A 41,318-nucleotide genomic window follows, 5' to 3' on the forward strand; every position below is an offset into this window, starting at 1 on the left:
GCACCAGGGCCGAGCGGCCCGCGCGGCTGCCGTCGGAGAGCGTGCTGTGCAGCGTGACCGTCTGGCCGAGCAGGGCTTTGAGTTCGATGAAGGCGTCGGTCGAGAGCAGATCGACCACCAGCTCGAAACCCGCCGAGAGCGCCTCAGTCCCCCACCACGCTTCGACCGGCAAATCGAACGGCGCGTCGCGCCAGGTGAGCGCGAACAGGCGGGTGTCGGAGGTGAACATGGGGGTGCCTTGCAGCCGGAAGAGGCAGCCATTTTACATACGACAATGACATTTGCAATAACACGGTTGCAGGGCTTGTACTTTCCTTCACTACGCCCCGGGCTCGCCCTAGAACATCGCGCTGATCTCGTCGAAACCGACGGCCTCGTCGGCAAACGTGAAGCTGCCGTGGGCGCGCATTTCGCGCGCCGCACGCAGGAAGGCGCCGAGCGCGGCGCGCGACAGGGCGCTGCCCACGCTGACACGCTTGACCCCCAGCGCCGACAGCTCGGCCAGGGTCAGCCGGACGCCTTGCAGCCCCATCACCACGTTCACCGGCCGATCGACGGCGCGCACGACGGCGGCGATCTCGTCCCGACTCGTCAGCCCCGGCGCGTAGAGCACGTCGGCGCCTGCCGCCTGGTAGGCCTGCAGGCGGGCGATGGTGTCGTCCAGATCGGGCCGGCCGACGAGGTAGTTCTCGGCGCGGGCAGTGAGCATGAACGGGAAGGGCAGCGCCCGCACCACCTCGGCCGCCGCGCGGATGCGCTCGACCGCCTGCGGCAGGGCATAGAGCGGCGCCTCGGGACGGCCGGTGGCGTCCTCGATCGAGGCGCCGACCAGCCCTGCCGCCACCGCCTGGCGCAGCGTCTCGGCGACAGTGGCCGGGTCGTCGCCGAAGCCGTTTTCCAGGTCGGCGCTGACCGGCAGCTCGGTGGCCGCGACGAGGGTGCGCACATGCGCCATCATCGCCTCGCGCCCGATGGTGCTGTCGCGCTGGCCGACCGAGAAGGCGTAGCCGGCGCTGGTGGTCGCCAGCGCCGCAAAGCCCAGATGCGCCAGCAGCCGCGCCGTGCCGACATCCCACGGGTTGGGGATGATGAAGGCGCCCTCGCCCTGGTGCAGCGCGCGAAAGGCGCGCCCTTTGTCTTCCTGTGTCGTCATCCTGGTGCTCCGGTTGTGTGCGGATGGGTTATTCCCAGTGCAGCTCGCGCAGCCGCCAGTCGCTGCCCTCGCGCACCCACAGACCGCGCACCCGGTAGTGGCGGCCGGCCTCGGGGATCAGCCCGTCGGCACCGGTGAGCAGCACCGAGGCGTCCGACCAGGCCTGGTCGTCGGCATGGGCCAGCGGCTCGACCGTCACGCCGGTGACGACGACGCCGATGTGCTTGTAGCGCAGGAAATAGCCGGCCAGCAGGCGCTGCACGCCGGCCTTGTCGAGGCGGCCGGGGTCATCGGCGGGGCCGCCGCGGAAGGCCTCGGCCAGTTCGGCGCGCACCGCGGCGTTCTGATGCGCCGCAATGCCCTGCTCGATGCGGCCGACAGCCTCGCGGATGGCCTGCTCGGGGGGCGTGCGGCTGCATGCCGCGAGAGCAAGCGACAACAGGATGGCGGCCAGGGGGGCGATGAAGCGGGGCATGGCGACTCCGGTCTGTGCGGCAATCGATCATACGGCGCGGCAGCACGCCTGTCTTGTAATCGAGATATAGGGTGCTACACCAGTAAACAGAGCCAAAAAAATATGACGATGGCGCGCGCAAGACCGATCCACCGCGCCATCCCCCGGATCGGAGCCCCTTTACCCCGAACGTTTTCGGGGGTTGCGCCAAAGCGCCTTGTCGAGCGCTTGCACCTCGGGCCGGTCAATCCCCCGCATTGCGGAGAGCCCTTCATGGTCCGCCTGTTCCTGCTTGCCATCGCCCTGACCGTCACACTCCCCTCACCCCGCCCGGCCCATGCGGCGGACACGACCGCCAAGGTCCACGAACAGGACATCCCCTACGTTGAGGCCTGTGCGCGCGAGGGGCTCAACGCCTCCGAATGCGCCGGGCGGCTGATCTGGTTCAAGGCCACGGCCGGCAACGACCGTTTCCACACCTATGTGTTCCAGCAGCGCGTCGGGGTACTGATCGACTGGTTCCGGGTGCTGCGCTCCGATGAGCGGGGCGACCGCTTCCGCGCCTGGGGCGGGATCAACGATCCGAGCTGCTGTACGCCGGGCGAGGCCAACTGCCCGGCCAAGTCGCTGGACGAGACCTACGGCCTCGACTGGTGTCCCGGCGACGAGGAGCTGCTCAAGTATGTCGGCAAGGACGGCTACCGCGACCCGGCCTGCGATTTTCGCGATGCGCCGCTGGCCGAGGGCGATGTGCACGGGCCCCAGGACCAGCGCCAGAGCGCCTGCGACCTGAAGTTCGGCACCTCGACCGGCATGCTCGGCGTGCGCAAGTTTCCCAACCCGCGCTTCAATCTTGAGCAGTGGGTCAAACTCAACGGCCGTGCCGGCAGCTGGGAAGGCTACAACGGCAAGATTCCGGCCGCCGCCGGCTCGGAGGAGCCGGCCAAGAGCCGCCTGCTCGACGGCTCGGTCGAGCCGCCCTACCTGATCGGCACTGCCTGCGGCTCCTGCCACATCTCCTTCGATCCGCTCAACCCGCCGGCCGACCCGGCCAACCCGAAGTGGGAAAACATCAAGGGCCTGCTGGGCAACCAGTACTCGCGCATGTCCGAGATCATGGTCTCGGGCATGGCCACCAACACGCTCGAATGGCAGATGTTCGCCCACGCCCGGCCGGGCACCACCGACACCTCGGCGATCCCCAACGACCAGGTGAACAATCCCGGCACCATGAACGCACTGATCAACATCCCGCAGCGCCCGGTGTTCGCCGGTGAGAAGGTGCTCAAGTGGCGCAAGGTGGCCAGTTGCGAGGGCAAGACGGCGCCGACCTGCTGGTGCGAGCCGGGGCGTGACAACAAGTGCTGGGAGAAGTCGCTCAAGGAGGAGACCGTGCATCACATCCTCAAGGGCGGCGAGGACTCGATCGGCGCGCTGGAGGCCATCCAGCGGGTGTACTTCAACATCGGCTCCTGCTCCGAGCAGTGCTGGGTCAACCACCTCACCGACCTGCGCGTGGCCGACCCGCAACAGCGCGGCTTCGGCCAGACGCCCTTCAACATTGGCCAATGCCGACGCGACTGCCCCAACTTCCGCGCCATCGAAGACCGCCTGGTGAACGTGCTCGACTTCTTCATGTCGGCCGAGGCGCGTGCCACCGACCTGCGCGAGGCGCGCGAGAACCAGCGCCGCGCGGCCGACCCGGCGGCCACCTACGCCCTGCAGGACCTGATCGCCGACCTTGAAAAAGAGTTCGGCGAGGGCGCCGTGGCCCGCGGCCAGAAGGTGTTTGCCAACACCTGCGCGCGCTGCCACTCCAGCCAGCCCGAGGCAGCGGCCGGCCAGTTCGACGCGCTCGACTTTCACAAGGTCGACGCCAAGAGCGGCCTGCGCGCCGACTGGCTGGGCAACGATGCGCCCACCTTGGTGTCCGAGGTCGGCACCTTCCGCTGCCGCGCCCTGCACTCCAACCACATGACCGGCAAGATCTGGCAGGAATATGGCTCGGAGACCCTGCGCGCCCAGCCACCCGACCCCAACCTCAAGGAGCCGGCCGACGGCGGGCGCAGCTACTACCGCAACATCTCGCTGCTCAACCTGTGGGCGCACGCCCCCTTCATGCACAACAACGCGGTCGGCCCCGAGCTGTGCGGCCAGCCCGAGAACAAGGCCAACGCCTTCTACGCCATGCGCCCGCGCTATGTGGATGGCAAGGACCTGTCGCTGCTGCCGCCGGAGCAACAACCGGCCTGCTGGGCCTACGACCCCAGCGTCGAGGGCCGCTTCGCGCTCTACAAGGCGAGCATGGACGCGCTGCTCCACCCCGACCAGCGCATGCCCAAGGTGACCCTGCTCAACGAGGACGTGACCCTGCGCGTCGGCCCGCGGCTGTGGGACGGCACCGACAAGGAAAAGCTGGTCGGCTTCTCGCTCACCATCCCGGCCAACATCGACGGGCGCGGCGTCAATGCCGGCACGGTGGGCAACTTCCAGCACAAGACCTTCGTGGTCGACCTGGTGCAGGCCAAGTTCAAGCCCGACGAGGTCGAGGCGCGGCTGGTCAAGCAATGGGGGCCCGAGGAGGGCAAGCGCATCCTGGCCGACCTGAAAGGCATCACCGAGGAGGTCACCAGCCAACCCAACGGCCTGATCGAGGCGCTCAAGAAGCGGCCCTACCTGGTCAAGCAGATCTACAGCTCCTGCTTCGCCGAGATCGAGAACGCCGGTCACCGCTTCGGCGAGGACCTGTCCGACGACGACAAGAAGGCGCTCACCGCCTTCCTGGCCACCCTGTAAGCGAGGAGGACTGCCATGACACTGCATCGCACCGCCCGCCTCCTCGCCACGGCCGCCGCCGTCACCCTGCTCGCCGCCTGCGGCGCCAAGGAAGACAAGAACCCGCCGGACATCCCCTTCGCCCCCTGGGGCGAAGCGCACAACGCCAAGCCCGACTTCGCCGAGCTGGAGGCCCAGCACCCGCTGTCGGTCGAGGATCTGTACAAGATCACCCCCAAGAACCTCGCCCTGCTCGACCAGGAACAGGTCGACCAGATCTACGCGCGGCTGTCCGCCGGGCCGATCCCCGAGGGCCCCTTCGAGGGCGACCTGTTCTTTCCCAAGGGCGGCAGCGGCAAGCTGCGCCTGTCGGAGATCGCCGGCGGCGGGCTCAAGGGCCTGCTGGTGAATGTGGCCGGCAAGAAGCTCGACCTGATGGGCGAGATCCTGTGGAAGGGCAAGGTCTTCTACCGGGACGAGCGCCTGCTGCGCAACCGCATCGAAGACCTGGGCCCGCTCAAGACCGTGGGGCTGGTCGAAGAAGGCAATGACAATCCGCTGACGAAAATCACCGTCGATGGCAAGGACCAGTGGCTGCTCTTCCCCGCGCGGCTCTACTGCGGCCAGAGCCTGCTCGACGGGCGACGCGAATCGATCATCATCGACTACGCCTTCACCGACCAGCTGCCCGGCTACCGCCGCATGCCCGACATGATGGCCGGGCGCGACGGCTTCGCCATCCGCGACGAGATCCGCATGGTGCGCCCCGGCCTCTACCTCGGCCGCGCCTACATCGACCGCAGCTTCGTGGTGAACTTCGTGCTCTACAACAAGGCCATCGACGAGGCCGGCAAGGCCGACTACCTGAAAACCGGCAAGACGGCGGAAGACTGCTGGACCGGCACCCAGCAGCGCAAACTCGTCGCCGCGGCGCAATGAGGCCGCGCCCATGCGCAGCCTCTGGCGCCGCCTCGGCCAGTGCGTGTTCGCCGCCTGCCTGGCGCTGCCGGGCAGCGCGGCGGCCGAGCCGCCCGCCTCGCTGTTCGCGCACGTGATGACACCGCCGGGCCACACGCAAGCGCAGATCCCTTTCCCCCTCGGCGCACTGCTGGCGCAGATCCGCCCGCTGCTCGAAAGCGACGGGCCGGACCCCATGCCCCTGGTGCTGATCCCGCTTGGCCGCTCGCTGCAGCGCCACACCGCCGGCGCGGCGCACTATTTCGAAGCGCCGCGCGTGGTGGTCGCCGTCACCGGCGAGCCGGCCGGCACCGACCGCCCGCTGCTGCGCGACCGGCTCTACATCGGCTACCACGAAGCGGCCGGCGTGCTCGAAGTGATCAGCTACAACGAAGGCGCCGGGCGCTTCGACTTCGAGATCGTCGACGACTACCGCGCAGGCGCCACCCCGCGCCTGCGCGCCGGCAACCGCGGCCTGTGCCTGGCCTGCCACCAGAACGCGGCGCCCATCTTCTCGCGCCAGAGCTGGGACGAAACCAGCGCCAATCCGGCCATTCGCCGCCTGCTGGCGGCCGCGGGCGGCGACTTCTACGGCCTGCCCTGGCGCCACGGGGTAGACGTGGCCAACGCCATCGACGACGCCACCGACCGTGCCAACCGGCTGTCGCTGGCCCAGACCGTGTGGCAGCACGGCTGTGCCAGCGCCGAGCCGAGCGCCGCCGTGAACTGCCGCGCCCGCCTGCTATCGCGCGCCCTGCTGGCCCGCCTGAGCGGCACCGCCGCCCCCGGCCTGCTCGCCGACGATCCGGCGCTGGCCCCGCTCGCCGCCCACTGGGCGCAGCACTGGCCCGAGGGCCTGCCCCTGCCCGACCCCGACATCCCCAACCGCCAGCCCTTCGCCGCCACCCTGCCATGGCAGGCCCTGCCCACCGACCCGGCCGCGCTGCGCCGCCTCGCCGATGTGGCCGAGCGCTTCGACCCGCTCGCCCTGCGCGCGCCGCTCGAACACTGGCGGGGCGACGACCCGGCCACCCTGAGCCACGTGGTGCACGCCGTCGGCCAGTTCTTCGCCGATGCAGACATCGCCGCACTCGACCAGCGGCTGCGCACCGCGCCGACGCCGAGCACCGAGACGCTCACGCTCGCATGCACACGCCGCACACGCCCCGGGCGCGAAGACCTCGACTGCCACCACGCCAGCGGCATCGCGCTCAGCGCCCGGCGCACCGACACCCGCCTGTGGCTCGACCAGCTCAGCCTGGGCAGCGGCCGTGCCCATGCCGGCCTGCGCTTCGAACGCGCCGCCAGCGGCCGCTTCGTGCCGAGCGGGCCGGCGCCACGCACCGCCGAGGGCGCCGCGCTGGTGGCGGTGGCCATCACCCCGGACAGCGTCTCGCTCCAGCTGGCCGACGACCTCGCCCCGCTGCGCGCGCATATCGAGCGCCTCGCCGCCGACACCCTGGCCGGGCGCAGCGATGCGCTGGCCGATGCGCCGCTGCGCCGCGCCACGGTGCTCGCCGCGCTGCTGCCGATGCCGCCCGAGCGCACGCAACCGGTGGTACCCAGGATCGCCGAGCGCAGCGGCGTCGACGACCCGGAGCTCGCGCCCTTCTATCGCCACTGCGGGTTGTGCCACAACAGCACCGAGGCCTTTCCGCCCGGCTTCCTGCATGGCGACCGCGACACCGTGCGCGCGCGCATCGACACCTGCGCCCCGCGCATGGCCCGCCGCCTGGCGATGTGGGCGGCGCCGGCCGGCGCGCGCGAGAAAACGCCGATGCCGCCGCCGGCCTCGTCCCAGGCCGGCGACATCCGCCACAGCGGCGACCTGGCCTCGATGCAGCAGTGGCTGGCCACCCGCCTGCAAGCGAGCGGCCACGCACCGAGCCGCCTCGCCGCCCAGCCCTATGCCGACCTGCCCGACTGTGCGGTCTTTTAGAGAGACGACGCCATGTCCCCCACGCCCCGAGAACCTTCCCACTGGCTGCTGCGCACCCTGCTGTGGCTGCCCTGGCTGCTGGCCCTCATCGCCGCCATCTACGCACTCGGCCGCTTCACCGCCGACATCCCGGTGGCCTATGCCGAGGCACCCATGCACTTCAAGTACGGCTCCACCGGCGGCGAGCGCGAATCGGGCTTCCCGTACTGGATCTGGCAGGCGCTGCCCAAGGTCTGCCCCGAGCACCTGCCCGGCGAGGGCTACCGCTCGATCGGCTTCACCTACGAGCCGGGCAAGGACCTGCCGGTCGGCGTCTCCAAGCGCTTCAACCTCGGCATCGACCGGGTCTTCCTCAACTGCGCCGCCTGCCATGTCAGCACCGTGCGCGACGCGCCCGGCGCCGCGCCGCGGGTGATCCTCGGCATGCCGGCGCACCGGCTCGACATCAAGGCCTTCGAAACCTTCTTCTTCAACTGCGCGGCCGGGCCGAAATTCCGCAGCGAGTTCATCGTGCCGCAGATCGAGGCCATGGCCGGCCGGCTCAGCCCGCTCGACCGCTACGTGGTGTATCCGGTGGCCATCGCCCTGATGCGCGAACGCCTGCTGATGCTGCGCGACCGCTTCGCCTTCGCCTTCGACCAGCCCGACTGGGGCCCCGGCCGGGTCGATACCTTCAACTCGGCCAAGGTGCTGTTCAACTTCCCGATGCACCAACTGCCCAAGAAAGAGCTGCTCGGCGCCTCGGACTTCCCCTCCATCTGGCTGCAGGGCCCGCGCATGAAGCGCGACGACGGCCAGCGCATGGAGCTGCACTGGGACGGCAACAACACCCGCACCGAAGAGCGCAACAAGAGCGCCGCCTTCGGCACCGGCACCACCCCCCCGACCATCGATCTGCGCGCCATCGGCCGCATCGAGCAATGGCTGCTCGACCTCACCCCACCGCCCTGGCCCTATGCCATCGACAAGGAAAAGGCCGAGCGCGGCCGCGCGCTGTATGCCGAGACCTGCGCCGCCTGCCATGGCGCCAGCGGGCGCGACTTCTCGGGCAAATATGTCGGCCATGTCACGCCGATACAGCATATCGCCACCGACCGCGCGCGGCTCGACTCCTACACCTACACCCTGGCGGTGAACCAGGGCACGCTCTACGCCGGCTACCCGCACCGCTTCCAGCATTTCCGCAAGACCTTCGGCTACGCCAACATGCCGCTCGACGGCCTGTGGCTGCGCGGCCCCTACCTGCACAACGGCTCGGTGCCCACCGTGCGCGACCTGCTCGAACCCGCCGACGCGCGCCCCGCCAGCTTCTACCGCGGCAACGACGTCATCGACCGCAAGCGCCTCGGCTTTGTCTCGAACGTGGCCAGCGAACCCGACCGGCAATACTTCCTGTTCGACACCACCGCGCCCGGCAACGGCAACACCGGCCACGAAGGCGCCGCCTACGGCACCACGCTGGCGCCCGAGGACAAGGACGCCATCGTCGAATATCTCAAGACCTTCTGAGGCCCACGCATGAACGCCCGCCCACAAACACGTCGCCCGGATGCAGCGCAGCGGAATCCGGGGACACCGCCCCACTCCGGCACCACCACCCCCGGCGTCGGGCCTTCGGCCCTCGGCCGGGCTACGCCGACCGAGGCCCACGCATGAACGCCCGCCCGAAAACACGTAGCCCGGATGCAGCGCAGCGAAATCCGGGGACACCGTCCCACCCCGGCACCACCGCCCCCGGCGTCGGGCCTTCGGCCCTCGGCCGGGCTACGCCGACCGAGGCCCACGCATGAACGCCCGCCCGCACAAACGTAGCCCGGATGCAGCGCAGCGGAATCCGGGGACATCGCCCCACTCCGGCACCACCGCCCCCCGCGTCGGGCCTTCGGCCCTCGGCCGGGCTACGCCGACCGAGGCCCACGCATGAACGCCCGCCCAAAAACACGTAGCCCGGATGCAGCGCAGCGAAATCCGGGGACACCCACCCGAACCGGCATACCGTATGCCAGTGCGGTGCACCACTTGGACCAGCAACCGTTGAGATTCGGCACGCCGTTCCCGGATTCCGGCCTGCGGCCTGCATCCGGGCTACGCACAGGAGACGCCCCATGAACACGACGACCGGATCCCATCGCTGCCGCACCTGGCTGGCCGTACTCGGCTTGCTGCTCATCCTCGGCATCGCCGCCGGCGTCTATGGCTGGGTCAAGTTCTTCCGCGAGGTGCCGCAACCGGCCTGGGTCACCGAGGACCCGCACATGCGCTTCAAATACGGCTCGATCGGCGCCGAGGCCGACGCCGGCATCCCTTACTGGATCTTCTACGTGCTGCCCCGCGTGTTTCCCGACAAGCTGCCCGGCCCGGGCGGCTATGCCGCCTTCGGCGTGGCCTGGGAGCAAGGCATGGAGCTGCCGGTCGGCTTCACCAAGAAGACCATCGGCTTCGACCGCGTGGCCAACACCTGCGCGGTGTGCCACACCGCCAGCTACCGCGTGTCCGAGGACAGCAACCCGGTGTTCGTGCCCACCGGCCCCAACCACACGCTCGACCTGGCCGCCTTCTTCCGCTTCCTGATCGACTGCGCCAAAGACCCGCGCTTCACCCCCGACGTGCTGATGCGCGAGATCAACCTGGTCACCGACCTGGCCTGGGACGACGCCCTCATCTACCGCTACCTCATCATCCCGATCACCAAGAAGCGCCTGCTCGAGCGCGAAGCCCAGTTCGCCTGGCTGTATCACCCGGCCTTCCCCGACTGGGGGCGCGGGCGCGACGACTCGATGAACCTCACCAAGTACTTCATGATCCGCTGGCCGATGGACGACAGCTTCGGCCCCACCGACATGCCCTCGATCTGGAACCTCGGCAAGTACCAGCCCGACAAGGGCCACCGCATGAACTTCGCCGGCGACAGCCACAACGCCCGCTCGGTGGTCATCGATTCCGCCCTCGGCCTGCTCGGCGCGCCGCCCAAGGACAACGCCGAGTTCCTCGCCGAGATCGACTGGATGCTCGACTACCTCAAGGCCGCGCGCGCACCGGCCTACCCCTTCCCCATCGACCCGGCGCTGGCCGAACAGGGCAAGGCGGTGTTCGACGCCACCTGCGCGCGCTGCCATGCCTCCGAGCGCACCGGCACCGTGGTGCCGGTCGAGGAGGTCGGCACCAGCCGCGATCGCATGGAGACCTGGAACGAAAAGGCGGCGTATGAAGCCAACCAGGTCGTCACCGAGATGGGCATCGAGCGCGAGGGCCTGGTCGAAGAACCCCTGCGCGGCTACATCGCCGCCTTTCTCGACGGCATCTGGCTGCGCGCGCCCTACCTGCACAACGGCTCGGTGCCCACCCTGCGCGACCTGCTCGACCCGCCGGCCGCGCGCCCGGTCACCTTCTGGCGCGGCTACAACCTCTACGACCCCGAGCGTGTCGGCTATGTCACCTCGGGCGAAGCGGCCGAGCAAGCCGGCAGCCTGCACGACACCCGGCTCAAGGGCGGCGGCAACCAGGGGCACGACTTCGGCACCGCGCTGCCCGACGCGGACAAGACCGCACTGGTGGAGTATCTGAAAACCCTGTGACGCCGCGCGCGGCGGCGGACCCGCTCAGGAGCGTCGCCGCGCCTTGGGCCGCGCCCGCGGCGCACCGAAGATCTCGTCGCGCGCGGCCTGCTGGATGGCAAGCACGGCCGGCAGGGTGGGCTTGCCCTCGGTGGTGATCGCGTAGAGCTGTTCGACCACTTCGTCGATCTTGCCCAGGGCGTCGACGCCATACTGCCGGCACACATAGTCGCAGGTGGCGCTCGGCGTCACGAAGAAACCGGTGCTGGCCTGGCCGAAGGCCTTGAGCAGGGCGCCGTCATCGAACTCCGCCACGATCTGCGGCCGCAAGCCGCGCGCCTCGAACCATTCGATCAGGGGGCCATGGATGGCGGTGTCTTCGCCCGGCATCAGGAACGGGGCTTGGTCGAGGAAGTCCGGAAAGGGCGCCGGGTGGCGCGCTCGCAGCGCCGCGCTGCCCATCACCGTCAGGCTGCTCTCGCCGAGCAGGTGGTTGAAGCCGCGCACGCTCAGGCGCGGCGGCATCGGGCGGTCGGCAATCACCACGTCGAGCCGGTGGATCGCCAGGTCGGCCAGCAGCAGGTCGAGGCGCCCTTCGCGGCAGGTCAGCTTGATCGGCGTCTCGAGACGCAGGGTCGGCGACACCAGCCGGTAGGCCACCGCCTTGGGCACGGAGTCGGCGATGCCGATGCGCAGCGGCTGGGTGTCGCGTGTCGCCGTGTCGCTGGCCAGGGCCAGGATCTCGTCGCCCAGGCTGAAGATGGTGTCGGCATGCTCGAGGATGCGCCGCCCGGTGGCCGACAGCGTCAGCCGCCGCCCCGCACGGTCGAACAGCCGCGCCCCGAGGCTGGCCTCCAGCGCCGCCAGCTGCCCGCTGATGGCATGCGGCGTCACATGCAGCGATTCGGCCGCCCGCGCGATGCTGCCGGCCTTGGCCACGGCCCAGAAGTAGCGCAGGTGTTTGTAATTGAGCGAAGCCATGCGACGGGCGCCCCGTTGATCGAAAAAACTGATTTTGCATCTCAGTATATTCGAGTTTTATCGATGAGCAGACCGCCCTAGAGTGGGGCCGTCTTCCCCACCCACCAGGAGCTGAGATGCAAATCGAGATCACGAGCCAGGGGTTTTCCATGACCCCGGGCCTGCGCAACTACACCCTGCAGCGGCTGCGCGCACCGCGGGCCGTCTTGGCGGCGCGCGTCCATCGCATCAGTGTCCGCCTGTCCGACGAGAATGGCCCGCGCGGCGGCATCGACAAGCGGTGCCAGATTGCGATCCACCTCAGCGGTCGCCCGCCGGTGGTCGTCGAGCACACCCAGGACGACCTCTACCGCGCGATCGACCATGTCGTCAAACGGGCGCTGAACAGCGTGCTGCGCCACCTGTCGCGCCGCCGCGGCCGCGGGGCAAAGGCCATGCACCCTGCCGCCCTCGCCCCCCACGATGAACCGATGCCCGACCGGTCCGCGGTCGCCGCCGACACAGGAGCACGTTGATGCGCAGTTATCCCGATGACAGCACCGAGGCAGTCGCCCGCGTCGTTTCCCTGGCCATGCTGGTCGACGGCGGTCTCGATCCGGCCGAAACCGCCCTGGTCGCCCGCAGCGGCATGATCGAGCAGCTGGGGCTGAGCCCGGACGGGTTCGACCGTGTGGTGCAGGACTTCTGCCACGACCTGCTGCAATGCTCGGCGCACTGGAGCGCTGGGCGCTTGAGCCTGTCGCCCGAGGTGGTCGAGCAGCTGCTGGGCGAAATCCATCAGCCGGCCCAGCGCGTCCGCCTGCTGCGCACCATGCTGGAAATCGTCGCCGCCGACGGCCGGGTCACCCAAGCCGAGGCTGCCCTGCTGAGCCATGCCATGCGCCGTTGGGGCGACGACCTGGAACACTGAACGCCTTCCATCCTTCGAGGAAAAAACATCATGCCCAACCGTTCCGTCAGCACCCTCATCCACGACCGGTTCTTCATCGCCGCGCCGCTGGATCTCGATGTCCTCAGCGCTGCCACGCTGATGCGCCAGCACGCCCTCGGCGCCGTGCTGGTGGTCGACGACGGCCGCCTGATCGGCATTTGCACCGAGCGCGACATCGTCTTCGACGTGGTCGCCAACGGGCTGGACCCGGCGGCGACCCCGGTGAGCGCCGTCATGACCCGCAACCCGGTGGCAGTCGGCCCGGACATGCCCTTCGGCCACGCCTTGCACCTGATGTTCGAGGGCGGCTTCCGGCATGTGCCGGTGGTCGGCCTGCACGGCGAGGTGCTGGGCGTGGTGTCGGCCCGCGATGCGCTCGAACTCGACATGATCCGCTTCAAGCGCGATCTGGCCACGCGCGAGGCGATCACTGAAATCCTGTAGCCGTGTCGCCCCACACCGACAGCACCGCCGCCCGCACCGCGCGCAGCACCGGCTCCTCGGCGCGCTGGCGCAGGCAGGCGAAACGCAGGCTCACCGTCGGCGTCGGCGTCATCGGCAGCGACACGGCAAACACGGCGCCGGCCTCGGCGGCGCGTTCGATGTCCTGCCGCCGCGTCACCGCCAGCCCGACCCCGGCGGCCACCATCGCCAGCACCGCATCCTTCTGGTTGGCCAGCATGCTGCGCGCCGGTTCGACGCCATGCGGCTCGAACAGGGCGCGCATCACCGCGTGCTGCACCCGGTCGGGCGAGGAGTGGATCCACGGCTGGCGCGCCAGCGTGGCCACGTCGCCCGCCCCGATGGCCTCGCGCAGTGCCACGGGGGCGGCGATGGCCATTTCCTCTTCGCGCAGCACCTGGCTGTCGAACTGTGCCTCGTCGAGCGCGCCGCTGACGAAGCTGGCGTCGAGCCGGCCGCTCTTCAGCTTGGGCAGATTGGCGCCGGTGGTGCCGCCGAGGAACTCGATCTCGAGGCGAGGATGACGCGCCTTGAGCTCGCCCTGCAGCTCGACCAAGCGCAGGAAACCGGCATCGGTATTGAGCCCGATGCGCACCGTGCCGATCACCTCGCCGCGCAGCTCTTGTGCATGCAGCCCGACCGCGCCGACCGCCGCCAGCGCCTGACGCGCCCGCTCGAGCAAGGCCTCGCCGGCACTGGTCGGCAGCATGCCCTTGGGCGTGCGCTCGAACAGCACCAGGCCGAGCTCCTCCTCCAGCGCCTTGATGTGCGCGCTGATCGCCGGCTGGCTCACATGCAGGCGCTCGGCCGCGCGCGTCAGGTGGCGCTCTTCGGCCACCGTGACGAAGGTTCTGAGGTGATAAAGCTCCATGGCAGGCCCTGCGATGATCGTTGCGTGCGGCCAACACCGCACAGACGCAGTACACACCAGATCCGGCCCCCATGCCATGACGATTTCGTCGCCATTCGCCGGGCCACCTTGGCGCACCGCGCGGCTTGACGGGTCGCCCGGCACAGCGTGCGGAGCGTGGCAAGCGGGAACCATCGCACGCTTAGAATGACGCCATCCCTTTTTTGGAGAGCACCATGAACGAACGGAAAGTCGCACTCATCATCGGCGGTGGCAGCGGCATGGGTGCCGACGCGGCGCGCGCGCTGGCCGAGGCCGGCTATGCGGTGGCGGTATTGTCCTCGTCCGGCAAGGGCGAGGCGCTGGGGCGGGCGCTGGGCGGCATCGGGCTGACCGGCTCCAACCAGTCGGCCGAGGACCTGCAGGCGCTGGTGGAGGCGGCGATGGCGAAGTGGGGCCGCATCGACGCGGTGGTCAACAGCGCCGGCCACGGGCCGAAGGGCGACATCCTCGCCATGAGCGATGCCGACTGGCAGGCCGGCATGGACACCTATCTGCTCAACGTGGTGCGCATCGCGCGGCTGGTCACGCCGATCATGCAGGCACAGGCCGGCGGCGCCATCGTCAACATCTCGACCTACGCCACCTTCGAGCCGGAGGCGGCCTTTCCCACCTCGGGCGTGTTCCGCGCCGGCCTGGCCGCCTTCACCAAGCTGTTCGCCGACCAGTACGCCAAGGACAACATCCGCATGAACAACGTGTTGCCGGGGTTCATCGACAGCCTGCCGGAGAAGACCGAGCGGTGCGCGCGCATCCCGATGGGGCGCTACGGGCGGGTGGACGAGGTGTCGAGGGCGATCGTCTTCCTCGCCGGTGACGATTCAAGCTATATCACCGGCCAGAACCTGCGGGTGGATGGCGGCATCACCCGCTCGGTGTGAGGCGGGGCGACGCCCCCACGCTCAGTCCAGATGCAGCGCTTCGCGCGGATCGTGGGCGGCGCGCGGGTCGTCGGCGTCGAACAGATGGTCGAAATGCTGGTGCGCCGGGATGTGGAAGGTCAGTGCCCGCCCGCGGTGATAGACGCCCCGCAGACGATTGGCGATTTCCCACACGTGCATGTAGCTGTCGCTCACCGCGACCTTGGCCAGCGGGTGATCGGCGTCGCCGTCGCGGTAGATCACCACCTCGGTCACGGTGAAGTACCGGCGCAGCCCGTCGGCAATCATCTCGGTGGACGTGTCGGCCTGCAGGCCGCCCAGAATGAAGTACATCGAATCACCCAATCGTCGGAAAACGGTGCCGGCCAGACGGTGTGCAGCGCAACACGCGTGGCGCCGGCCTGCGGATACTAGCGCCGGATGCCGACAGTACAAACCCCTGGGGTCTGGTCGCCCAACGGCGTCCGACGGCCGGTCGCCGGTCTCAGTCGGTGGGCAGGTACAAGGTTTCCTTGATCTCTTCCATCACCACCGAGCTGCGCGACTCGGCCGCGCCCGGCAATTTGAGCAGGATGTTGCCCAGCAGGCGGCGGTATTCGGTCATCTGCGAGATGCGCGCCTTGACCAGGTAGTCGAACTCGCCCGACACCAGGTGGCATTCCATCACCTCGGGGATGAACATCATCTCCTTCTTGACCTTGTCGAACACGTCGCCCGACTTGGCCGACAGCTTGATCTCGACGAACACCAACAAGGGCTTGCCCAGCGCCACCGGGTTGAGGTGGGCGTGGTAGCCGGTGATCACCCCTTCGCGTTCGAGCCGGCGCACCCGCTCGGTGCACGGCGTGCTCGACAAGCCCACCTTCTCGGCCAGTTCGGTGATCGGCAGGCGACCGTTCTTCTGCAGCAGATCGAGGATCTTCCGGTCCAGGCGATCCAGTTCGCGCATTTCACTTCTCCATGACAAAGGACGGGCTCAAAAAAAGTGATTGTCTTGATATTTTGCCGCATATCGCAGTTAAATTCACTGCGCAATTCGCACTAAAGTAGAAAATCACTACAGCAACGGATCAGGAGACAGGTCATGGACGTTATCGTACTCGGAAGCGGTGTCATCGGAACCTCCACCGCGTACTATCTCGCCCGCAACGGCGCCCGCGTCACCGTGCTGGAGCGCCAACCCGGCCCCGCACTGGAGACCAGCTACGCCAACGCCGGCCAGGTCTCGCCGGGCTACTCCACGCCGTGGGCCGCGCCCGGCATCCCGCTCAAGGCCATGAAGTGGCTGTTCCAGCGCCATGCGCCACTGGCCATCCGCCCCGACGGCACGCGCTTCCAGCTCGAATGGATGATGGCCATGCTGCGCAACTGCGCCGCCGACCGCTACACCGTCAACAAGTCGCGCATGATGCGCCTGGCCGAATACAGCCGCGACTGCCTGCGCGCGCTGCGCGTCGACACCGGCCTCGACTACGAAAGCCGCACCCGCGGCACCTTGCAGCTGTTCCGCAGCCAGGCCCAGGTCGACGCCGCCAAGCGCGACATCGAGGTGCTGACGGATTTCGGCGTGCCTTTCGAATTGCTCGACCGCGACCAGATCGCTGGCGCCGAACCGGCGCTGGCGCACGCCCGCGACAAGCTCGCCGGCGGCCTGCGCCTGCCCAATGACGAGACCGGCGACTGCCACCTGTTCACCCGTCGCCTGGCCGAGATGGCCACCGAATTGGGCGTGGACTTCCGCTTCGGCCAGGCGGTCGACGGCCTGATCGTCGACAACGGCCGCATCGGCGGCGTGCGCGTCGGCGACGAAGTGCTGCGTGCCGACCGCTATGTGCTGGCCTTCGGCAGCTACAGCCGCGACTTCCTCGCCCCGCTCGGCCTCAAGCTGCCGGTGTATCCGGTCAAGGGCTACTCGCTGACGATTCCGATGACCAACGCCGAGGCCGCACCGGTGTCCACCGTGCTCGACGAAACCTACAAGGTCGCCCTCACCCGCTTCGACGACCGCATCCGGGTCGGCGGCATGGCCGAGCTGGCCGGCTTCGATCTGTCGCTCAACCCGCGCCGCCGCCAGACCCTGGAGATGGTGGTGAACGACCTCTTCCCGGGCAGCGGCGACGTGCCGGCCGCCGAGTTCTGGACCGGCCTGCGCCCGATGACGCCCGACAGCACGCCGATCGTCGGCGCCACCGACTACCCCAACCTCTACCTCAACACCGGCCACGGCACCCTGGGCTGGACGATGGCCTGCGGATCGGGCAAGCTCGTGGCCGATCTGGTCGCCGACCGCCCGGCCGACATCTCGACCGACGGGCTGTCGCTCGACCGCTACCGCACATCCGCCGCCGCGCAGCGCGCCCCGCGCCTGCAAGGTGCCCACCGGAGCGCCGCTTGAGCCGTCCCGCCGCAGCCCGCATCAACCTCGCCGCCCTGCGCCACAACTATCGCCTGGCCCGCACCCGCCATGGCGGGCGGGCGCTGGCGGTGATCAAGGCCAATGCCTACGGCCATGGCGCCGTCGCCTGCGCCCGCGCCCTGGCCGGTGAGGCCGATGCCTTTGCCGTCGCCATCGTCGAAGAAGCGCTTGAGCTGCGCGAGGCCGGCATCACCCAGCCGATCCTGGTGCTCGAAGGCGCCTTCGGCCCCGACGACCTGATCCACGCCAGCACCCACGATCTGTGGATGGTGGTGCACCAGGCCGAGCAGATCGACATGCTGGCGGCCCACCATGCGGCGCGGCCGCTCACCGTGTGGCTCAAGATGGACAGCGGCATGCGCCGCGCCGGCCTGATGCCGGCCGACTATGCCGCCGCCCACGCCCGCCTGAGCGCGATGCCGCAGGTCGGCCAGATCGTGCTGATGACCCACTTCGCCCGTGCCGACGAGCCCGACGCGGCCGCCACCGCCGAACAGATCGCCGTCTTCGACCGCGCCACCGCCGGCCTGCCCGGCGCGCGCAGCCTGTGCAACTCGGGCGGCGTACTGGGCTGGCCGGCGGCGTATCGCGACTGGGCCCGCCCCGGCATCCTGCTCTACGGTGCTGACCCGATGCCGAGCGACGATCACGGCCTCACGCCGGTGATGACGCTCGAAAGCGCGATCATGAACGTGCGCAATCTCGCCCCCGGCGAAGCACTGGGCTACGGCGGGCGCTTCGTCGCCGAGGTGCCGACCCGCGTCGGTCTGGTGGCCATGGGCTATGCCGACGGCTACCCGCGCATCGCTCCCACCGGCACGCCGGTGGCGGTCGACGGGCAGCTCACCCGCGTCATCGGCCGCGTCTCGATGGACATGATGACGGTCGACCTCACCGACCTGCCGGGCGCCCACATCGGCAGCCCGGTCGAGCTGTGGGGCCACACCGTGTCGGTGAACACCGTGGCGCAGGCCGCCGGCACCATCGCCTACGAGCTGCTGTGCAACCTCAAACGGGTGCGGCGCGAGTACATCGACACCGCGCCCGCCTGAGCACCGACAGGGCATACCCGTAGGTTGGGTTGAGCGCAGCGAAGCCCAACGTGCAATACCGTGCCATGCTGCAACGCTGCCCGTTGGGCTTCCTGCGTCAGCCCAACCTACGCTCCCGCCACAACACCCTCAGCGGCACAACACCTCGTCGCGAATCGATTCGGCAATCTTCGCCACCTCGCCGATCAGCGCGTCGCTCACGCCCAGTTCGCTGAGCGTGGTGGCCAGGTTCTCGACCACCGCGTCGAAGTGCGTGTCGTTCAACCCGAGCTTGTCCACCAGCGGCTTGTGCGCCTCGCGCATGCCGCGCCCGTTGTAGCCGGGCTGGCCGCCGAAGGCCCAGGTGAGGAAGGTCTTCTGGTGCTGGCGTTGCTTGGCCATGTCGGTGTTCACGAAGAAGTGCTTGATGCGCGGATCGGCCAGCACCTTGTCGTAGAACTTGTCCACGGCGGCATCCACGGCGGGGGCGCCACCAATCTTTTCATACAGGCTCATGGCTACGGTCGTCGTCATTTTTCGGCTCCTTGATTGAATCACGAATACAACTAGGGTTTGACGGTCTGGCTGGCCTGGACCATGTAGTCCACCGCCGCCTTGACGTCGTCATCGGACAGATCGGGATTGGCCCCGCGCGGCGGCATCTCGTCGCCGAGCGGGCCCATGAAGCCCTCCAGCGCATGGCGGTAGAGCACCGCCTTACCCTGGGCCACGCGCGGCGCCCAGGCCTGGGCATCGCCCAGCTGCGGGGCGCCGGTGGCCGGCTCCGCATGGCAGAGCTGGCAGGTGCCCAGCCACACCGCGCGGCCGCGCTCGAAGCCGGCCAGCTCCGGCGGGCGTCCGGCGTGAGCCGAGGCGGCACCGAGCAGGGCCACCGCCAGGCCAAAGGGGGTCTTCAAGCGCATCGCCATCGCCTCACATCGGCAGGCGCAGCACCACACCGCCCATCACGTCGCCCATCTTGAAGTCGGTGCGCGGGCTGTCCTTGTGGTCGTTGTGACAGCTGATGCAGGCCTTGGCCACGGCCTTGTCGGGATACACCGCGGTGAAGTAGGTCTTGCCGCCCAGCGTCTCTTCCTTGTAGAAGGGCTTGCCGGTGGCGGCGATGGCCTTGAGGCCTTCCTTCTCGACCTCGGTCTTGGGCGCGTTCTGCTTGTTCACCGGCCATTCGGAGAGCAGCGCGTAGCTGAAGCCGGCGTTCTTCTCGGCCACCATCTCGGCGCCGAAGCGGAACATCTGGGCCGGCAGCACCAGCGCCTTTTCGTCCTTCCAGTGCTCGCTGGCCTTGATCACCTTCTCCTGGTTCTGCAGACGGTTGACGATCAGCCGGGTGTAGACCGTACGGTCGGATTCCATCACCGCATGCAGCGCATCGGCGATCTGCTGGTAGCTCCAGCCGGCGGCCATCGCCGGCGTGGCACAGCCAAGGCCGACGGCGATGGCCGCGGCACCCAGGGGCAGTTTGAAATGCGTTTTCATGGTCACTTCTCCTTCCAGGGGTTGAAACAAAATCGGGGCAGCGCGCGGGCCGGTCATGAGCGACCATCCTTGTCGGCAGACTCCGCCTGCGTCGCCTTGGCCGCGCGCGCCTCGCCCTCGCGGGCCACGGCCATGTCGATGCTCTTCACATGCCGGGTCGGCGCGTGCGGGAAGTTGTCTGCGCGCAGCACCGGATCGGCAAGCGCGTCGATGGCATAGCCCAGGCCGTGGCAGGCCAGGCACACCTGGCGCGCCATCTTGACCGGCGGGTTGAGACTCTTGCCCTGGGCGTGATCGACCAGGGTGCGGCGCACGAAGTCCGGGGTGTCATGGGCGACCCGTGGCAGATGGCAGGTGGCACAGGTGACCGCCGTCTCGGGCGCCGCCGCCTCGACGGTGCGCGCATGCGGCGAGGCGAAATAGGCGCGGGTGTGGGTATCGTCATGACAACTGGCGCAGGCCTCGACCGCCGCGCGGCGGGTGTCGAAGCGGTGGCCGGCGTGGCAGCTGGTGCAACTCAGCGCCTCGTGCTGGCGCTCGGCCTTCATCGGCCGGCGTGCCTCGGCCGGGGTCATCGCCGGCAGGCCGGCCTTGAGGCGCATGCCGTGCAGGCCGGCAAGAAAGCCCTCGACCTCGGGGCCGTGGCATTGCACACAGGCTTTTTCGGTCGGCTTCTCGACCCAGGTCGCCGTGGCCACATCGCTGCCGTGCTGCGCTGCCGGCACATGGCAGGCGCTGCAATTGACGCCCGACCGGGCATGCGCGGAGGCGGCCCAGTCTTCATGCACTGTGTCGGCGGCCGGCAGGGCGGTGCCGGCGTCGGCATCGGCACGCGCCAGCTCGACCGGCGGATACGTCTCGCTGGGGTAGTCGCCCAGCTCTTCGATGACCTCGCGCAGGTTGCGCGCCAGCACCTTCGGCTCGTCCTGCATCCGCCCCACCCCGGCATGGCGGACCAGGAAGTCTTCATACAGCGCGGTGTTGTCGTGGTAGTTGTGGCAGCCGGCGTCGGTACAGCTGGTGAAGGCCATGCCCTGGTGGCTGGGGCGCTCCTTGGCGACGTCCTTGTGGCAGATCACGCAGTAGTCCTGCGGCAGCGTGACGCCGGCGCCGCGGGTGATGCCCGGCTTGTGCTCGACATGGCAGGTGACGCAGTAGGTAGCGTCGAGCAAGGCGGCGCGGTCGGCGTTGCGCGGGTCGGTGAATTTGGCGCGCGGGTGACTGTCGTCGACCGCCTTGAGGTCCTTGGCATGGCAGGACTCGCACTTTGCCTGCACGTCGTCACGGCTCGGGAAGGCGCCGGCATGGCAGGCCGTACAGGCCAGCTCGATCTGGTAGTGGCCGTGGCTGGTCTGCCCGGGCAGCAGCCATGATCGCAGCACCAGGTCGGCCTTGCCGGGGCGCGGGTTGCCGAGGCTGTCGAGGCCGGCATACACGGCACCGGCAACGACGAAGGAGATCGCCAGCCACAGGCCCCACCAGCGCAGATTGGTCTTCTTCTTCATCGGCGCCTCAGAAGTAGTAAGCCTTGAGGATGTGCACGCCGAGCAGCACCGGCAGCGGCCACAGGGCGAGGATGTGCACCCAGGTGGCGCCGCGCTGCAGGCGCCGCACCCGCGCCGGCGGCAAGTCCTGCTGGCGCGACACCACCAGCGCGATCGCCGCGCCGGAGAGGATCGCCAGCACCGCCATGGCGCTCATCAGCGCATCGAGGCGCACGCCCAGCCGGCCACCGGTGTGCACCCACATCACCGCCACCAGCAGCGCGCCGAGCAAGCCATGCACCACGCGCCAGCCGGCGAAGTCCCACAGCGCGGCCAGCCGCGGCCAGCGCTTGCGCAGGCCGATGACTGCCAGCAGCACCATGGCGCCGAGCGCGGTGTAGCCGGTGGCCTGCTTCCACACGCTGTCGCGCCAGATCACGTCCCAGCGCCAGGCCAGCTCGGCGGTGTCGGGGAAGGGGATGGTGGTCAGCAGATAGACCAGGGCCAGCAGCAGCGCCACCGCGCCGAGGCCGACCAGCGCACGCCAGCCGCGCACCGCCGGCAGCGCGCCGGCATCGGCCAGCTCCGCCAGCAGCGGCCGGCAGCTACCGCACACGCTGCCGGCGCCGGTGTCGGCCCCGAGCGCCTCGACGCTGGCGCAACCGCGTGCCAGCGCGCCCGTCAGCTGCCCGCGCGTCACACCCGTGCAATGGCACACCGTGGCCTCGGCCGGCCACAGGCGTACATCGCCGGCGTCGGCATCCGGCCACAGCTGGCCGATGCGGGCAAAGCGCAGGCGCTGCCAGGGCAGCACCCGGCGACCGCTGCGCACCGCTTCCTGCACCCGCGACATCTCGGCCCACGGCCCGACCGCCTGGGCGCCGACGATGCGGCCCTGGCGGATCAGCACGCGCCGGTAGCCGTCGCCGTCCGGGTCGGCAAAGGCGCTCGCGCGCGCCGTGTCGGCCGGGCCCTGGCGCTCGACCTCGCCGATGCTGAACACCGCGCAGCCCATCACCTTGAGCCGTGTCGCCGCCACGCTGCCGGTATAGACGGCATCGCCGCCGCAGATGCGGTTGGCCGCCACCGCGGCCTGCTCCAGGCCGGGCGCGACCAGCCCATACACCTCGCCGCGATGCTCGGCGCACTCGCCCACCGCATGGATGCGCGGATCGGCGGTGCGGGTGTCGTCCTCGATCTTGATGCCGCGCCCGACCGGCAGGCCGGCACGCAGCGCCAGCTCGATGTTGGGGCGGATACCGGTGGCGACGATCACCGTGTCGCAGGCGATCACCTCGCCGCCACGCAGCAGCACGCCGCTCACCTCGCGCCCGCCCTCGATGCCCTTGACCGCCGCCGACACCCGCGTCTCGATCCCCGCCGCATGCACCGACTGCGCCAGCCAGGCCGCGCCCTCGGCATCGAGCTGGCGCGGCATCAGGCGGTCGGCATGCTCGATGACGATCACCCGGGTGTGGTAGCGGCGCATCGCCCGCGCCGCCTCCAGCCCCAGCAGCCCGCCGCCGATCACCACCGTCACCCGGCTGCGCACGGTGCGCGCCTGCAGGCGCTGCGCGTCGTTCAGGTCGCGGAAGGTGAACACGCCGGGCAGATCGATGCCGGGGATGTCGGGCAGATGCGGGCGCGAACCGGTGGCCAGCACCAGCGCGCCATAGGCCTGGCGCAGGCCCTGCGCATCGATGACCTCGCCCGCGGCCCGATCGATGCGCGCGATGCGGCAACCGAAGCGGGTCGTCACCGCCGCCGGCAGCACCGTCGGCACCGTCAGCGCCTCCCAGCGCACCTCGCCGACCAGCAAGGAGGACAGCTTGATCCGGTTATACGGCGACCACGGCTCCTCGCCATACCAGACGATGGCGCGCCCGGGCGCCTGGGCGCCGATCGCCTGCACCACCCGGTGGCCGGCGGGCCCGCTGCCCACCACCACCACCGGACGCTCCGAAGTCTCTGCCGCTGGTCGCATCGCCTGCCTTCCGCTGATCATCACCCGGGTGCCGGAAACGCAAAAGGCGCCACATCTTCAGGCACGCCGCACAACCGGCCCTGCCTGAAAATGGACGCCTTTGTCCTTGTTCCTGCCTGTCACCCACCGCCATTGGCGGGCTCACCCCACCCGTAGCGAGGGGCGTGCCAGGATCTACAACTTTTTGATTAGTCTTGATTTACTTGCAAAACCCGCCAATCCCAGCGGCTCGACTTGCACTGCTGCAGTGCAGCAAGAGCAGCTCATGCACCATGCCGACGCGCCATATCGCATCCCGACGAATCAGCCGATCTGCAAGCCCTCATCAACCGGACCAAGCCGGCGGAGCTCACGCACAGCCACATGCGAGGTGTTGCGTCTTCAACAAGCGTCGGCACACACAGCAAGCCCGACGCACGCAACCTGCCGGTGGAAGCCACTGAACGTCGCCCCCTTCCGCTCCTGAGGCTACCCGCTGAAACACGGCAACAAAACCGTCACATGATTGCCGTCTGAATCCGCTATCTTCGGCCGGACACAGTGTCTGGCGCCGTGATCGGCCCGCATCGCGGCCGAGCGGCGCCGGGCTTCGATCGCCACGCCCGGGCGGTTCGCTCCGCATGGCAGGCGCGCACCCACCGGAGTCTCATCGTGAGCGAATGCAGCTACAACGTCCTCTTCCTCTGCACGGCCAATTCGGCCCGCAGCATCCTCGCCGAATCGATCATGAACGCCCTGGGCAAGGGGCGCTTCCGTGCGTTCTCGGCCGGCAGCCACCCCGCGGGCGAGGTCAACGCCCTGGTGCTCGACATCCTGCGCCGCAAGAAGCTGCCGACCGACAACCTGCGCAGCAAGAGTTGGGAGGAATTCGCCGGACCGGATGCCCCGCACCTGGATTTCGTGTTCACGGTCTGCGACAAGGCCGCCGGCGAAGTCTGCCCGGTGTGGCCCGGGCAACCGATGACCGCCCACTGGGGCGTCGACGACCCGGCGGCCGTGGCGGGTAACGATGCCGAGCGCGCCGAGGCGGTGAATCACGCCTTCCGGGTGCTGTCGCGGCGGATCGAGATCTTCCTCAACCTGCCGCTGTCCAGGCTCGACGCGATGGCTCTGCAGGACGAACTCGACGACATCGGCCAGTCGGACCGCTGAGCGCCTCCTCAGGCGATCAGGACAGCGCGCCCAGCAGCGACTGGTACTCGGCCTCGATGTCGTCGGCGAGCGAGGCCAGTTGCTCCTCGTCCAGCGGCACAGGGGCGCCTGTCGGCGCCTCGCTGCCGAACAGCCAGCCGGCCGTGCCGCCGGCCAGTGCGTTGGCCACGTAGACGACGTCTTCCAGGGTTTTCAGGCCGCGTTCGAGCGGCCGCGACTGCTCGTGTTCGCGCGTGGCCTGGATGATGGTTTCGGGCAGGCCGAGCGCATGCATCAGCGATTCACCGATGCTTTCGTGCCACTGGGCGATGAGGTGTTTGACCGAGTCGGGGCGGATGCGCAGCTCTTCGTACTGGGTGGCGCGATAGAGCATGTAGAAGGCGCCCAGGTCGTGCACCAGGCCGGCCATCATGGCCTCTTCGCGGTTGACCCGGGTCAGCCGGCCGGCAATGACGCGGGCGGTGGCGGCGGTGCGCAGGGTGTGCAGCCACAGCGCCTTGGGCAGTTCGCCGAAGCACAGCAGCCCCTTGGAGCGCAGGAGCTGATCCATGGCGGTGGAGATCGCGATCGTCCGCGTGGCCTCGACACCGATGCGGGTCACGGCGGTCTCGATATCGGTGATGGCACGCCCTGAAGGATTGAGCGCCGCCGAGTTGGCGACGCGCAACACCTTGGCGAGCACCAGCGGTTCCATGCCGATGAGGCCAGCCACACGGCGCAGGGATACGCCCGGATCGCGCAGGGCGTCGCGGATCATCAAGGCGGCGTCGAAACAGGTGGGGAAGGAGACGTCGCGGGAGGAGAGCTCTTCGGCGATATCCTCGAGCATCCGAAAGCGTTGCGCCCGCAGCGCCATGTCTTTCTTGTCGACGGCGGGATCATCCGGGAGAGCGTGGGTCATGAGGTCTACCTGTCCAGGCGGGCGGGGCCGGAGGCGATTTTCGCACAGTCCCGCCTACTTCGTGCCGTGGCGCCCGCATGGCCCTCTCTTGCGCTGCGTCAAACCGCCGCGCCTCCCCAGCGGCGATACTTCAGCGATCCCTGATTGACAGTTCTGCCATGCCATTGCGTCCGCTCCGCCTTGCCCTGTTTGCGTTGTGCCTGCCCACGCTGGCCGTCGCCGCCGAGCCCGATCTCGACAACGGCCGCGCCGTCAACGGCACCTGTGCGGCCTGCCATGGCGAGAACGGCCAGGGCGGCAAGCAGGGCGAATACCCGCGCATCGCCGGGCAGAGCGCCAAGTTCATCGAATTCACGCTGAAGAGCTTCCGCGCCCGCGAGCGCATCAACCTGCCGATGTTCCCCTACACCCAGGAGCGCGAGCTGCCGGACGAGGACATCCGCGACATCGCCGCCTACCTGTCGGCCATCGAGCTGCCGACCAAGCCGCCCAAGTTCAAGGACGACGACGACGCGCTGACCCGCCTCACCGCCATGCAGAAGGTGATGATCATCCCGCGCGTCGAGGGCGACATCGCGGCCGGCGGCGCGATCTACCAAGACCGCTGCACCACTTGCCACGGCAACGACGGGCGCGGCAAGCGGATCGTGCCGATGCTCGCCGGCCAATACACCAACTACCTGATGCGCCAGATGGAGCAGTTCCGCGAAGGCGTGCGCCCGCATGATGAAGAGCAGCCCGGCGAAGGCGTGCTGAAGGACCTCAAACCCGCCGACCTGCAGAACATCCTGGCCTACCTCACCACCTTGCAGAATCTCGAGGACAAGCAATGAAAACCGCCATCCATGTCGTCATCCTGCTCGCCCTGTCGGCCCTGTTCGCCGTCCTGCCCGCCCGCGCCGCCGATGCCGGCACCGGGCTGATCACCGAATTGGGCGACGCCAACGGCATCGCCCTGGCCTGCAAGCAGGCGGCCAACATGTCGGCGATCAAATCGCTGATGATCAACACCGTGCCCAAGACCCGCGCCAACGGCGAGCTGTTCGAGCACGCCACCAGCGAAAGCTTTCTGCGCCAGGGCAGCGCGGCATGCCCGTCGAGCGACGCGCTGTCCGCCCGCGTGACCGAGCTCGAAGCCCGGCTCAAAGCGCAGTTCAAGCAAGGCTCATGATCCGCGCGCTTGGCCGCTTCGCGCTTACCGCCCTGCTCGCGCTCGGCGCCTCGGCCGTGCCGGCCGCCGATGCCACTACCGACGACACGCCGCTGCGACCGCGCTATCTGCTGATGGACGCCAAGGGGCGGGCGGTCACCAACGAGACCTTTCCCGAGCAGTTCCAGCTGCTCAGCTTCGGCTACACCTTCTGCCCCGACGTGTGCCCCACCACCCTGGCCGAGGTGGCCGAGGTGATGAAGCAGCTCGGCCCGCTGGCCGACCGGGTGCAGCCGGTGTTCATCACCGTCGACCCGGCGCGCGACACCCCGGCCCAGCTGCAGCAGTATGCCGACTTCTTCGATCCGCGCATCATCGGCCTGTCCGGCTCGCCGGCGCTGGTCGAGCGCGTGGCGCAGAACTACAAGGTGCGCTACGAAATCGTGCGCGAACCGGGCGCCGCGCCCGACGCCTATGCGGTGGATCACTCCGCCGGCCTGTACGTGCTCGCCCCCGGCGGCAGCTTCGTCAAGAAGTTCGCCTTCGGCACCCCGGTCAATCAGATCACCGACTCCCTGCGCCAGCTCATCGATCAGGCGCCCGCCCCGCGCCAATGACTGGGCGCGCGTTACAATCGGTCGCGCCCGCCCACCGATACGCCCCCTGCCCATGACCGCCCCCCTGGACGACACTTTCGGTTATCAGAACGTCGTGCCCGCCGAACGGCAGCGCCGTATCCGCCAGGTGTTCAACGCCGTGGCCGGCCGCTACGACCTGATGAACGACATGATGAGCTTCGGCATCCACCGCCTGTGGAAGCGCCGCTTCGTGCGCGACCTGCCGCGCGAGGGGCTGATCGTCGACCTGGCCGGCGGCACTGGCGACGTGGCGCGCCTGATGGCCGACGCACCCGGCCGCACCCTGGTGGTATGCGACCCTAGTCTGGCCATGATGCAGGCCGGCCGGGCCCGCGCCGACGGCCCTGCGCTGCACTGGCTCGGCGGCGAAGCCGAGCGCCTGCCCTTTGCCGACGGCAGCGTGCGCGCGCTCACCGTCGCCTTCGGCCTGCGCAACGCCACGCAGCTGGCTGCCGCACTGGCCGAGATCCACCGTGTGCTGGCCCCGGGCGGGCAGTTCGCCTGCCTCGAGTTCTCGCGTCCGCAGTGGTGGCTCAAGCCCTTCTACGACGCCTACTCCTTCCTCGTCATCCCGCGCCTCGGCGCCTGGGTGGCCAAGGCCCCGGCGGCCTACCAATACCTGGTCGAATCGATCCGCCGCTTCCCCGACCAGCGCGCCTTCGCGCAGATGGTGCGCGACGCCGGTTTCGACACGGTGCGCTGGCGCAATGTCTCCTTCGGCATCGCCTGCATCCACACCGCCACCAAAGCGACACGGGAGGCGGCATGAACCTGCGCTCCGGCACCCGTCTGGCCGATACTGGCCGGCGCGGCCTCAAGCTCGGCCTGTGGTGGATGGCGATCCGCCCGCGCACCCTGTCGCTGTCGGCAATTCCGGTGGTGGCCGGCAGTGCGCTGGCCTGGCACGAGGGCGCCGGCGTGGCCTGGCTGCCGCTCGTCGTCGCGCTGCTGTGCGCCCTGCTCATCCAGGCCGGCACCAACCTGTTCAACGACGTGGGCGACGCGCTGCGCGGCAACGACGGCCCGACCCGCCTCGGCCCGGCCCGCGTCACTGCCGCCGGGCTGGCCACCCCCGGCCAGGTGCGCCGCGCCGCGCTGGCCACCTTCCTCGCCGCGCTGCTCGGCGGCCTCTACCTGGTGGTGGTCGGCGGCTGGCCGATCCTGGCCATCGGGCTGGCCTCGCTGGCTGCCGGCTGGGCCTACTCGGGCGGGCCGCGGCCGCTGTCCTACACCGCCTGGGGCGAAGTCTTCGTGATGGCCTTCTTCGGCCTGGTGGCCGTGGCCGGCAGCCACTACCTGCAAAGCGGCGCCTTCACCGGCTCGGCCCTGTGGCTGGGGCTGGCGTTGGGCTGCCATGCCGCCGCCGTGCTGCTGGTCAACAACGTGCGCGACCTCGAAGCCGACCGCCGCGCCGGGCGCCGCACCCTGGCCTCGGTGCTCGGCACGCGCCACGCTCGCAGCCTGTATGCCGCCCTGATGCTGGCGCCCTTCCCCCTGCTCACGCAGCCGCTCGGCATCGCCGGCATGGGAGCCGGCTGGCTGGCGCTGCCGGTGTGCCTGTGGCTGGCGCTGCGCTTTCGCCACCAGCCGCCCGGCGCGCAGATGAACCATCAACTGGCGCGCACCGCCCAGGCCCAGCTGCTGCTCGGTGCCCTGTTGTGCGTCGCCCTGCTCTGGTAGCGCCGCGATGATCAAACTCCTGCTGCCCCTCGGCCTCGCCTTCATCATGTTCAGCCTCGGCCTGGGGCTGCGCCTGGCCGACTTCCGGCGCGTGCTGCGCCGCCCCGATGCGCTCGCCCTCGGCCTGCTGGCGCAGGTCGTGCTGCTGCCTACTACCGCCTGGCTGATCGCCACCGGCCTGTCGCTGGCGCCCGAGGCGGCGGTCGGGCTGATGATCCTCGCCGCCTGCCCGGGCGGCGTCACCGCCGGCATGGTCACGCATCTGGCGCGCGGCGAAACCGCGCTGTCGATCAGCCTCACCGCGCTCACCAGCATGGTGGCCTTCATCAGCGTGCCGCTGATCGTCGGCGGCAGCCTGCTGCTGTTCATGGGCGACACCTCCACGGTGCGCCTGCCGGTCGGCCAGACCGCCGGCGGCCTGTTCCTGATCACCCTGCTGCCGGTCGGCCTCGGCCTGTGGCTGAACGAGACCGGGCGCATCGGCGCACGCCATGCGGCCCTCGTGCACCGCGTGGCGACCGGCCTGTTCCTGCTCATCGTGCTATTCACCTTTGCCAGCCAGTGGCCGGCCATGGCGCGCCATTTCCCCAGCGTCGGCCCCGCCGCCCTGTTGCTGAATCTGCTGACCATGGCCACCGGCGCCGCCCTCGGCGCACTGGTGCGGCTCGATGGCGCCGGGCGTGTCGCCCTGGCCATGGAATGTGGCATGCAGAACAGCGCGCTGGGCATCACCCTGGCGGTGAGCCTGCTGGGCGCCCCGGCGCTCGCCGTGCCGGCAGTGATCTACGCCTTCCTGATGAACATCACCGCCTTCGCCGTCATCGCCGTGCGCCGCGCGCGCCACGCCACGGCGCACGGCTGAGGCGCTCAGGCCATCGCCAGCAGGCTGACGCCGGCGAGCATCAACACGGCGCCGAGCAGACGGGTGGGCGTCAGCGCCTCGCGCAGCACCCGCGCCCCGATCACCACGCCGATCAGCATCGACATCTCGCGCAGCGGTGCCACGTAACTCAGGGGTGCCATCGTCATGGCCTGCAGCACCAGCAGATAAGCCAGCGGCGAACACACCCCGATCACCAGCACATGGCGCCGGCTGTCGCGCCAGCAGGCACGCAAGGCCGAGGGCGCACGCAGCACGCCGGGCGCCAGCATCAGCGTTCGGGCCAGCAGGCCGAGGCAGTAGTAGAGCGCCACCGGCACCCCGATATGGGTCACCGCCCAGGCATCGGTCAGGGTGTAGCCGGCGATGAACACGCCGGTCAGCGCGCCCCAGCGCACCCCCACCGCCGCCGCCTGGCCACGCGCCAGCACGGCCCGGCCGCCACCCAGCAGGAACAGGCCCAGCACGATGCTGGCAATGCCCAGCGCGCCCAGCGCCGACGGACGCTCGCCGAACAGCAGCAGCGCACCGAGCACCGCGAACAGCGGGCCGGTGCCGCGTGCGGTGGGATAGACCACGGAAAATTCGCTGTCGCGATAGCCGCGCAGCAAGGCCAGGTTGTAGCCGATATGGATCAACGCGCTGGCACCGATCGCCGCCCAACCGAGCAGGCTCACCGGCTGCCAACTGACCACCGCCAGCGGCGCGGTGACCGCCACGCTGACCGCGTTGAAGGCCCAGATGAAAGCCGTGCCGCCACCGGCCTGTTTGGCCGACAGGTTCCACACCGCATGCAGCAGCGCGCCGGCCACCACCAGCAACAAGGCATCGAACGGCACACACACTCCTCGGGCGGAAAACCCCGCCATGATGCCGCCACGCCCGGCATCGCGCCAGCGCGCGGCGGCGCGGGTAGAATCGCGCCTTTTCCCGCCTTGCCGCCGCCATGCCCTGCGCCATCGACGTCACCATTCTCACCGACGACCGCTATGTGAGGCCCGACCCGGCCGACTGGTACCAGCAGCAGATCGCCACCGAAGACGGCCTGGTGGCCGATGCACTGAGCGCACGCGGGCTGACCGTGGCACGGCGCAGTTGGTCGGATCCGGCGGTGGACTGGCGCGACACCCGCTGCGCGCTGTTTCGCAGCACCTGGGATTACTTCGACCGCTTCGCCGAATTCAGCGCCTGGTTCGAGTGCGTATCGGATCAGACCCGGCTGTTCAACGACGCCGCCACCCTGCGCTGGAACATGGACAAGCGCTACCTGGCCGAGCTGGCCCGCGCCGGCGTGGCCAGCGTGCCGACGGTGTATGCCGAGCGCGGCAGCCGCGCCACGCTGGCCGGCCTCCTCGCCGAGCAGGGCTGGACAGAGGCCGTCTTCAAGCCAGTGGTGTCGGGCGCCGCACGCCTCACCTACCGGATCGACACCACCACGGCCGCTGCACATGAAGCCCGCTTCGCCGAATGCGTGGCCGCCGAGGCGATGATGGTGCAGGCCTTCGAGCCGGCCATCGTGACCAGCGGCGAGCTGTCGCTGATCGTCATCGACGGGCGCACCACCCATGCGATCCGAAAGACCGCCAAGGCCGGCGATTTTCGCGTGCAAGACGACCACGGCGGCACCGTGCATGCCCACACCCCCGCCGCCGACGAGCGCGCCTTCGCCGAAGCGGCAGTACGCGCCTGCCCCACGCTGCCGCTCTACGCCCGAGTGGATTTCGTCCGCCGCGGGCCGGGCGACTTCCGCCTGATGGAGCTGGAACTGGTCGAGCCCGAACTGTTCTTCCGCTTCGCCCCCGCGGCCGCCGACACGCTCGCCGATGCGCTGGTGCGGCGGCTGGCGGGGTGAGGCAATAGTCCGCTTATCCGACACCGCAAAAGGTGAGGCGATACAAAAGCTGCGTCACAGAAGACGAACCGCTTGGAGGGGGAAGCGAGGGGTCTGGCGGTCAGCAAGCGGCCAGGAGTGGACGTCCGATGTAGGGCGGATCAGCGAAGCGTCATCCGCCGAACGCCCCCGCTCCAATCACCTCATGCGGTGGAGGGCACTTCACTTTTCCGTGCTACGCGGACAGGGAGTTTTCCCCTTTTAAGAGCAGCAGTCGCTCCGGTTGTGGAATCAGTTCATCAAGCAACTCTTTCGCCGCGTAGTGTGCGTCCAGATAAAGAGAGGGGTGTCCCCGTACGGTCAAGGTTGCGATGGCGCTCATGCATGGTCTAGCCATGCCTAGCCATCCTTGGAACGCTTTTTCGTCAAAGGTCGGAAAATGGGCTAAGGCATGTATGCCTTCCATGTGAGCCAATGAAGCAGAATGACTAAATTTGCATAGAGCCACGTAAGTTGAGCGGAGTTGATTGAGGTGGACATTCCGCCCGCCGGCGAAGGGCTCCGTTGCTCGAGCAATGTCAAATAGACCGGAGATGCTTGTGGTTGTTAGCGCCAAGTTGTCGAACGGACCAGCTGCGAATCGAAGAAAGTTCTCAATGCTGCTGCGGAGGGCCATATGCCCTGGCTTGTATGCTCCGTGAAGACAACAGAAAAATCCGCTCCCGGTATCGGATATCGCCTCGCGGAGGTGAGAAAGCTCGGGGTCTTTAGCGCCGATCGATCTGCCAAAGTGCATGAGGCTGCCCTTTGTAGCCTCATCCAAACAAATAGCCCAGAGCTGAAGAAACGGCAGGAAAGCTTTATGCGCCGACTTAACTGTGGCTAACTGCTGGGCAGTAGTTACAACTTGGCCGAGTGTGTAGCTGTTCAAGAAGTCCTTGAGTAGTTCAAAGTCTGCGTCGATTGCCCTCGCCATTTAGCCCTGCTCACGAAGTAGCTCTTGGAGCGTTTCGTTCCAAGAGAAGCTTCCTGTTCTCTTTCTCTCTGCCATCTGGGCGAGCTTGTCTTTATTCTCGACTAGATTTTCGAGTGCTTGTACGAGCATGCTTAGTTCGTTGTCGTCTAGCGTGTCGGTCTCGCAGACGACCTTTCCTATGATCTCGTACCGAGAACGCTTTTCCGTTCGGCTCATTTCAAGCTTGAGTGCGGCATTCGCGAAATCCGCGATGTCGTCATTCTGAGGGAATAGCTCCTTATCCTGAAAAAGCTTCGGAAGAACACCAATAAGAAACTGCTTGTTGGGATTGGAAGACTGGTACGTGCTTGCGACCGAAGGAGCGAAGTCTTCGCGAGTAAGCGAACTGCGTAGCAGATCAGCGGCCGCCCGTAACTGTTTAATATCCAGTTTTTGGATCGTCCAAACTAGATCATCGATGGCCATCGACGTCTTACGTAACTGTGGCAATGCCATGCGAGAAGCATCATTACTGCTTGTTTTCTTAGAGGCCATCAATGTCATCCATGAATTTATTTACTAAACCGGTCAGACCCGCACGAAGGTTGAAATCATCCATTTTCAGAATAAATGGCTGCGTAAGCTGCTGCTTTACTAACGCAGAGCGCTTTGGCAAGTATTCGTCGATTACGTAGCTTTTCCAGTACTTGTTGCTGGCGAGGTTCGCCTTTGCGGTGCTGTAGACCACGCTGTCCGGGCGTTCAACCATGGTCAGAACCACACCCAAGCATTTTAGCTTTAGGCCGTAGCTTTTTCGCCGACGGTCTATGATAGACCATAACAAATCGATCCCGATTAGCGAGAGCGGGTCGGGCTTGACCGGAATGATGTAATAATCTGACGCTATGAGGGCACTGGTCATCCAAACCGACGGCGTGGGCGGAGTGTCCACAATGGCGTAATCAAAGCCTGCTGGTTCGAGATTCTGCTCAATGAATCGTTGAATCGCGAATTCTCTGCCTTCACCGTTGGTCATTTCGAGTCGGTAGAGATCAATGTTACCCGGGAGAGCCCAAAGCAAATCCTTCTTTTGTAGGACTATTTCGCTCAATTCTTTCGGCTCTGACGTCGTTGCGCCTCCCACGACACTTGCAATTGGCTTGATACCTGAGTCAAAGAGGTCTAATACGGTATCAGCGCCATTCTTCAGGAGGCCCACGTACTCCGAGCCGCTGAAAAGACATTGCGTTGCATTGAACTGGGGGTCGACGTCGATGACTGCCACTTTCTTGTCATGAGTACGGGCAAGGCAATCAGCGACGTTTAGTGCGAGAGTGGTCTTGCCAACGCCCCCCTTCATGTTCACAAAGCTGATGGTCTTCATTTTCATCCTTCGGATGGGTTCCGCCCTGTCGATGTGAACTGGGGGCTATGTACGTAAATAGCCGGAAGCGTACTTCCAAAAAATACTGATGACAACATTGCCTTATATACGGCTTCGGGTCGATCTCTGCCATTCGCCAAAGCGAGCGAGGGAGAGCCCGACAGGGAGCCAGCTCGCCGACCGGACGCCGCGTGAAAGCCGCAGCGGGTTGCGCAGTTGGCACGAAACCCATCCCGCCTCCACCGCCAGCAAGCGTAGGTTGGGCTGACGAAGGAAGCCCAACACTCATCGCTCGATGTCTGCACTTCCGATGTTGGGCTTCGCTGCGCTCAGCCCAACCTACATGATGCTGTCGACCTCAGCCGACCGACCGCAACGGGGCGACTTCCACCTCCCCACACCACTCGACCATCAAGCACGAAGAGCGGCTGCGTCAGTTCCTGTCGGGCAAGCTCAAGTAGCCGCGGCGGCCGGTGCCGGATGGTGCACCGGTAGCCAGATGCGGAATTCGCTGCCCTCGCCCACGGTGCTGTCGACCGTGATGCGCCCGCCGTGGCGCTCGATGATGCTGTAGGACACCGACAGGCCGAGACCGGTGCCGGTGCCCACCGGCTTGGTGGTGTAGAAGGGGTCGAAGATGCGCTTCTTGACCTCCGGCGGGATGCCCACGCCGGTGTCGCGCACCGCCACGAACACGCCGTCGCCCTCGGTGCCGGTGGTGATGGTGACGGTGCCGCGCTCGGCGATGGCCTGGGCGGCATTGACCACCAGGTTCATGAACACCTGGTTGATCTGCGAGGCGACGCACTCGACCTCGGGCAACTCGCCGTAGTGCTTGACCACCTCGGCCTTGTACTTGATCTCGTTGGCCACCACGTTGAGCGTGGTGTCGAGGCAATGGTGCAGGTCGGCCCAGGCCGCCTCGCTCTCGCCCATGCGCGAGAAGTCCTTGAGGTCTTGCACGATCCGCTTCACCCGATCGAGGCCTTCGCGGCTTTCGGTCACCAGCGCGACCAGATCCTCGCGCAGGTAGGCCAGGTCGACCCCGTCGATCTGCGCCTCGACGGCCGAGCGCTGGGCGTCCGGCAGCTGGGCGTGCACTCCGGTGTAGGCGTCGAGCACCCCCATCAGTTCATCGACATAGCTGGCCAGCGTGCCGAGGTTGGAATTGACGAAGCCGATGGGGTTGTTGATCTCGTGCGCCACGCCGGCGGCCAGCTGGCCGATGGAGGCCAGCTTTTCGGATTGCAGCAGTTGGTTGTGCGCCGATTCGAGTTCGCGGATGAGCTTGCGCTGCTCGGCCTTCTCCTTTTCGATCTCGGCCAGACTGGCGGCCAGCTCCTGGTGGGCGACCGCGGTGTCGGTCACGTCCTGCACCGTCACGCACACCTGCTCGACCTCGCCGGCCTCGTTCTTGACCGGCAGGAAGGTGCAGTTCTGGCGCATCGCGTCCACACCGCCGGTGATCGGCCGGTTGTGATCGAAGCGGAACAGGTAGGGCCGCTGCGTCCACGAGGTGAAGGCGTAATTGCGCAGCGCCTGCACCTGGCGCACCTTGCGCTCCAGCCAGGCACGCGGCAGCTCCGGGAAGCAGTCGAACAGATTGCGCCCGAGCACGTCCGGCGCCGGACGCCGGCTGTGGGTGGCCATGAAATGGTTCCACAGCGTGATGTTGAAGTCGGCGTCCACGACAAAGACGCCGACCTCGACCCGGTCGGCGATGAAATTGCCCAGCGCACCGGAGGTCAGGCTGTCCATGTCAGAGGCTCGCCAGGAAGCGGTCGATGGCGTCGCGCAGCACGAGGATCTGGTCCTCCGGCAACAGCATCACCAGATGGCAGGCAAAGGAGCGCTTCTCGAGGCGGAAGTTCACCTCGACGAACAGGGCGCACGGCGAATCCATGCGGCTGACGTCGAGCAGGGTGGCCACCTCGGCTTCGGAGGCCATCAGCGAGGGCGCGGAGAAGCCCATCTCGGCGCTGATCTGTTCGGCCAGCCCGCCCAGGCAGGCGCCGACCAGCACATTGCTCACATCGAGCAGGAGCTCGCGTTCGGCGGCCTCGTCCAGCGAATCGTCGTAGCCCATCAGGTCGGCCAGCTCGCGGCAATGCGCGGCGCCGAACACCACCACCGCCTCGCCGCGCAGGTCGCCATGAAAGCCCTGGCGCACCGCAGTCACCTTCTCGGCGCCGACTATGCGCTCCAGCGCCGCGGGAATCAACGCCGGCTTGAGTACCAGGATGCGCGGCACCGATAGCTGCACGAACTCGCCCAGCACCGCCGCCACCGAGGCGCCGGCCTGGCCCATGCCGATGTTGGTCAGTTCCTGCAGCGCATCGCGCTGATCTTCGGAAAACAGCGCGGTCGTCATAGTGCCACCCCATAGTCGCGCAGGACCACGCCGAGCTTCTCGGCATCGACCGGCTTTTTGACAAAGGCGATCGCCCCCAGCCGCCTGACGCGCTCCTGCGCCTCCGGCTGGATGTCGGCCGACACCACCACCACCAGGCAGTTGAGCCCCTCGGCGCGCAGCGATTCGAGCACCTGGAAGCCGTCCATCTCGGGCATGGTCAGGTCGAGAAACATCACATCGACGTCGCCCTGGCGATAGGCCGCCATGGCCTCGACGCCATTGGACGCCTGCCTGACCTCGACATCCCATGACGCCGGCAAGGAGCGAATGAGCATCTTGCGCGCCATTGCCGAGTCGTCCACCACCAAAACCGTTGATGCCATTCAGTTCTCCTTGGCCCCTGGATCCCATGCCATCTGGCTGGGGCGAAGCACCCCATTGTCTACGGCTCAGACAACGGCGTCCCTCCCGCAGACTTTAACGCCACGGGCGCGGCCACCCGACAGGCGGCTGACCGTCGGTAAGGCCGGCCAGCACCTCGCGCAACACACGCCTCTCCAGCCGGGGCAGATAGCGGCTGCGGTAGAAGCGCCCCTGCGGGCCGAGCCGGAAGGCCTGCCCGGCCGGGGTATAGGCCGGCAGGCAGAGCCCGGTGTCGGCCAGGCCCGACCGCAGCTGCCGCCACACCGGCGCCATGTCGATGGCACCGCGCCGCAGCGCCGGCGGCATGATGAAGACGGTCTTGCCGAGCAGCCCCTGCGCCACCAGTTGCTGCACCTCCCAGCCGGTTTCGCCCTGATCGCTGGGGATCATGATGATCCAGCGGGCCGCATCGATCAGGCGCTGGAACATCGCCTTCCACTCGGCATCGCTCACCGCGATGCGCCCGGCCCCGATGGCCTCGCCCGGCCGACCGAGCGCCACCAGCGGCAAGGCCGGCGCCAGCGCACCGGCCAGCAGACGCTCGAACTCCAGCGTCGGCTCATGGGCGAAATAGCGCGGCAGGATCGGCAGGCCGCGCCAGCGGCGGTTCGTCACGGTGAGCCGGCCGGTGACCGAGAACGGGCGCAGGTACACCGCAAAGTGTGGCGGCGTGTCGCCAGGCGACGCGTTCAGCAAGCGCTGCAACACCCGCGTCGCCCGCGCATCGCGCCGACGCTGCACCCAGCGCCGCCCCAGGGCGGTGAAGCCCTGCCCGAGCACCAGCAAACAGCCGCAGGCGATGGCCGTGGCCGACACCGGCAGGCCGCCGCCCAGATCCTGGCGGGTCAACAGATGCACCGCCACCACCAGCGCTGCCAACAGGTAGCAGTAGTGCGCCAGCACCTTCATGGCCGCCCCCCGCAAGCGTCGACCTCGGGCAAGGGCTGCGCGAGCAGCACCGACGCGTCCCAAGTGCGCAGGCACTGCTCATAGTCCCGTTCGGCCGCCAGACGGGCCAGGATCGCGTCGATCACCGCGGCATGCGCCGGGTCGGTGACGCGCGCACGTGCCGCGGCAAACACGGCCGCCTCGGTCGCCCGGTTCTCGAACCAGGTGCGCGGCACGGCCAGTGGATCGGCCGCCCCGGCCGGCAGAGGCAACACCAGCACGGCCAGCCAGCGCAGGCGCATGCCGGCAAAGCCCATCAAGGCGTGATCCAGCCGATGGTCGATGGTCGCATCGCTCAGTCCGCCCTCGCCAAGCTGCGCCTCCAGCCGCGCCAGATCGCCATCCAGCGCGGCGTCGAGCCGGCGGATCGGCGCCAGCAGCTGCTGACGGTGCGCGGCATAGTGCCGGCGCAGCGCAGCCGCCTGCGCGTCCAGCGCCGATACGCTCAACCCGGGCGCTGCCGCCAGAAAAGCGCGCGCGGCCGGCACCAGCTGGGCTTCCGCCGCCCTGGCGGTGGCCGCCCGCTGCACGCTGAGATCGATCCACGGATCGGCCAGCAGGGCCAACGGCAAGGCCAGATAGGCCACCAGCTGACCGCTCTGGCGCATGAGCCCGGCCCCGCTGCGCCCCAACGCCCCCCCGGCGCGCAACGCCAGGAAACCGACACCGGCGCCGCCATGGCGCCACACGGTCAGCAGCCCGTCACGCAGGTCCTCCCCGGCGTGGCGCAAACGCCGCGCCCACGACCCGTGCCCGGCCCCCTCGCCGCGCCGCCGTTCGCGGCGCATGGCGCGCGCCCGGCGCAAGCGACCGATACGCCCCGCCGCCCGCGGCCGGGGGAGCGCCTCCGCCATCGCCCGCCAGCCGCGCCGGCCGGCCTCGCTCAACCCCACCGCCACGGCCACACAACCCGCCGCGCAAACCAACAGGCTCGCGAGGCTGGCGGCCGTGCCCGCCGGGTCCGCCGACAGCCCCGACAGCAACTCGCCCCCGGCCCGCTGCCACACCTCGACGCCCTGACGCCGGTCCGACAGCGCCAGCACGATGCCATCGACCGTCACCAGCGGATGCCACAGCCAATGGCCGAGGGCCGCGGCGACACGCTGCACGCCATCGGCCAGCCCCTCGCCGACGCCGCCCATGCTGTCCCCAAGCGTCGCCGCCCAGGCGGTGGCAGGCAGGCACCAGGGCAGGAGGCGAAAACGGCGCAGGGGCATGGGCAAGGTGGCGGCGCGCGGACGCTCAGCGGCAATGCGCGCCGGAGTGGGCATGCTTGAGCTATAGCCACTGGCCGGGCGCAGATCAAACCGGCTGACAGCCGCAAGCCCCCCTCCCGCCGCCGCAGTGGCATCATGCCGGAAAGGCGATTGGATGCGCCCACCCACGCAGGCATGGTCGCCGCCGACGCCTCCGCCGACGATCCTTGTCAGGCGCGTTGGCCGGCAATCGCACCGGATTTGCGTCCGCGCAAGGCGCGCCCGGGCCAGCGTCGGCAAGCTGGGCGCTTCATCTGCCTTTGCCACTCAAGGAGAACCGATCGATGTCGATGCTGACCCGACTGTGCGGCCTGCTGGCCATCACCGCGGCGCTCGGCCTGCCCATGCTGGCCGGCGCCGCCGACGCCAACCCCGGCGAACACCCCATCCACCAGATTGCCCGCACCGGCACCGGCGCCGAGGTCGCCGCCGCGCTCAAAGCCAACCCCAAGGCACGCGACGCGCGCACCGCGCGCGGCTCCACGCCGCTGCATCTGGCCGCCATGAATTCCGACCTCAGCGCCATGCGTGCGTTGATCGCCGCCGGCGCCGATCCCAACGCCCGCGACGAAGACGGCTCCACCCCGCTGCACATGGCCGCCTACGCCAGCCGCGCCGACAACGCGCAGATCCTGCTCGACGCCGGTGCCGACCCGGTGGCCAAGAACCTCGCCGGCCGCGACCCGGCCGCCATGGGCCGCAAGGTCAAGGCCGACGAAGCGGTCGGCATCATCTCGCTATGGATTCTCAAAGGCTGCCAGGCCGGCAAGCCGTGCTGAAGGAGGCCACCATGAAAGCACTGCTCACCGCCGCCCTGCTCGCCCTGACCGGCACCGCCGCCCATGCCGAGGCCGCGCCGCCCCAGATCGAGATGTACACCCCCACCGTCTGCCTGGCCTGCATCGACTACGCCGAGCACCTGCGTCAGCACGGCTTCAAGGTCACGGTGAACCGACTGCCGATGGACGATCTCGACGCCACCAAGCAGCGCCTGAACGTCCCAGCCGGCTACCGCGCGATCCCCTCGGCCACGGTCGCCGGCTACTTCATCGAAGGCCATGTCCCGGCCGAGGACATCCAGCGCCTGCTCAAGGACAAACCCGACGCCCGCGGCCTGGCCGTGCCCGGCCTGCCGCTCGGCGCGCCCGGCCGCGAGTACTCCAGCCCCACCTGCGAGACCGGCTGCACCACGCTCGACAAGACCAAGGGCACCGAACGCCCGCGGCGCGAGCCGTTCAATACCTTCCTGATCCTCAAGGACGGGGACAGCAAGGTGTGGTGGCGGCACTGAGGGGGTGATGGCGGCACCGGCGCGGCGCCCGGCAGAAGGCCGGCACCCACCCGCGCAGCCGCCTTCATCCGCCGCAGGCGATTGCTCAGACGAAATTGCCTGAATTGTCACATCGGGGCGCAGCCACATTGCGCCTTCGGTGGCTCGACGGACGTGCCTTCGGCGCGCTTGGATTGGCCGGGTCTCGCCCCGGCGGGCGACCTACTTTCTTGCTTGTGCAAGAAAGATAGGCAAAGAAGCACACCCCACTGTCGTGGCCCTTCGGGCTTCCCTCCCTCCGCAAGCACGGGGCGGGCAGCTTCGCAAACTCGCCCTGCGGGCTCAAACAGCGAAGCCGCTTTTTCCGCCCCGTACTTGCTGCGCTCGGCACGACAGAGGGGGATGGGTGCCAGCCGGCAGCAGCGGTGCAGGTTTTTGTAGGGCGGGTTCCAACTCGCCAATGGCCTGCGAACGAATACCAAAGGCGGTTTGAAACCCGCCCTACGCAGCACCAAGCGGGCAATGGCGAAGCCGAGCCCGCGTGCCCTCCCCCTTCTGTGCCGCCGAACGGAGAACGGCGACGGCGGGAATTGTCGTGTCGCTGTTTGAGCCCGCAGGGCGAGTTTGCGACACGACCCGCCGGCGCCGGGCGTAGAGAGGGCACCGGCGAAGCCGGCGGCACAGTCGGGGGTGTACGGTTCACACTCATCGGTAACAAATCGGTTCAAAGACATGGGTAACAACTTCTACCCTGCATGGGAGCGGATAGGAGGGCAGCCCCATGCCTTGGAACGAGGTCAAACCGATGGACCAACGGGTTCTGTTCATAGCCGATCACCTGCGTGATCGCTACAGCTTCGGCGAGCTGTGCTCGCGCTACGGGATCAGCCGCAAGACTGGCTACAAATGGCTTGGGCGCTATCGGCGCGATGGCGTGGAGGGGCTCGAGGAGCGCAGTCGGCGGCCACATCACTGCGCCACCGCCTACCCCTTCGCCGTGCGCCAGGCCGTCATCGAGCTGCGCACCGACGGGGGCGACGTGCTCGGCCCCAAGAAGATCCAGGCCCTGCTGGCACGGCGCTATCCCG

The 41,318-nt window shown here is 68.4% G+C and carries 44 protein-coding genes; 22 read left to right on the forward strand and 22 right to left on the reverse strand.

What is annotated here, in order from left to right; genetic code table 11:
* The 3 genes from I8J34_RS21190 to I8J34_RS21200 all read right to left on the reverse strand — a co-directional run.
* Positions 1 to 229: hypothetical protein (locus I8J34_RS21190; protein WP_214363632.1), on the reverse strand; the 229-nt coding region annotated here is incomplete at its 3' end.
* A 108-nt stretch (positions 230 to 337) separates the two neighbouring features.
* Positions 338 to 1,153, reverse strand: coding sequence for an isocitrate lyase/PEP mutase family protein (locus I8J34_RS21195; RefSeq protein ID WP_214363633.1), 816 nt, complete (start codon positions 1,151 to 1,153; stop codon positions 338 to 340).
* 28 nt (positions 1,154 to 1,181) lie between these two features.
* Complete coding sequence (locus tag I8J34_RS21200) at positions 1,182 to 1,628, reverse strand: hypothetical protein (RefSeq protein ID WP_214363634.1); 447 nt, start codon at positions 1,626 to 1,628, stop codon at positions 1,182 to 1,184.
* Between the two features lie 252 nt (positions 1,629 to 1,880).
* Between I8J34_RS21200 and I8J34_RS21205 the strand changes: the two genes are divergently transcribed.
* The 5 genes from I8J34_RS21205 to I8J34_RS21225 all read left to right on the forward strand — a co-directional run bounded on the left by I8J34_RS21205 (position 1,881) and on the right by I8J34_RS21225 (position 10,853).
* The gene (locus I8J34_RS21205; RefSeq protein WP_214363635.1) at positions 1,881 to 4,403 is read left to right on the forward strand and encodes a cytochrome c family protein; all 2,523 of its coding nucleotides are present in this window, start codon (positions 1,881 to 1,883) and stop codon (positions 4,401 to 4,403) included.
* Positions 4,404 to 4,418: 15 nt separating this feature from the next.
* A complete protein-coding gene (locus I8J34_RS21210) occupies positions 4,419 to 5,321 on the forward strand; it encodes a hypothetical protein (RefSeq protein ID WP_214363636.1) in 903 nt (300 codons plus the stop codon).
* 10 nt (positions 5,322 to 5,331) lie between these two features.
* Positions 5,332 to 7,278 carry a hypothetical protein gene (locus I8J34_RS21215; RefSeq protein ID WP_214363637.1) on the forward strand — a complete coding sequence of 649 codons (1,947 nt, stop codon included), beginning with the start codon at positions 5,332 to 5,334 and terminating at the stop codon, positions 7,276 to 7,278.
* A gap of 12 nt (positions 7,279 to 7,290) precedes the next feature.
* A complete protein-coding gene (locus I8J34_RS21220; RefSeq protein WP_214363638.1) occupies positions 7,291 to 8,787 on the forward strand; it encodes a c-type cytochrome in 1,497 nt (498 codons plus the stop codon).
* A gap of 596 nt (positions 8,788 to 9,383) precedes the next feature.
* Complete coding sequence (locus tag I8J34_RS21225; RefSeq protein ID WP_214363639.1) at positions 9,384 to 10,853, forward strand: c-type cytochrome; 1,470 nt, start codon at positions 9,384 to 9,386, stop codon at positions 10,851 to 10,853.
* A gap of 24 nt (positions 10,854 to 10,877) precedes the next feature.
* Here the strand turns inward: I8J34_RS21225 and I8J34_RS21230 are convergent, their stop codons facing one another.
* The gene (locus I8J34_RS21230; RefSeq protein ID WP_214363640.1) at positions 10,878 to 11,813 is read right to left on the reverse strand and encodes a LysR family transcriptional regulator; all 936 of its coding nucleotides are present in this window, start codon (positions 11,811 to 11,813) and stop codon (positions 10,878 to 10,880) included.
* A 116-nt stretch (positions 11,814 to 11,929) separates the two neighbouring features.
* Between I8J34_RS21230 and I8J34_RS21235 the strand changes: the two genes are divergently transcribed.
* The 3 genes from I8J34_RS21235 to I8J34_RS21245 are packed head-to-tail and all read left to right on the forward strand — an operon-like array spanning position 11,930 to position 13,188.
* Positions 11,930 to 12,328: an HPF/RaiA family ribosome-associated protein gene (locus I8J34_RS21235; RefSeq protein WP_214363641.1), complete on the forward strand. Its 399-nt coding sequence runs from the start codon at positions 11,930 to 11,932 to the stop codon at positions 12,326 to 12,328.
* Positions 12,328 to 12,723 (forward strand): TerB family tellurite resistance protein, encoded by a 396-nt coding sequence (locus I8J34_RS21240; protein ID WP_214363642.1) that lies wholly within the window; start codon positions 12,328 to 12,330, stop codon positions 12,721 to 12,723. The genes I8J34_RS21235 and I8J34_RS21240 overlap by 1 nt, the downstream gene beginning before the upstream one ends.
* 30 nt (positions 12,724 to 12,753) lie before the next feature.
* Positions 12,754 to 13,188, forward strand: a complete 435-nt coding sequence (locus tag I8J34_RS21245; RefSeq protein ID WP_214363643.1) for a CBS domain-containing protein — start codon at positions 12,754 to 12,756, stop codon at positions 13,186 to 13,188.
* On the opposite strand, the gene I8J34_RS21250 is transcribed toward I8J34_RS21245, so the two are convergent.
* The gene (locus I8J34_RS21250) at positions 13,172 to 14,077 is read right to left on the reverse strand and encodes a LysR family transcriptional regulator (protein ID WP_214363644.1); all 906 of its coding nucleotides are present in this window, start codon (positions 14,075 to 14,077) and stop codon (positions 13,172 to 13,174) included. The two genes, I8J34_RS21245 and I8J34_RS21250, sit on opposite strands and share 17 nt — an antisense overlap.
* Before the next feature lie 215 nt (positions 14,078 to 14,292).
* Here I8J34_RS21250 and I8J34_RS21255 point away from each other — a divergent pair, with 215 nt between their 5' ends.
* Positions 14,293 to 14,997: an SDR family oxidoreductase gene (locus I8J34_RS21255; RefSeq protein ID WP_214363645.1), complete on the forward strand. Its 705-nt coding sequence runs from the start codon at positions 14,293 to 14,295 to the stop codon at positions 14,995 to 14,997.
* Positions 14,998 to 15,018: 21 nt separating this feature from the next.
* On the opposite strand, the gene I8J34_RS21260 is transcribed toward I8J34_RS21255, so the two are convergent.
* Both I8J34_RS21260 and I8J34_RS21265 read right to left on the reverse strand, forming a co-directional pair.
* Positions 15,019 to 15,330 (reverse strand): RNA-binding protein, encoded by a 312-nt coding sequence (locus I8J34_RS21260; protein WP_214363646.1) that lies wholly within the window; start codon positions 15,328 to 15,330, stop codon positions 15,019 to 15,021.
* A gap of 151 nt (positions 15,331 to 15,481) precedes the next feature.
* The gene (locus I8J34_RS21265) at positions 15,482 to 15,946 is read right to left on the reverse strand and encodes an Lrp/AsnC ligand binding domain-containing protein (protein ID WP_214363647.1); all 465 of its coding nucleotides are present in this window, start codon (positions 15,944 to 15,946) and stop codon (positions 15,482 to 15,484) included.
* 135 nt (positions 15,947 to 16,081) lie between these two features.
* On the opposite strand from I8J34_RS21265, the gene I8J34_RS21270 reads away from it, so the two are divergent.
* Together I8J34_RS21270 and alr are read left to right on the forward strand one after the other, a co-directional pair.
* Complete coding sequence (locus I8J34_RS21270; protein ID WP_214363648.1) at positions 16,082 to 17,392, forward strand: D-amino acid dehydrogenase; 1,311 nt, start codon at positions 16,082 to 16,084, stop codon at positions 17,390 to 17,392.
* A complete protein-coding gene (gene alr, locus I8J34_RS21275) occupies positions 17,389 to 18,465 on the forward strand; it encodes an alanine racemase (protein ID WP_214363649.1) in 1,077 nt (358 codons plus the stop codon). The genes I8J34_RS21270 and alr overlap by 4 nt, the downstream gene beginning before the upstream one ends.
* A 129-nt stretch (positions 18,466 to 18,594) precedes the next feature.
* On the opposite strand, the gene I8J34_RS21280 is transcribed toward alr, so the two are convergent.
* From I8J34_RS21280 to I8J34_RS21300, 5 genes are read right to left on the reverse strand one after another with little or no spacing between them, the layout of a single operon-like run.
* Positions 18,595 to 18,978, reverse strand: coding sequence for a group I truncated hemoglobin (locus I8J34_RS21280; RefSeq protein WP_214363650.1), 384 nt, complete (start codon positions 18,976 to 18,978; stop codon positions 18,595 to 18,597).
* Between the two features lie 32 nt (positions 18,979 to 19,010).
* A complete protein-coding gene (locus I8J34_RS21285; protein ID WP_230411946.1) occupies positions 19,011 to 19,367 on the reverse strand; it encodes a c-type cytochrome in 357 nt (118 codons plus the stop codon).
* Positions 19,368 to 19,377: 10 nt separating this feature from the next.
* Positions 19,378 to 19,941: a Tll0287-like domain-containing protein gene (locus tag I8J34_RS21290; RefSeq protein ID WP_214363652.1), complete on the reverse strand. Its 564-nt coding sequence runs from the start codon at positions 19,939 to 19,941 to the stop codon at positions 19,378 to 19,380.
* A gap of 53 nt (positions 19,942 to 19,994) precedes the next feature.
* Positions 19,995 to 21,446: an ammonia-forming cytochrome c nitrite reductase subunit c552 gene (locus I8J34_RS21295; protein ID WP_214363653.1), complete on the reverse strand. Its 1,452-nt coding sequence runs from the start codon at positions 21,444 to 21,446 to the stop codon at positions 19,995 to 19,997.
* Between the two features lie 7 nt (positions 21,447 to 21,453).
* A complete protein-coding gene (locus I8J34_RS21300; RefSeq protein ID WP_214363654.1) occupies positions 21,454 to 23,409 on the reverse strand; it encodes an FAD-dependent oxidoreductase in 1,956 nt (651 codons plus the stop codon).
* Between the two features lie 651 nt (positions 23,410 to 24,060).
* Between I8J34_RS21300 and I8J34_RS21305 the strand changes: the two genes are divergently transcribed.
* Positions 24,061 to 24,561, forward strand: coding sequence for an arsenate reductase ArsC (locus I8J34_RS21305; RefSeq protein ID WP_431193977.1), 501 nt, complete (start codon positions 24,061 to 24,063; stop codon positions 24,559 to 24,561).
* Between the two features lie 16 nt (positions 24,562 to 24,577).
* Here I8J34_RS21305 and I8J34_RS21310 read toward each other — a convergent pair whose 3' ends face one another.
* A complete protein-coding gene (locus tag I8J34_RS21310) occupies positions 24,578 to 25,462 on the reverse strand; it encodes an HDOD domain-containing protein (protein ID WP_214363655.1) in 885 nt (294 codons plus the stop codon).
* A 158-nt stretch (positions 25,463 to 25,620) separates the two neighbouring features.
* On the opposite strand from I8J34_RS21310, the gene I8J34_RS21315 reads away from it, so the two are divergent.
* The 6 genes from I8J34_RS21315 to I8J34_RS21340 are packed head-to-tail and all read left to right on the forward strand — an operon-like array spanning position 25,621 to position 29,792.
* Positions 25,621 to 26,295 carry a c-type cytochrome gene (locus tag I8J34_RS21315; RefSeq protein ID WP_214363656.1) on the forward strand — a complete coding sequence of 225 codons (675 nt, stop codon included), beginning with the start codon at positions 25,621 to 25,623 and terminating at the stop codon, positions 26,293 to 26,295.
* Positions 26,292 to 26,633, forward strand: a complete 342-nt coding sequence (locus I8J34_RS21320; protein ID WP_214363657.1) for a hypothetical protein — start codon at positions 26,292 to 26,294, stop codon at positions 26,631 to 26,633. The genes I8J34_RS21315 and I8J34_RS21320 overlap by 4 nt, the downstream gene beginning before the upstream one ends.
* Positions 26,630 to 27,229 carry an SCO family protein gene (locus tag I8J34_RS21325; RefSeq protein WP_214363658.1) on the forward strand — a complete coding sequence of 200 codons (600 nt, stop codon included), beginning with the start codon at positions 26,630 to 26,632 and terminating at the stop codon, positions 27,227 to 27,229. Before I8J34_RS21320 ends, I8J34_RS21325 begins: the two co-directional genes overlap by 4 nt.
* 52 nt (positions 27,230 to 27,281) lie before the next feature.
* Positions 27,282 to 28,019 (forward strand): class I SAM-dependent methyltransferase, encoded by a 738-nt coding sequence (locus I8J34_RS21330; RefSeq protein ID WP_214363659.1) that lies wholly within the window; start codon positions 27,282 to 27,284, stop codon positions 28,017 to 28,019.
* On the forward strand, positions 28,016 to 28,930 hold the full coding sequence (locus tag I8J34_RS21335; protein WP_214363660.1) for a 1,4-dihydroxy-2-naphthoate polyprenyltransferase: 915 nt from the start codon (positions 28,016 to 28,018) through the stop codon (positions 28,928 to 28,930). Before I8J34_RS21330 ends, I8J34_RS21335 begins: the two co-directional genes overlap by 4 nt.
* Positions 28,931 to 28,937: 7 nt before the next feature.
* Positions 28,938 to 29,792, forward strand: a complete 855-nt coding sequence (locus tag I8J34_RS21340; protein ID WP_214363661.1) for a bile acid:sodium symporter family protein — start codon at positions 28,938 to 28,940, stop codon at positions 29,790 to 29,792.
* A 5-nt stretch (positions 29,793 to 29,797) separates the two neighbouring features.
* Here I8J34_RS21340 and I8J34_RS21345 read toward each other — a convergent pair whose 3' ends face one another.
* The gene (locus I8J34_RS21345) at positions 29,798 to 30,649 is read right to left on the reverse strand and encodes an EamA family transporter (protein WP_214363662.1); all 852 of its coding nucleotides are present in this window, start codon (positions 30,647 to 30,649) and stop codon (positions 29,798 to 29,800) included.
* Between the two features lie 107 nt (positions 30,650 to 30,756).
* Here I8J34_RS21345 and I8J34_RS21350 point away from each other — a divergent pair, with 107 nt between their 5' ends.
* A complete protein-coding gene (locus I8J34_RS21350) occupies positions 30,757 to 31,662 on the forward strand; it encodes an ATP-grasp domain-containing protein (RefSeq protein ID WP_214363663.1) in 906 nt (301 codons plus the stop codon).
* Between the two features lie 214 nt (positions 31,663 to 31,876).
* Here I8J34_RS21350 and I8J34_RS21355 read toward each other — a convergent pair whose 3' ends face one another.
* From I8J34_RS21355 to I8J34_RS21390, 8 genes are all read right to left on the reverse strand, one after another.
* Entirely contained in the window at positions 31,877 to 32,617 is a 741-nt protein-coding gene (locus I8J34_RS21355) for a hypothetical protein (RefSeq protein ID WP_214363664.1), read from the reverse strand.
* On the reverse strand, positions 32,618 to 33,151 hold the full coding sequence (locus I8J34_RS21360) for a hypothetical protein (protein WP_214363665.1): 534 nt from the start codon (positions 33,149 to 33,151) through the stop codon (positions 32,618 to 32,620).
* On the reverse strand, positions 33,141 to 33,980 hold the full coding sequence (locus I8J34_RS21365; RefSeq protein ID WP_214363666.1) for a ParA family protein: 840 nt from the start codon (positions 33,978 to 33,980) through the stop codon (positions 33,141 to 33,143). Before I8J34_RS21365 ends, I8J34_RS21360 begins: the two co-directional genes overlap by 11 nt.
* Before the next feature lie 453 nt (positions 33,981 to 34,433).
* Entirely contained in the window at positions 34,434 to 35,738 is a 1,305-nt protein-coding gene (locus I8J34_RS21370; RefSeq protein ID WP_214363667.1) for an ATP-binding protein, read from the reverse strand.
* Position 35,739: 1 nt separating this feature from the next.
* A complete protein-coding gene (locus I8J34_RS21375) occupies positions 35,740 to 36,351 on the reverse strand; it encodes a hypothetical protein (RefSeq protein WP_214363668.1) in 612 nt (203 codons plus the stop codon).
* Positions 36,348 to 36,716, reverse strand: coding sequence for a response regulator (locus tag I8J34_RS21380; protein ID WP_214363669.1), 369 nt, complete (start codon positions 36,714 to 36,716; stop codon positions 36,348 to 36,350). The genes I8J34_RS21375 and I8J34_RS21380 overlap by 4 nt, the downstream gene beginning before the upstream one ends.
* A gap of 94 nt (positions 36,717 to 36,810) precedes the next feature.
* Positions 36,811 to 37,665, reverse strand: coding sequence for a hypothetical protein (locus I8J34_RS21385; protein WP_214363670.1), 855 nt, complete (start codon positions 37,663 to 37,665; stop codon positions 36,811 to 36,813).
* A complete protein-coding gene (locus tag I8J34_RS21390; RefSeq protein ID WP_214363671.1) occupies positions 37,662 to 38,975 on the reverse strand; it encodes a hypothetical protein in 1,314 nt (437 codons plus the stop codon). Before I8J34_RS21390 ends, I8J34_RS21385 begins: the two co-directional genes overlap by 4 nt.
* A 269-nt stretch (positions 38,976 to 39,244) precedes the next feature.
* Between I8J34_RS21390 and I8J34_RS21395 the strand changes: the two genes are divergently transcribed.
* From I8J34_RS21395 to I8J34_RS21405, 3 genes are all read left to right on the forward strand, one after another.
* Positions 39,245 to 39,739, forward strand: a complete 495-nt coding sequence (locus I8J34_RS21395; protein ID WP_230411947.1) for an ankyrin repeat domain-containing protein — start codon at positions 39,245 to 39,247, stop codon at positions 39,737 to 39,739.
* An 11-nt stretch (positions 39,740 to 39,750) separates the two neighbouring features.
* Positions 39,751 to 40,251, forward strand: a complete 501-nt coding sequence (locus tag I8J34_RS21400; protein ID WP_214363672.1) for a DUF411 domain-containing protein — start codon at positions 39,751 to 39,753, stop codon at positions 40,249 to 40,251.
* Between the two features lie 760 nt (positions 40,252 to 41,011).
* Positions 41,012 to 41,318 (forward strand): helix-turn-helix domain-containing protein (locus tag I8J34_RS21405; RefSeq protein ID WP_214363673.1); only part of this gene is annotated, 307 nt, incomplete at its 3' end.

The organism is Denitromonas iodatirespirans (assembly GCF_018524365.1).
GTDB lineage: Bacteria > Pseudomonadota > Gammaproteobacteria > Burkholderiales > Rhodocyclaceae > Nitrogeniibacter > Nitrogeniibacter iodatirespirans.

What these genes read in the sequence shown, in the direction of transcription:
- I8J34_RS21195 (WP_214363633.1), bottom strand. Translation starts at nt 1,153, where the DNA reads ATGACGACACAGGAAGACAAAGGGCGCGCCTTTCGCGCGCTGCACCAG.
- I8J34_RS21200 (WP_214363634.1), bottom strand. Translation starts at nt 1,628, where the DNA reads ATGCCCCGCTTCATCGCCCCCCTGGCCGCCATCCTGTTGTCGCTTGCT.
- I8J34_RS21205 (WP_214363635.1), top strand. Translation starts at nt 1,881, where the DNA reads ATGGTCCGCCTGTTCCTGCTTGCCATCGCCCTGACCGTCACACTCCCC.
- I8J34_RS21210 (WP_214363636.1), top strand. Translation starts at nt 4,419, where the DNA reads ATGACACTGCATCGCACCGCCCGCCTCCTCGCCACGGCCGCCGCCGTC.
- I8J34_RS21215 (WP_214363637.1), top strand. Translation starts at nt 5,332, where the DNA reads ATGCGCAGCCTCTGGCGCCGCCTCGGCCAGTGCGTGTTCGCCGCCTGC.
- I8J34_RS21220 (WP_214363638.1), top strand. Translation starts at nt 7,291, where the DNA reads ATGTCCCCCACGCCCCGAGAACCTTCCCACTGGCTGCTGCGCACCCTG.
- I8J34_RS21225 (WP_214363639.1), top strand. Translation starts at nt 9,384, where the DNA reads ATGAACACGACGACCGGATCCCATCGCTGCCGCACCTGGCTGGCCGTA.
- I8J34_RS21230 (WP_214363640.1), bottom strand. Translation starts at nt 11,813, where the DNA reads ATGGCTTCGCTCAATTACAAACACCTGCGCTACTTCTGGGCCGTGGCC.
- I8J34_RS21235 (WP_214363641.1), top strand. Translation starts at nt 11,930, where the DNA reads ATGCAAATCGAGATCACGAGCCAGGGGTTTTCCATGACCCCGGGCCTG.
- I8J34_RS21240 (WP_214363642.1), top strand. Translation starts at nt 12,328, where the DNA reads ATGCGCAGTTATCCCGATGACAGCACCGAGGCAGTCGCCCGCGTCGTT.
- I8J34_RS21245 (WP_214363643.1), top strand. Translation starts at nt 12,754, where the DNA reads ATGCCCAACCGTTCCGTCAGCACCCTCATCCACGACCGGTTCTTCATC.
- I8J34_RS21250 (WP_214363644.1), bottom strand. Translation starts at nt 14,077, where the DNA reads ATGGAGCTTTATCACCTCAGAACCTTCGTCACGGTGGCCGAAGAGCGC.
- I8J34_RS21255 (WP_214363645.1), top strand. Translation starts at nt 14,293, where the DNA reads ATGAACGAACGGAAAGTCGCACTCATCATCGGCGGTGGCAGCGGCATG.
- I8J34_RS21260 (WP_214363646.1), bottom strand. Translation starts at nt 15,330, where the DNA reads ATGTACTTCATTCTGGGCGGCCTGCAGGCCGACACGTCCACCGAGATG.
- I8J34_RS21265 (WP_214363647.1), bottom strand. Translation starts at nt 15,946, where the DNA reads ATGCGCGAACTGGATCGCCTGGACCGGAAGATCCTCGATCTGCTGCAG.
- I8J34_RS21270 (WP_214363648.1), top strand. Translation starts at nt 16,082, where the DNA reads ATGGACGTTATCGTACTCGGAAGCGGTGTCATCGGAACCTCCACCGCG.
- I8J34_RS21280 (WP_214363650.1), bottom strand. Translation starts at nt 18,978, where the DNA reads ATGACGACGACCGTAGCCATGAGCCTGTATGAAAAGATTGGTGGCGCC.
- I8J34_RS21285 (WP_230411946.1), bottom strand. Translation starts at nt 19,367, where the DNA reads ATGCGCTTGAAGACCCCCTTTGGCCTGGCGGTGGCCCTGCTCGGTGCC.
- I8J34_RS21290 (WP_214363652.1), bottom strand. Translation starts at nt 19,941, where the DNA reads ATGAAAACGCATTTCAAACTGCCCCTGGGTGCCGCGGCCATCGCCGTC.
- I8J34_RS21295 (WP_214363653.1), bottom strand. Translation starts at nt 21,446, where the DNA reads ATGAAGAAGAAGACCAATCTGCGCTGGTGGGGCCTGTGGCTGGCGATC.
- I8J34_RS21300 (WP_214363654.1), bottom strand. Translation starts at nt 23,409, where the DNA reads ATGCGACCAGCGGCAGAGACTTCGGAGCGTCCGGTGGTGGTGGTGGGC.
- I8J34_RS21310 (WP_214363655.1), bottom strand. Translation starts at nt 25,462, where the DNA reads ATGACCCACGCTCTCCCGGATGATCCCGCCGTCGACAAGAAAGACATG.
- I8J34_RS21315 (WP_214363656.1), top strand. Translation starts at nt 25,621, where the DNA reads ATGCCATTGCGTCCGCTCCGCCTTGCCCTGTTTGCGTTGTGCCTGCCC.
- I8J34_RS21320 (WP_214363657.1), top strand. Translation starts at nt 26,292, where the DNA reads ATGAAAACCGCCATCCATGTCGTCATCCTGCTCGCCCTGTCGGCCCTG.
- I8J34_RS21325 (WP_214363658.1), top strand. Translation starts at nt 26,630, where the DNA reads ATGATCCGCGCGCTTGGCCGCTTCGCGCTTACCGCCCTGCTCGCGCTC.
- I8J34_RS21330 (WP_214363659.1), top strand. Translation starts at nt 27,282, where the DNA reads ATGACCGCCCCCCTGGACGACACTTTCGGTTATCAGAACGTCGTGCCC.
- I8J34_RS21335 (WP_214363660.1), top strand. Translation starts at nt 28,016, where the DNA reads ATGAACCTGCGCTCCGGCACCCGTCTGGCCGATACTGGCCGGCGCGGC.
- I8J34_RS21340 (WP_214363661.1), top strand. Translation starts at nt 28,938, where the DNA reads ATGATCAAACTCCTGCTGCCCCTCGGCCTCGCCTTCATCATGTTCAGC.
- I8J34_RS21350 (WP_214363663.1), top strand. Translation starts at nt 30,757, where the DNA reads ATGCCCTGCGCCATCGACGTCACCATTCTCACCGACGACCGCTATGTG.
- I8J34_RS21355 (WP_214363664.1), bottom strand. Translation starts at nt 32,617, where the DNA reads ATGGCGAGGGCAATCGACGCAGACTTTGAACTACTCAAGGACTTCTTG.
- I8J34_RS21360 (WP_214363665.1), bottom strand. Translation starts at nt 33,151, where the DNA reads ATGGCCTCTAAGAAAACAAGCAGTAATGATGCTTCTCGCATGGCATTG.
- I8J34_RS21365 (WP_214363666.1), bottom strand. Translation starts at nt 33,980, where the DNA reads ATGAAGACCATCAGCTTTGTGAACATGAAGGGGGGCGTTGGCAAGACC.
- I8J34_RS21370 (WP_214363667.1), bottom strand. Translation starts at nt 35,738, where the DNA reads ATGGACAGCCTGACCTCCGGTGCGCTGGGCAATTTCATCGCCGACCGG.
- I8J34_RS21375 (WP_214363668.1), bottom strand. Translation starts at nt 36,351, where the DNA reads ATGACGACCGCGCTGTTTTCCGAAGATCAGCGCGATGCGCTGCAGGAA.
- I8J34_RS21380 (WP_214363669.1), bottom strand. Translation starts at nt 36,716, where the DNA reads ATGGCATCAACGGTTTTGGTGGTGGACGACTCGGCAATGGCGCGCAAG.
- I8J34_RS21385 (WP_214363670.1), bottom strand. Translation starts at nt 37,665, where the DNA reads ATGAAGGTGCTGGCGCACTACTGCTACCTGTTGGCAGCGCTGGTGGTG.
- I8J34_RS21390 (WP_214363671.1), bottom strand. Translation starts at nt 38,975, where the DNA reads ATGCCCACTCCGGCGCGCATTGCCGCTGAGCGTCCGCGCGCCGCCACC.
- I8J34_RS21395 (WP_230411947.1), top strand. Translation starts at nt 39,245, where the DNA reads ATGTCGATGCTGACCCGACTGTGCGGCCTGCTGGCCATCACCGCGGCG.
- I8J34_RS21400 (WP_214363672.1), top strand. Translation starts at nt 39,751, where the DNA reads ATGAAAGCACTGCTCACCGCCGCCCTGCTCGCCCTGACCGGCACCGCC.